This window comes from Enterobacter sp. HSTU-ASh6 (assembly GCF_026319105.1).
Taxonomy (GTDB): domain Bacteria; phylum Pseudomonadota; class Gammaproteobacteria; order Enterobacterales; family Enterobacteriaceae; genus Enterobacter; species Enterobacter sichuanensis.
Window position 1 is genome coordinate 1 of sequence record NZ_WSPD01000013.1, and the last position, 57,411, is coordinate 57,411.

56 protein-coding genes, 1 tRNA gene and 5 pseudogenes (1 of these 62 only partly in view) are annotated in these 57,411 nt (G+C 53.5%); 41 read left to right on the top strand and 21 right to left on the bottom strand.

Annotated elements, in window-relative coordinates:
* Positions 1-141 precede the first annotated feature (141 nt).
* The 5 genes from GM298_RS15915 to folD form a co-directional block, all read right to left on the bottom strand.
* Positions 142-663 carry a metal-dependent hydrolase gene (locus tag GM298_RS15915; protein ID WP_045286675.1) on the bottom strand — a complete coding sequence of 174 codons (522 nt, stop codon included), beginning with the start codon at positions 661-663 and terminating at the stop codon, positions 142-144.
* Between the two features lie 73 nt (positions 664-736).
* Positions 737-1,753: a Mal regulon transcriptional regulator MalI gene (malI, locus tag GM298_RS15920; RefSeq protein ID WP_025756121.1), complete on the bottom strand. Its 1,017-nt coding sequence runs from the start codon at positions 1,751-1,753 to the stop codon at positions 737-739.
* 83 nt (positions 1,754-1,836) lie between these two features.
* Positions 1,837-3,336 carry a PTS transporter subunit EIIC gene (locus GM298_RS15925; protein WP_126800461.1) on the bottom strand — a complete coding sequence of 500 codons (1,500 nt, stop codon included), beginning with the start codon at positions 3,334-3,336 and terminating at the stop codon, positions 1,837-1,839.
* Between the two features lie 229 nt (positions 3,337-3,565).
* Positions 3,566-3,778 (bottom strand): ribosome-associated protein YbcJ, encoded by a 213-nt coding sequence (gene ybcJ / locus GM298_RS15930; protein WP_045286674.1) that lies wholly within the window; start codon positions 3,776-3,778, stop codon positions 3,566-3,568.
* 1 nt (position 3,779) lies between these two features.
* Complete coding sequence (gene folD, locus GM298_RS15935) at positions 3,780-4,646, bottom strand: bifunctional methylenetetrahydrofolate dehydrogenase/methenyltetrahydrofolate cyclohydrolase FolD (protein ID WP_025756118.1); 867 nt, start codon at positions 4,644-4,646, stop codon at positions 3,780-3,782.
* A 310-nt stretch (positions 4,647-4,956) separates the two neighbouring features.
* Here folD and fimA point away from each other — a divergent pair, with 310 nt between their 5' ends.
* From fimA to sfmF, 6 genes are all read left to right on the top strand, one after another.
* Positions 4,957-5,520 carry a type 1 fimbrial major subunit FimA gene (gene fimA / locus GM298_RS15940; RefSeq protein WP_025756117.1) on the top strand — a complete coding sequence of 188 codons (564 nt, stop codon included), beginning with the start codon at positions 4,957-4,959 and terminating at the stop codon, positions 5,518-5,520.
* Positions 5,521-5,588: 68 nt separating this feature from the next.
* Positions 5,589-6,134, top strand: a complete 546-nt coding sequence (gene fimI / locus GM298_RS15945; protein WP_025756116.1) for a type 1 fimbrial protein subunit FimI — start codon at positions 5,589-5,591, stop codon at positions 6,132-6,134.
* A gap of 34 nt (positions 6,135-6,168) precedes the next feature.
* On the top strand, positions 6,169-6,861 hold the full coding sequence (gene fimC / locus GM298_RS15950) for a type 1 fimbria chaperone FimC (RefSeq protein ID WP_045286673.1): 693 nt from the start codon (positions 6,169-6,171) through the stop codon (positions 6,859-6,861).
* Between the two features lie 14 nt (positions 6,862-6,875).
* Positions 6,876-9,440 carry a fimbrial biogenesis usher protein gene (locus tag GM298_RS15955; RefSeq protein ID WP_266154494.1) on the top strand — a complete coding sequence of 855 codons (2,565 nt, stop codon included), beginning with the start codon at positions 6,876-6,878 and terminating at the stop codon, positions 9,438-9,440.
* 13 nt (positions 9,441-9,453) lie between these two features.
* A complete protein-coding gene (gene fimH, locus GM298_RS15960; RefSeq protein ID WP_025756113.1) occupies positions 9,454-10,458 on the top strand; it encodes a type 1 fimbria D-mannose specific adhesin FimH in 1,005 nt (334 codons plus the stop codon).
* A 9-nt stretch (positions 10,459-10,467) separates the two neighbouring features.
* Complete coding sequence (sfmF, locus tag GM298_RS15965; protein WP_025756112.1) at positions 10,468-10,992, top strand: fimbria assembly protein; 525 nt, start codon at positions 10,468-10,470, stop codon at positions 10,990-10,992.
* Positions 10,993-11,043: 51 nt separating this feature from the next.
* Here the strand turns inward: sfmF and fimZ are convergent, their stop codons facing one another.
* From fimZ to GM298_RS15980, 3 genes are all read right to left on the bottom strand, one after another.
* A complete protein-coding gene (fimZ, locus tag GM298_RS15970; protein ID WP_025756111.1) occupies positions 11,044-11,676 on the bottom strand; it encodes a fimbria biosynthesis transcriptional regulator FimZ in 633 nt (210 codons plus the stop codon).
* A gap of 810 nt (positions 11,677-12,486) precedes the next feature.
* Complete coding sequence (locus GM298_RS15975) at positions 12,487-13,203, bottom strand: helix-turn-helix transcriptional regulator (protein WP_128338590.1); 717 nt, start codon at positions 13,201-13,203, stop codon at positions 12,487-12,489.
* 24 nt (positions 13,204-13,227) lie between these two features.
* Entirely contained in the window at positions 13,228-13,926 is a 699-nt protein-coding gene (locus GM298_RS15980) for an EAL domain-containing protein (protein WP_252087674.1), read from the bottom strand.
* 279 nt (positions 13,927-14,205) lie between these two features.
* Between GM298_RS15980 and GM298_RS15985 the strand changes: the two genes are divergently transcribed.
* A tRNA-Arg gene (locus tag GM298_RS15985) sits at positions 14,206-14,282 on the top strand.
* 2 nt (positions 14,283-14,284) lie between these two features.
* Here the strand turns inward: GM298_RS15985 and GM298_RS15990 are convergent.
* Positions 14,285-15,196 (bottom strand): LysR family transcriptional regulator, encoded by a 912-nt coding sequence (locus GM298_RS15990; RefSeq protein WP_045286113.1) that lies wholly within the window; start codon positions 15,194-15,196, stop codon positions 14,285-14,287.
* Between the two features lie 100 nt (positions 15,197-15,296).
* Here GM298_RS15990 and GM298_RS15995 point away from each other — a divergent pair, with 100 nt between their 5' ends.
* Positions 15,297-16,295: an aldo/keto reductase gene (locus GM298_RS15995; RefSeq protein ID WP_266154498.1), complete on the top strand. Its 999-nt coding sequence runs from the start codon at positions 15,297-15,299 to the stop codon at positions 16,293-16,295.
* Between the two features lie 389 nt (positions 16,296-16,684).
* Here the strand turns inward: GM298_RS15995 and GM298_RS16000 are convergent, their stop codons facing one another.
* Together GM298_RS16000 and GM298_RS16005 are read right to left on the bottom strand one after the other, a co-directional pair.
* The gene (locus tag GM298_RS16000; RefSeq protein WP_266154501.1) at positions 16,685-16,981 is read right to left on the bottom strand and encodes a contact-dependent growth inhibition system immunity protein; all 297 of its coding nucleotides are present in this window, start codon (positions 16,979-16,981) and stop codon (positions 16,685-16,687) included.
* 3 nt (positions 16,982-16,984) lie between these two features.
* Positions 16,985-17,293 (bottom strand): RNase A-like domain-containing protein, encoded by a 309-nt coding sequence (locus GM298_RS16005; RefSeq protein ID WP_238380441.1) that lies wholly within the window; start codon positions 17,291-17,293, stop codon positions 16,985-16,987.
* A gap of 584 nt (positions 17,294-17,877) precedes the next feature.
* On the opposite strand from GM298_RS16005, the gene GM298_RS16010 reads away from it, so the two are divergent.
* From GM298_RS16010 to pheP, 7 genes are all read left to right on the top strand, one after another.
* Complete coding sequence (locus GM298_RS16010) at positions 17,878-18,894, top strand: iron ABC transporter substrate-binding protein (protein ID WP_025759517.1); 1,017 nt, start codon at positions 17,878-17,880, stop codon at positions 18,892-18,894.
* Between the two features lie 24 nt (positions 18,895-18,918).
* Complete coding sequence (locus tag GM298_RS16015) at positions 18,919-20,493, top strand: ABC transporter permease (protein WP_025759519.1); 1,575 nt, start codon at positions 18,919-18,921, stop codon at positions 20,491-20,493.
* A 1-nt stretch (position 20,494) separates the two neighbouring features.
* A complete protein-coding gene (locus tag GM298_RS16020; RefSeq protein WP_045286109.1) occupies positions 20,495-21,526 on the top strand; it encodes an ABC transporter ATP-binding protein in 1,032 nt (343 codons plus the stop codon).
* 150 nt (positions 21,527-21,676) lie between these two features.
* Positions 21,677-21,952: a DUF1471 family periplasmic protein YahO gene (gene yahO / locus GM298_RS16025; RefSeq protein ID WP_025759522.1), complete on the top strand. Its 276-nt coding sequence runs from the start codon at positions 21,677-21,679 to the stop codon at positions 21,950-21,952.
* 184 nt (positions 21,953-22,136) lie between these two features.
* Positions 22,137-24,323, top strand: a complete 2,187-nt coding sequence (locus GM298_RS16030) for a TonB-dependent receptor (protein ID WP_266154505.1) — start codon at positions 22,137-22,139, stop codon at positions 24,321-24,323.
* 126 nt (positions 24,324-24,449) lie between these two features.
* Entirely contained in the window at positions 24,450-26,423 is a 1,974-nt protein-coding gene (locus GM298_RS16035) for a PhoX family protein (RefSeq protein ID WP_266154506.1), read from the top strand.
* 102 nt (positions 26,424-26,525) lie between these two features.
* Complete coding sequence (gene pheP / locus GM298_RS16040; protein ID WP_025759524.1) at positions 26,526-27,914, top strand: phenylalanine transporter; 1,389 nt, start codon at positions 26,526-26,528, stop codon at positions 27,912-27,914.
* Positions 27,915-28,095: 181 nt separating this feature from the next.
* On the opposite strand, the gene GM298_RS16045 is transcribed toward pheP, so the two are convergent.
* Positions 28,096-28,395, bottom strand: coding sequence for a helix-turn-helix domain-containing protein (locus tag GM298_RS16045; protein ID WP_266154507.1), 300 nt, complete (start codon positions 28,393-28,395; stop codon positions 28,096-28,098).
* On the bottom strand, positions 28,383-28,745 hold the full coding sequence (locus GM298_RS16050; protein ID WP_266154508.1) for a type II toxin-antitoxin system RelE/ParE family toxin: 363 nt from the start codon (positions 28,743-28,745) through the stop codon (positions 28,383-28,385). The genes GM298_RS16045 and GM298_RS16050 overlap by 13 nt, the downstream gene beginning before the upstream one ends.
* A gap of 203 nt (positions 28,746-28,948) precedes the next feature.
* On the opposite strand from GM298_RS16050, the gene GM298_RS16055 reads away from it, so the two are divergent.
* From GM298_RS16055 to GM298_RS16070, 4 genes are all read left to right on the top strand, one after another.
* On the top strand, positions 28,949-30,187 hold the full coding sequence (locus tag GM298_RS16055) for an MFS transporter (RefSeq protein ID WP_266154509.1): 1,239 nt from the start codon (positions 28,949-28,951) through the stop codon (positions 30,185-30,187).
* A 15-nt stretch (positions 30,188-30,202) separates the two neighbouring features.
* Complete coding sequence (locus GM298_RS16060) at positions 30,203-31,228, top strand: sugar phosphate isomerase/epimerase family protein (RefSeq protein ID WP_128339966.1); 1,026 nt, start codon at positions 30,203-30,205, stop codon at positions 31,226-31,228.
* Positions 31,221-32,363, top strand: a complete 1,143-nt coding sequence (locus tag GM298_RS16065; protein WP_266154510.1) for a Gfo/Idh/MocA family protein — start codon at positions 31,221-31,223, stop codon at positions 32,361-32,363. Before GM298_RS16060 ends, GM298_RS16065 begins: the two co-directional genes overlap by 8 nt.
* A gap of 75 nt (positions 32,364-32,438) precedes the next feature.
* Complete coding sequence (locus GM298_RS16070; protein WP_266154511.1) at positions 32,439-33,410, top strand: LacI family DNA-binding transcriptional regulator; 972 nt, start codon at positions 32,439-32,441, stop codon at positions 33,408-33,410.
* On the opposite strand, the gene GM298_RS16075 is transcribed toward GM298_RS16070, so the two are convergent.
* Positions 33,411-34,655, bottom strand: coding sequence for a mechanosensitive ion channel family protein (locus GM298_RS16075; RefSeq protein ID WP_025759530.1), 1,245 nt, complete (start codon positions 34,653-34,655; stop codon positions 33,411-33,413).
* 64 nt (positions 34,656-34,719) lie between these two features.
* Positions 34,720-36,156: an MFS transporter gene (locus tag GM298_RS16080; RefSeq protein ID WP_266154512.1), complete on the bottom strand. Its 1,437-nt coding sequence runs from the start codon at positions 36,154-36,156 to the stop codon at positions 34,720-34,722.
* Between the two features lie 107 nt (positions 36,157-36,263).
* Between GM298_RS16080 and GM298_RS16085 the strand changes: the two genes are divergently transcribed.
* Together GM298_RS16085 and GM298_RS16090 are read left to right on the top strand one after the other, a co-directional pair.
* Complete coding sequence (locus GM298_RS16085; protein ID WP_025759533.1) at positions 36,264-37,133, top strand: helix-turn-helix transcriptional regulator; 870 nt, start codon at positions 36,264-36,266, stop codon at positions 37,131-37,133.
* Positions 37,134-37,285: 152 nt separating this feature from the next.
* Entirely contained in the window at positions 37,286-37,888 is a 603-nt protein-coding gene (locus GM298_RS16090; RefSeq protein ID WP_045286098.1) for a hypothetical protein, read from the top strand.
* 27 nt (positions 37,889-37,915) lie between these two features.
* Here GM298_RS16090 and nfsB read toward each other — a convergent pair whose 3' ends face one another.
* The 3 genes from nfsB to GM298_RS16105 all read right to left on the bottom strand — a co-directional run bounded on the left by nfsB (position 37,916) and on the right by GM298_RS16105 (position 39,638).
* The gene (nfsB, locus tag GM298_RS16095; protein WP_045286097.1) at positions 37,916-38,569 is read right to left on the bottom strand and encodes an oxygen-insensitive NAD(P)H nitroreductase; all 654 of its coding nucleotides are present in this window, start codon (positions 38,567-38,569) and stop codon (positions 37,916-37,918) included.
* 120 nt (positions 38,570-38,689) lie between these two features.
* The gene (locus GM298_RS16100; protein ID WP_025759537.1) at positions 38,690-39,058 is read right to left on the bottom strand and encodes an MmcQ/YjbR family DNA-binding protein; all 369 of its coding nucleotides are present in this window, start codon (positions 39,056-39,058) and stop codon (positions 38,690-38,692) included.
* Positions 39,048-39,638: a TetR/AcrR family transcriptional regulator gene (locus GM298_RS16105; RefSeq protein ID WP_059386507.1), complete on the bottom strand. Its 591-nt coding sequence runs from the start codon at positions 39,636-39,638 to the stop codon at positions 39,048-39,050. The genes GM298_RS16100 and GM298_RS16105 overlap by 11 nt, the downstream gene beginning before the upstream one ends.
* 190 nt (positions 39,639-39,828) lie before the next feature.
* Between GM298_RS16105 and GM298_RS16110 the strand changes: the two genes are divergently transcribed.
* Together GM298_RS16110 and GM298_RS16115 are read left to right on the top strand one after the other, a co-directional pair.
* Positions 39,829-40,932 carry an MBL fold metallo-hydrolase gene (locus GM298_RS16110; RefSeq protein WP_155030801.1) on the top strand — a complete coding sequence of 368 codons (1,104 nt, stop codon included), beginning with the start codon at positions 39,829-39,831 and terminating at the stop codon, positions 40,930-40,932.
* Positions 40,933-40,964: 32 nt separating this feature from the next.
* The gene (locus GM298_RS16115) at positions 40,965-41,306 is read left to right on the top strand and encodes a RamA family antibiotic efflux transcriptional regulator (protein WP_010428317.1); all 342 of its coding nucleotides are present in this window, start codon (positions 40,965-40,967) and stop codon (positions 41,304-41,306) included.
* Positions 41,307-41,356: 50 nt separating this feature from the next.
* Here the strand turns inward: GM298_RS16115 and GM298_RS16120 are convergent, their stop codons facing one another.
* Together GM298_RS16120 and GM298_RS16125 are read right to left on the bottom strand one after the other, a co-directional pair.
* Positions 41,357-41,605: a DUF1158 domain-containing protein gene (locus GM298_RS16120; RefSeq protein WP_025759543.1), complete on the bottom strand. Its 249-nt coding sequence runs from the start codon at positions 41,603-41,605 to the stop codon at positions 41,357-41,359.
* A 121-nt stretch (positions 41,606-41,726) separates the two neighbouring features.
* Positions 41,727-42,848 carry a YbdK family carboxylate-amine ligase gene (locus tag GM298_RS16125; protein ID WP_045286725.1) on the bottom strand — a complete coding sequence of 374 codons (1,122 nt, stop codon included), beginning with the start codon at positions 42,846-42,848 and terminating at the stop codon, positions 41,727-41,729.
* A gap of 105 nt (positions 42,849-42,953) precedes the next feature.
* Here GM298_RS16125 and GM298_RS16130 point away from each other — a divergent pair, with 105 nt between their 5' ends.
* The 9 genes from GM298_RS16130 to GM298_RS16170 all read left to right on the top strand — a co-directional run bounded on the left by GM298_RS16130 (position 42,954) and on the right by GM298_RS16170 (position 52,395).
* Complete coding sequence (locus tag GM298_RS16130; protein ID WP_266154516.1) at positions 42,954-43,844, top strand: oxidoreductase; 891 nt, start codon at positions 42,954-42,956, stop codon at positions 43,842-43,844.
* Positions 43,845-43,961: 117 nt separating this feature from the next.
* Complete coding sequence (locus GM298_RS16135) at positions 43,962-44,399, top strand: DcrB-related protein (protein ID WP_095441109.1); 438 nt, start codon at positions 43,962-43,964, stop codon at positions 44,397-44,399.
* A gap of 17 nt (positions 44,400-44,416) precedes the next feature.
* Complete coding sequence (locus GM298_RS16140) at positions 44,417-48,631, top strand: RHS repeat-associated core domain-containing protein (protein WP_266154517.1); 4,215 nt, start codon at positions 44,417-44,419, stop codon at positions 48,629-48,631.
* On the top strand, positions 48,624-49,130 hold the full coding sequence (locus tag GM298_RS16145) for a hypothetical protein (RefSeq protein ID WP_266154518.1): 507 nt from the start codon (positions 48,624-48,626) through the stop codon (positions 49,128-49,130). Before GM298_RS16140 ends, GM298_RS16145 begins: the two co-directional genes overlap by 8 nt.
* Positions 49,131-49,445: 315 nt before the next feature.
* Positions 49,446-49,883, top strand: a complete 438-nt coding sequence (locus tag GM298_RS16150; RefSeq protein WP_266154520.1) for a hypothetical protein — start codon at positions 49,446-49,448, stop codon at positions 49,881-49,883.
* Positions 49,884-50,178: 295 nt separating this feature from the next.
* A complete protein-coding gene (locus GM298_RS16155) occupies positions 50,179-50,535 on the top strand; it encodes a hypothetical protein (RefSeq protein WP_266154522.1) in 357 nt (118 codons plus the stop codon).
* 134 nt (positions 50,536-50,669) lie between these two features.
* Positions 50,670-51,227 (top strand): imm11 family protein, encoded by a 558-nt coding sequence (locus tag GM298_RS16160; RefSeq protein ID WP_266154523.1) that lies wholly within the window; start codon positions 50,670-50,672, stop codon positions 51,225-51,227.
* A gap of 151 nt (positions 51,228-51,378) precedes the next feature.
* On the top strand, positions 51,379-51,723 hold the full coding sequence (locus GM298_RS16165) for a hypothetical protein (protein WP_266154526.1): 345 nt from the start codon (positions 51,379-51,381) through the stop codon (positions 51,721-51,723).
* A gap of 294 nt (positions 51,724-52,017) precedes the next feature.
* Positions 52,018-52,395 (top strand): Imm10 family immunity protein, encoded by a 378-nt coding sequence (locus GM298_RS16170; RefSeq protein ID WP_047073540.1) that lies wholly within the window; start codon positions 52,018-52,020, stop codon positions 52,393-52,395.
* 163 nt (positions 52,396-52,558) lie between these two features.
* Here GM298_RS16170 and GM298_RS16175 read toward each other — a convergent pair.
* Positions 52,559-52,698 (bottom strand): annotated as a pseudogene (locus GM298_RS16175) (transcriptional regulator); the annotation flags it as partial.
* Between GM298_RS16175 and GM298_RS23350 the strand changes: the two are divergent.
* The 9 genes and pseudogenes from GM298_RS23350 to GM298_RS16215 all read left to right on the top strand — a co-directional run.
* Positions 52,687-52,899, top strand: a pseudogene (locus GM298_RS23350) (hypothetical protein); the annotation flags it as partial. The pseudogenes GM298_RS16175 and GM298_RS23350 sit on opposite strands and share 12 nt — an antisense overlap.
* A gap of 101 nt (positions 52,900-53,000) precedes the next feature.
* A complete protein-coding gene (locus tag GM298_RS16180) occupies positions 53,001-53,432 on the top strand; it encodes an SMI1/KNR4 family protein (RefSeq protein WP_266154529.1) in 432 nt (143 codons plus the stop codon).
* Between the two features lie 107 nt (positions 53,433-53,539).
* Positions 53,540-53,641, top strand: a pseudogene (locus GM298_RS23355) (RHS repeat-associated core domain-containing protein); the annotation flags it as partial.
* A gap of 63 nt (positions 53,642-53,704) precedes the next feature.
* The gene (locus tag GM298_RS16185) at positions 53,705-54,385 is read left to right on the top strand and encodes an HNH/endonuclease VII fold putative polymorphic toxin (RefSeq protein WP_416347240.1); all 681 of its coding nucleotides are present in this window, start codon (positions 53,705-53,707) and stop codon (positions 54,383-54,385) included.
* Between the two features lie 84 nt (positions 54,386-54,469).
* A complete protein-coding gene (locus GM298_RS16190; protein WP_266154532.1) occupies positions 54,470-54,646 on the top strand; it encodes a hypothetical protein in 177 nt (58 codons plus the stop codon).
* Between the two features lie 5 nt (positions 54,647-54,651).
* On the top strand, positions 54,652-55,254 hold the full coding sequence (locus GM298_RS16195) for a hypothetical protein (protein ID WP_266154535.1): 603 nt from the start codon (positions 54,652-54,654) through the stop codon (positions 55,252-55,254).
* A 570-nt stretch (positions 55,255-55,824) separates the two neighbouring features.
* A pseudogene (locus GM298_RS16205) lies at positions 55,825-56,669 on the top strand (RHS repeat domain-containing protein); the annotation flags it as partial.
* 437 nt (positions 56,670-57,106) lie between these two features.
* Positions 57,107-57,370, top strand: coding sequence for a hypothetical protein (locus GM298_RS16210; protein WP_266154537.1), 264 nt, complete (start codon positions 57,107-57,109; stop codon positions 57,368-57,370).
* An 18-nt stretch (positions 57,371-57,388) separates the two neighbouring features.
* Positions 57,389-57,411, top strand: a pseudogene (locus GM298_RS16215) (RHS repeat-associated core domain-containing protein); its annotated part runs 322 nt beyond the window's last position; the annotation flags it as partial.

The following is a 57,411-nucleotide window of genomic DNA, read 5'->3' on the forward strand; positions in this document are numbered from 1 at the left end:
TGCGATGGTGCGGGACAATAAAAAATGGGTGGCAGGTTAGTCGTCAGCCGTTGACTTTAAACACAGCTGCTCACCCCAGCCCTCTCCCACAGGGAGAGGGTTCAAACACTAAAAACGGCAACGTGAGTTGCCGTTTTGCTTTTACCTCCTCTTCCACCATAACACCCCCATCAGCACCACCCCCGGCAACCACACCCACAGCAACTCAGAGATGATCACCTGATGCCCGTACGGCGTGGTATAGCGTGACAGGGCAAACGGCGCGACCTTAATCACCTGCCACGGCGCAAAGAAGCGTTCATCTGACCACGGCCACAGCCAGCCGACGCCTTTTCCGCCTGTCGTAATGGCGTCCAGCAGGCTGTGCGACAGCAATGACACGGTTAAAAACAGCCAGCACCGCGCAAGGCTTGCCCTGAACCATCGTCGGCCGATCAGGACGCACAGTATCGGCACCACGAAGGCAAACAGCAGGGAATGGGTAAAGCCGCGATGGCCGAAAACGTTGCCGTACGCGACACCAAACCTGAAGGCCAGCACGTCGGCATCCGGCAGCATGGCGAGGACAATTCCGGCAAACAGCAGGCGGGGAGGAATGACCCGGGTACCGAGACCTAAGCCCAGGCAAAGCGGAACAGCAGCGTGAGTAATAACGGTAGGCATCGTCTTTATCCATGGCAAATCATGGAACTATAGCAGCCATTACGCGGCAGTTGACCTGTGCTAAATTCTGATTTTACGCCGATTCCCGGGCTATAAGTTGCCCGGAGAGGGTAATGCGCTGCGTTTGCAGCGTCGGCTCTTTCAGCTTGCGGATAATAAGCCCCGCAGCCTGACGCCCGGTCTCGTCGCTGGCGGAGGAGACATAGGTAAACGAGGGCGAGGTGAGGTTAACGTGCAGCATATCTTCGAAACCGACCAGCGCGACCTGCTGCGTCAGAAACACATCTTTGCCCACCGTACGTCCAACCTGATGAATACCGGAGATGGAACCGATCATCGCATCCGGCGAGTGGCAGAGCAGGGCGGTGATGGTGTTGTTTTTCTCCAGCAGCTGACGGGTGGCGATGGCCGCGGCCTGTGTGTCATCGCTACAGGCGGGGGAGCTTTCGTCGCGCCAGACCAGTCCGTTTTGCATCATCGCGCTGCGAAATCCGAGCAGGCGCTGTTCGCGGATAAGACAGCCTTCACGCCCGCCAATGTAGGCGATGTTGCGGTGACCACGTTCGATGAGATAGCGCGCGGCAAGGCTCGCCGCCTGGCGGTTATCGCGCATTACCAGGTTACATTTTTCATCCAGCAGAGACTGCGAGACCACTACCAGCGGCAGCGGACACTGGCGAATCTGCTCCGGCAGGGTGGAGGCGCGCGTATCGGACGCGAGATAGATCACGCCCGCTACGCCCTGTTGCTTAAAGGAGAGCAGGGTACGCTCTAAATGCTCCCGATCGTTCAGCGGCTGGCCGAGAAAAACCATATACCCCTGTTTCTCCAGCTCCTGAACAATGCTTGCCATCACCTTGATGGAAAAGCTGTCGCTAAAGTCACGGAGGATCAGGCCGATCAGGTTGGAGGTGTTGGCGCGAAGATTGGCCGCGGCGACGTTATGAACATAGCCCAGCGTATTGATGGCAGCGTTGACCTTCTCGATCGTTGCCTCTGAGATTTTCCCTTTCTGGCGCAGCACCAGCGAGACGGTTGAGACCGACACGCCCGCGTGCCTGGCGACATCAATAATGCTGACTTTCTTCAAAACCGCTCCCTGAAATTAACCGATTATCAGCCAGATACGACTCGTCTCCCAGCGTACAGGAGACGCGTCGTTGAGGCATCTTATTATTTGCCGATCATGGTGGACATGGTCTGGGCGATAAACTGTGCTCTGGCACCGAAAATCACCTGAATACCGTTGTCGCCGACGAAGACCACGCCGCGCGCGCCGAGTCCGTTCAACCCGTCCCGGTCTACCGCCTCACTTTTTGCCACTTCCAGGCGCAGGCGGGTGATACAGGAGCCGACAGAGTCGATGTTATGCGCGCCGCCCAGCAGGGTAATGATCTCGGTTGCGAGCTCGGAATCTGACTTCTCATCCGCACTGGCGGTGACCTCAGTGCGGCCCGGCGTTTTCACGTCGAAACGGCGGATCACAAAGCGGAACGTGAAGTAATAGATCAGGCCCATTGGAATGCCGATGATAATGGCATTCAGGAAGTTAGTCTGGTAGCCGTTAAATGACGGCAGGATCCCGAATGACAGGTAGTCGATAAAGCCCGCGGAGAACGACTTGGCGATATGCGCATGCAGCAGATACATGGTCATGTAGGCCAGACCAGCCATGATGGCGTTAAAGACGTACAGGATCGGCGCCACGAAGATAAAGGTAAACTCAACCGGTTCGGTGATCCCCGTCAGGAAGCAGGTGAGCGCCGCGGAGAACAGAATACCGGCCGCGATTTTCTTATTTTTAGTGTGCGCTTCGTGGTACATCGCCAGGCATGCGGCGGGCAGCGCGAACAGCATCAGCGGGAATTCACCCTGCATGAACTTACCGGCGTTCTGGTAGGTGTCGCTGCTGAAGGATTTCACCCCCTCTTCCAGCATCTTGAACCAGATGGTCTGATCGCCGTGGATGACCTGGCCTGCCTGGGTGGTGTAATCCCCAAACGAATACCAGAAAGACGGGTACCAGATATGGTGCAGACCGAGCGGGATCAGCGCACGTTCCACCAGACCGAAGATAAAGGTCGACGCAGCCTGATTATCGCCGTTAACCACCACTGAGAGCGCGTCGATACCGGCCTGAATATGCTGCCAGACGTACGGCAGCAGCAGCCCCATCAGGAACGAAAGGAACGCCGTTGCAATCGCCACGAAGCGCTTACCGGAGAAGAAGCCCAGGAACTCCGGCAGCTGCATGGTGTGGAAGCGGTTATAGCACCAGGCGGCGAGAATACCGCAGATCAGGCCACCGAAGACGCCCATCTGCAGCGTCGGGATGCCGACGACCATGGCATACTTTCCGCCCTGAGAAGCCATTTCCGGCGTGATGCTCAGCACGGTGCTGATGGTGATATTGGTGACAAACACCGAAACGGCCGCAGACAGCGCCGCAATACCAGACTCCGACGCCAGACCCACGGCAGAGCCGATAGCAAACAGCATCGGCAGATTATCAAAGATAACCCCGCCCGCGTTCATCATCAGCGGCAGATGAAACTTATCGCCGAAAGCCAGCAACAGGCCCGCAGCGGGAAGCAGTGAAATTGGCAGCATTAAGGCGCGACCAATCATCGATAACTTAGACAGCGATTTAACAAACCCTGATATCAGACTCATGCTGATGTCCCCCCGAGTAGCGCTTTTTTGGCGCTGTTATTGTAAGTAGAACGTTTTAGTAGAACGTTCTACTTATCGTGGGCAAAGCGTGAAAAACGCGCAACTGAATTTTCACTTTTCAGCAGAGGAAATAGTGATTATTTGAAGTGGATCGATAAATAACCGTGATGGGTATGAGGGGATTTTTATCCCCTCTCCCCCTTTGGGGAGAGGGTCAGGGTGAGGGGACTCAGGCCGTAACGGTCACGCTCTGCCCTTCAAAGCTCACGGTCTGGCCCGCGACAATTTTGCAGCGTTTGCGGGTTTCCACCGCGCCGTCCACTAACACCAGCCCGTCGGCAATGGCGATTTTGGCCTGCGCGCCGCTTTCGCTCCAGCCTTCCAGCTTCAGCAGATCGCACAGCTCAACGTGCGGATGTTTACCTAATGAAAAAGTCGCCATCTTACGCGTCCTCTACGTCGTGATATTCTTCGCATGCCTGCAACGTATTCTGAATCAGGGTTGCAACGGTCATCGGGCCTACGCCGCCCGGAACCGGCGTGATGTAAGAGGCGCGAGCCGCGGCATCTTCGTACACCACGTCGCCGACCACCTTGCCGTTTTCCAGACGGTTAATCCCGACGTCCACGACAATCGCCCCCTCTTTAATCCATTCGCCTGGAATAAAGCCCGGCTTACCGACGGCGACGATCAGCAGATCGGCGTTCTCGACGTGGTGACGCAGGTTTTTGGTAAAGCGATGGGTCACGGTGGTGGTGCAGCCGGCCAGCAGCAGCTCCATGCTCATCGGACGGCCCACGATGTTGGACGCGCCGATAACCACAGCGTTCAGACCGTAGGTGTCGATGTTATAACGCTCCAGCAGCGTCACGATACCGCGCGGCGTGCACGGACGCAGACGCGGCGCGCGCTGGCACAGACGGCCAACGTTGTACGGGTGGAAACCGTCAACGTCTTTATCCGGCGCGATACGCTCCAGCACCTTCACGTTGTCGATGCCTGCAGGCAGCGGCAGCTGAACCAGAATACCGTCGATCGCTTTATCGGCATTCAGGGTGTCAATCAGTTCCAGCAGTTCTGCTTCGGTGGTGGTTTCTGGCAAATCGTAAGAGCGGGAGACGAAGCCCACCTCTTCACACGCTTTGCGTTTGCTGCCGACATAAATCTGCGATGCCGGGTTGCTACCAACCAGCACAACGGCCAGCCCGGGGGCGCGCTTTCCGGCCGCTTTACGCGCCTTCACTTTTTCCGCGACCTCAGAGCGCACCTGCTGCGCAATCGTTTTACCGTCAATAATCTTTGCTGCCATCAGAGAGAAGATTCCGTCTGTAACGTTCGAAAGGGGGGATGCCCTGTATTTTGTCAGAAGCGAGCGCCGCTGTCAGTCACCCTTTGCGAGATTTCATCAGTGGGGCCTAAAGACCCTGCTTAAGGGATGGTCAATTTCTTAGGCGGGATTAGGATGTAACCTGGCGAAATGGCAGTGTTTTGACATATTTAAAAAACACTTCCTGAGCTACTTTGTCTCCTCCGAAATAAGCTTTCAATTCATCAATTGAACGTATTTCTTATTCCCGATTATTCGCGGGAAGGGTTATTTACATTTTAAAGGAATAGACATGAAACTCAGCAACATTGCTTCTACTGTTATTGCCACATTTGCCCTGGTAGCGGGTGCCGCAAATGCAGCAGATCCTGTTACCCCGGTTTCCGTAAATGGCGGTACCGTACATTTTAAAGGTGAGCTGGTTAACGCTGCTTGTTCAGTAAATACGGATTCTTCCGAGCAGACCGTTAATCTGGGTCAGTATCGTACCGCGAAATTCACTAAAGTGGGCGACACCACCTCTAATATTCCATTCAGCATCGAACTGAACGACTGCGATCCGCTGGTGGCCAAAACCGCAGCCGTTGCGTTCACCGGTCAGATCGACCCAACCGACAAAACCCTGCTGGCCGTGAGCTCCGGTAGCAACGACAACACCGCGAAAGGCGTAGGTATCGAAATCCTCGACAGCAAATCCAGCGTTCTGACGCCAGACGGTGCGACCTTCTCTGCCGCGCAGACCCTGATCGAAGGGACTAACACCCTGAAATTCACCGCGCGTTATAAGTCAACGGCTGCAACCACCGAGCCAGGCCAGGCGAACGCTGACGCCACCTTCGTAATGAAATACGAGTAATTCCTCCGCACAGGGATGTTCAGGCCTCACGGACGAGGCCCGTCATACGCTAAAGCCAGGAACGAAGGATGACAAGGACTGGAACACTACTGCTGTTAACCCTTGCGATGGCTGGCCCGGTATCAGCGCATACCGTGGTGATCGACGGGGGCAAAGTGCATCTCAGAGGTGAGCTGGTGAACGGCGGCTGCGCCGTGGCGCCGGACAGCCAGAATATGCGCATCGACATGGGGCAGTACCGAACCAACTCATTTTCCGGTGTGGGCAGTTTTTCTACGGTGAACGTGCCCTTTACCGTGCGGCTGCTGGACTGCAGCGTTGATGTCTCGCGTACCGTGGGGATCCAGTTTCAGGGCGTCACGCCCGCAGAAGATCCGCAGGTTTTCCTGGCAACATCGCGGCCAGGTGAGACACCTGTCAGCAGCGGCGTGGGCCTGGCGCTCTTTGACGAACAGCAGCGTCAGATTATCCCTAATGCTCCGGCCGTCAGCTGGCTGCCGGTCGATACCCGTGAGCTCACGTTCCATTTTAGCGCCCGCTATCGGGCAATTTCCGAACATCTCGAGCCAGGCAAAATTCAGTCGGATGTCTGGTTTACGTTGATTTATCCCTGACACCTGCGAACACATTATTAAAGGTACGGTTGTGATGAATACCCGAATTAAACCAGGACTTTTTTTAGCGTTTATTTTAATGATGGTTTCTGCATGCGCGAATGCGTCCGGCGGTATTGCGCTGGGGGCCACCCGCGTTATTTACCCGGCCGATGCGAAGCAAACATCGCTGGCGATCACCAACAGCAATAAACAAGAACGCTATTTAATTAACGCGTGGATCGAAAATGCAAACGGGCAAAAAGAAAAAACCTTTGCCGTCACCCCGCCATTGTTTGTGAGCGAGCCGGACAGTGAAAACACGCTGCGTATTATTTATGCCGGACCTGCACTGCCTGCCGACCGCGAATCGCTCTTTTACATGAACGTGAAGGCGATCCCGTCAGTGAACAAAGCGAAAACGGAAAACAATAACGTGCTGCAGCTGGCGATCCTCTCGCGCATCAAGCTGTTTGTGCGCCCGAACAACCTGGCGATGCAGCCGGAAGAGGCGCTTTCCCAGCTGCGGTTTGAGCGTGCGGGTAACCATCTTAAAGTCAGCAACGCTTCACCGTATTACATCACCCTGGTCAATCTGAAGCTGGGGGGCAAGCCGCTGGATAACCTGATGGTGGCGCCAAAAAGCGCGGCGCAGCAGGTGTTGCCAGCCGGTGCCGGCGGCACGCTCTCCTGGCAGAGCGTGAATGACTACGGTGCCATCACACCGGCGCGTAGCGTTAACCTGTGAGCAGAGTCAGGGCGATGAAAAACCACCAGAGACGTTACTGCCCGGTTGCGCTGGCGCTGATGGCGGCGCTCTGGCCACAGGCTGGCTGGAGCGAAAGTTACTTCAACCCGGCCTTCCTCTCCGACGACGCCGCCAGCGTGGCGGATTTGTCGCGTTTTGAACAAGGGCACCAGCAGGCACCCGGCGTTTATCGCGTGGATATCTGGCGTAACGATGAGTTTATCGGCACCCAGGACGTGCGTTTTGAGCAGGCCGGGGACGCGCCGCCGGTAGCGGGCGGGTTGTCGGCGTGTATTACGCGCGCGATGCTCGATCGCTTTGGCGTGAATGTGGCAGCGTTTCCCGAGCTGGCTAAGGTGCAGGGCGAGACCTGCGTGCCGTTGACCACGGCTATACCCGGCAGCGAAACGGTATTTAACTTTGCCTCGCAGCGTCTGAACGTCAGCCTGCCGCAGGTGGCGTTGCAGAACAGCGCCCGGGGCTACATTCCGCCTGAACAGTGGGATGAAGGCATCCCCGCCGCTCTGGTGAACTACAGCTTCACGGGCAACCGGGGAAGCGAAGATGACAGCTACTACCTGAACCTGCAGAGCGGCCTGAACTACGGCGCCTGGCGTTTACGAAATAATGGAGCCTGGCGCTACACGCAGACTAACGGGCAGCGCCACAACGAGTGGCAGAACATTGGCACCTGGGCGCAGCGCACCGTTATCCCGCTGAAAAGTGAACTGGTGCTGGGCGACAGCAATACCGGGAATGACGTTTTTGACAGCGTCGGTTTTCGCGGCGGGCGGCTTTTCTCGTCTGACAGCATGTACCCGGACAGCCTGCAGGGCTACGCACCTACCGTGCGCGGGATTGCCCGGACGCCCGCCAAAGTGGTGGTGCGTCAGAACGGCTACGTGATCTATCAAAGCTACGTACAGCCCGGCGCATTCGCTATTAGCGATCTCAACCCGACCTCCTCAAGCGGTGACCTTGAGGTGACGGTTGAAGAGAAAGACGGCACCCAGCAGCGTTATACCGTGCCGTACTCCACCGTGCCGCTTCTGCAGCGTGAAGGGCGCTGGAAGTATGACCTGGTGGCCGGGGATTACCGCAGTGGCAACAGCGATCAGGATACGCCGTTCTTCACCCAGGGCACCCTGATTACCGGCCTTGCCAACGGCTACACGCTCTACGGCGGCACGCAGCTCGCGTCACGCTATACCGCGGTGGCCATCGGGGCCGGTAAAAACCTCGGTGACTGGGGAGCGGTCTCGCTCGATATTACCCATGCCCGCAGCCAGCTTGCGGACGACAGCAAACATGAGGGGCAGTCTCTGCGCTTCCTCTACGCGAAATCCCTTAACGGCTTCGGCACCAACTTCCAGCTGCTGGGCTACCGCTACTCCACAAAAGGGTTTTATACCCTGGACGATGTCGCCTGGCGCTCAATGGAAGGCTATCAGTATGCCGACAGCCAGGACGATAACGATGTGCCGGACGTGCAGAGTTACCACAACCTGACGTGGAATAAAAAAGGCCGCTTCCAGCTCAACGTTTCTCAGTCGTTGGGAGATTACGGCTCGGTGTATATCTCCGGCAGCGAGCAAACCTACTGGGGAACTGACGAGTCGAACCTCTGGTATCAGCTGGGGTACGCGGGGGGCGTGAAGGGGATCAACTACTCCGTTTCATGGTCGTGGAACAAATCCGTCGGGATCGACGGTACCGACCGGATCGCCTCGTTTAACGTCTCCGTGCCGTTCAGCCTCTTTACCCGTCAGGGTTATCGTCGGGACAGCGCCATCGACAGGGCCTACGCCACGGCATCCGCCAGTCGAAACAGCGATGGCGACACGAGCTGGCAAACCGGGGTCAGCGGAACGTTGCTGGAGGATCGCAACCTGAACTACAGCGTGACCCAGGGACACACCAGCACCAATGGCTCAAGCGGAAGCGCCAGCGCCAACTGGCAGGCGACCTACGGCACGCTGGGCGTGGGCTACAACTACAGCCGCGATCAGCACGATCTCAACTGGCAGCTCTCCGGCGGGGTGGTCGGCCATGCTGACGGCGTGACCTTCAGCCAGCCGCTGGGTGACACCAACGTGCTGATCAAAGCCCCGGGGGCATCCGGCGTCAGCATCGAGAACCAGACCGGCGTGAAAACCGACTGGCGAGGCTATGCGGTGATGCCGTATGCCACCGTCTACCGCTATAACCGCGTGGCGCTGGATACCAACACCATGAGTAACAACACCGATATCGAAAATAACGTGAGCAGCGTGGTGCCGACCAAAGGCGCGCTGGTGCGCGCCAGCTTTGATACCCGCATCGGCGTGCGCGCTCTGCTGACGGTGACGCGCGGCAACCAGCCCGTGCCGTTTGGCGCGGTGGTCCGCGAAACGCAAAGCGGGGTGACCAGCATGGTAGGGGATGACGGGCAGATTTACCTGAGTGGGCTGCCGCTGGAAGGCGAACTGCTGATCCAGTGGGGCGACGGGGCGCAGTCTCAGTGTCGCGCTCACTATCGCTTATCGCCTGAAAGTCAGAACCAGGCCATTACTATGGCGGGGGCCAGCTGTGATCGTTAACGGGGATCTTAAGATGCGCATTTTACGCAACGTAATGAGCTTTGCGCTGCTGTGCAGCGCGATGCCCGCCTGGGCAACGATTTGTCAGAACGCCAATGGGGTGGCGAAGGATATCTCCTACGATCTCTCAAACGTTTTTAACAGCTCCAATAACAAGCCTGGGCAGATTGTGACCCTGGCGCAAAAGTCCGGGCTGGTCGGCGTGAATGCCATATGTCCCAGAGGGACGACAGGCAAGTCCACCATGCGTAGCTACGTCACCAGTCTGCCGATAACGACGGTGATTGATAGCTACAAGTATGTGAAGCTCAATGACTATCTTGATGGCGCGATGCAGATCCACGATGACTTCGCGGGGACGTTCTATCCGCCGGCGAACTACATCCAGATGGGGGAGCACCCTAACGTTCCAAAGAACAAGGCGTTTCCGGTTACCGACTCAAAGCTGGTCTTTCGCCTGAGAGTCACCCGACGGTTTATCAACATGGTGGTGATCCCGAAACGGACCATGTTCACCGTATATGTGACCACCACGCCATCTGACTCCCTGAATACGCCGGTGTATACCATCAGCTATAGCGGTACCATTCAGGTGCCACAAAGCTGCGCGATAAATGCCGGGCAGGTGGTGGAGTTCGATTTTGGCGATATTGGCGCATCGTTGTTCAGCCAGGCGGGTGCCGGAAACCGTCCCCAGAAAGTCTCGCCACAAAGTAAAACCATTGCCATTAAGTGTACGAATGTGGAGGCCAATGCGTATCTGACGATGCGTATCGAGGCGGAAAAAATCGCTGGCAATGCGCTGGTTTCCGATAACCCCGATCTGGGATTTGTGGTGGCGAACGATAGCGGCACGCCTCTGACGCCTAACAACCTGAACAGCAAAATTCCGTTCCGCCTGGATGACAGTGCACAGGCGCAGGTGGGGATCCGGGTCTGGCCGGTAAGCATTACCGGGAATAAACCCGCAGAAGGCCGGTTCACCTCTCGCGGCTATCTCCGCGTGGATTACGATTAAGGGGGAGAGATGCGGAACTGGAAAGGACATGTTACTGCGCTGGCGCTGGTGATGTTTCAGACCAACGCGTGGTCAGCGACAGCACTGGGCGAGATCAATATTCAGATGTCCGGCAATATTGTCGATTTTACCTGCGTCGCGGAGGGCAGCGACAGCGACAAAACCGTCACGCTGGGCACCTGGCCCACCAAACAGCTGAGCACTACCGGGAGCCGTACGCAGCCTATGCCGTTTACCCTGAAGCTGACTGGCTGTCCGCCGGGTGCAGCCTCGATTACGTTTTCGGGCAAAGCCGACGGGAGCAATAACGGTTTGCTGGCGCTGAATGACGCCAGTACGGCAAGTCATGTCGCGGTTGAGATCAGGGATGCGGATAAAACGCGACTGGCTCTCCAGCAGGCCAGCCAGTCGGTCCCGGTTGACGCGCTGGGGAATGCGACATTGTCGTTTTATGCCAATTATATCGCCACTGCAGATAACCCTCAGCCCGGACGGGCTGATGCGGATGCGACCTTCATGATTAATTATAATTAACACTGACCGCACTCCCTGAAGCTCAGATAAGCTGCAGGGAGTGAATTCAGGTTATAGCAGTTCGTGCGCTTTGGCGTAATCAATTAATTCCACGATGCTCTGCACACCCAGCTTGGAATAAATATTGGATTTGTGCGCACTAATGGTCTTGTTGCTTAATAGTAGCTGCTCAGCAATTTCCTTATTGGATAATCCATTCGCCAGATAACGTAATACCGTGACCTCACGATTCGATAATGGCATATCTGCTGCCATTCCTTTCCCCGAACCCAGATGATTAATAAAGTTCAGCGTTTCTGACGGGAAAAATGAATAGCCCATCAGGATCATTTCTACTGCGTTGTAGATCTCACCCAAATCTTTTCGTTTACTGACAAAACCATTTGCTCCGGCGCGAATGGCGCGACCTGCGTAAAATGACTCAGATTTAGACGAGAGGAACAGAACCTTGATGTCCTTGTTTAAGTTCCTGATTCTCTTTAGTAAAGCAAAGGCATCCGTGCCCGTGAGTTCAATGTCAAGGATCACCAGATCGATAGGGTGATTGCGGATACAGTCAAGGACTTCATGGCTATCGCCAGACTTCAGCTTGACGACGATATTCTTATTTTTCTGTAGCAGGACTTCTATCGACATTCTGACGATAGGATGTTCGTCCATAATGATAACGGATGCCGGTTTCATTTTTAATGCCTCAGATTGTTAAAAGCGTTATGCAGAGTTTGTAAAACTCTCGAAATGCCGGAAGGATAAAAGTGCAGATCCCTATACCGTAGTATTTCCCTGGAAAGAGCGAAAGCATCCTTGTTGACGTAGTGAAAAGAACTATGCCTCAGCGCGGTCATCTCATTTGGCTGGTGTTGGCAAAAAGGTATTTCTTATTCATATTTGATACGCTTCTTATTATACCGTGTAAGTTTTTTCCGAAAACCCTGTAAATTAATCGCAGGGTATTGGTTTATATTATCTTCTGGATCTGAATCGCTATTTTTTTAAAATTAGCGGAAATATCCTGTTATCCCATTTACCGCATATTTTCATCTTTATGTAATAACAAAAAATAACAGATATCTCTTTGTGTTAATTTATTGTTAACAAAAACGCGCGTTATTTCAGAGGACGAACCCGCGATGATGAGGTGAAAAATTGACCTCACGGGCCGTCAAACCTTCATCTGAAAGTGCCCGGGTTAACCCGGAGAAACGCCTCTGTTGCACAGGAGAACATGCTACCTGCTTCGCTTCTTACTCCAGGGCGCTGCCGCTAAGCTGCTTGTTTTTACATCATTATCATCCTGTTAACGCTTTCTCCATTCACTTAACGGATGGAGGAAAGTACTGTAATTCCTTCAATTTGTGGCATTTCACAAGGTTTGCGCCCATAAATTAGGAATAGTTGTAATTTCGAATTTAATGTTAAAAATTAACATTTTTGCAACGTTAATGGTAAGTAAATTCCTAAAGCGCTTTAGGAAATAAGGGGTTAGCGCGTGGGTTAAAACGTGCAGTCTGAGAGGTTATTAAGAAGGTGTATCAATTCCTGGCGATGGCTCAGCCCCAGTTTCAGCAGAATGCAGCTGAGACGATAGATAATGCGGCTATAGGGACGGTTCTGCATAAGGGCAATCTGACGTAGCGTCTTGCCCCGGGAGAGTTCCTGCAGGATTGGCCATTCGTTGCGGGAGAACCACTCTTTGTCGGAGCCCTGAGGGGGGCTGGTATTCAGCAGGCTATGCTGGAGGGCTGTGGCGTTCAGCTGGCGTTCGAGCACATGAAAAGGGCCCGCCGCTTTGCAGAAGAGACGGGTATCGTAGTTATCAGCCCGGACTAACAGCCAGGGGGTAAGGAAAGGCGGAAACAGGCTATGCCTTCGCAGCTGATCCAGTTTATCCAGAAGGCCCGTGGAGCGGCTTTCGATATCGACGACCAGACGGGCTGATGGCCACTGTGTCTGGGCGACAAGGGCGTCGTCCAGCGTGGCGTAGTCGCAGCAGCTGCTCAGGGGAAACTGCCCGTTGAGAAAACCGGTGCGCAGGAAGTGATCGTCCGTCACCAGAATGATAAACGGGGCATCTGTTTTGCGGGGCTGGCTGATGGACTGGCTCAAAAACTCGAGCCGGTCGAAAAAGGGGGGAGTAAAAGGTGAGCGCGTAAATCCCAGTGCATCACTTCCTGTACGCCGCCGCCGGTAACGGCGCACTGTCATTCGCATGGCCTCCCTCCTGGAAATGGCGTTTTAATCCTCCGGCCATGTCCAGGACGGCCAGTAATATCCCTGGCCGAGATCGGCGCCTGCCTCCATTGCCCAGGTACGATCGCGTTCAGTCTCAATACCTTCGATAAGCACGTGCCCGGCAAGCTGAAAGCAGCGGGAAACCAGTTGCCTCAGCGCAGGGGTGTCGCGTAAACGCCAGAATGCTTCCTTATCTATTTTGATGCCGCTTAACGGAAGCCGGCTGGATAAAAACGACTGCACCAGGATCTCATCTACGTCATCCAGCCAGACAGCGTGCCCCCGGTTTCTGAGCTGCATCAGATTCTCAATGACGCGCTGCTTCTGTGCGGCACACAGCGCCAGAAACGTTGCGGGGTCGACAATCTCAATATGGAGCGGCGCGCCAGGCAGCCTGATAAGCCGCTGAAAAGGCGCAGACTCTGTCAGGACGGTTATCGGCAGATTAATAAAAAGGTTATGACCGCGCGGCGTATTTTTTAACGCAGCAAGCTGTGCTTCAAGCAGCGATATCGACCACTCTGCAGACCGCTCGCCGAAAAATCCCTCACTGTACCGTGATTCACTGAGGACGCTGAGGACCTCCACCCCCACCTGGTGCATAGAGCGGAGGGCGACGATGGGCTCAAGCTTGATGCCGACGATCTCCTGAGAGATGTATTCTAACCGGGGGGGCGTATCGATCAGGTTGTGCGCTGTCACTCCATTGTCCTGTTGTCTGTCAGCCTCCAGGCGGCCGGGTTACCTCTCTCTAGTGTGACGAGCTGACGTTCAGGAAAACAGCAGGCGTTACTTAAATGCAACTAAGCCTTTTCGCAGCAGGAAATTGTACGGGAGAAAGGCGGGGGAATGGAGAAAAAACAGTCATATTTACAATCAGCTAGCCCTAATCAGGGGAGAAAACGGAAAAGGCATTGACTCACCTGCCATTGACCGTATAATTCTTCGCGTTTCACCGCCGCGAAGTTCACTCTTCTCAGTGCGCCCTTAGCTCAGTTGGATAGAGCAACGGCCTTCTAAGCCGTAGGTCGTAGGTTCGAATCCTACAGGGCGTGCCATTTCATCTCCGCACGTTTTTATTCATCGAGATTACCCACGCTATGAAGGTTCTCAGCGGTGCTGGCAGATGTTTTCGGCTCGGGTAGTAAATACAAAAATTATCAGCGGGATAGGTATAATCCGCTAGCAAACGGACAAGCTTGTTGTCGCTAATTTTATCCTTAACCAGCCCCTCATAAACAAACGCAATCCCTAACCCAACTTCAGCAGCCTGAATCATTGCCGCGTCTGAATCTACAACCAAATCGCCATTAACAGATACCTCCATTTTTTCCCCTTGTGGATCGATAAACTCCCAGCGGTATAGCTGACCATCAGGAAAGCAGCGATTTATACACCTGAATTTTACCAGATCTTTTGGGGAGCCGGGCTGTCCTGCTTTTTCCAAAAATTCAGGGCTGGCAACAGGAATAAGAGTCATCTTGCCTCCAAATGGAATCGCAACCATATCCTTAGGAACATCTTGTGTATAACGTATGCCGACATCGAAACCCGCATCGATAATGTTTATTTTTTTGTCTGTGGTGAATAACGCCAGGTTAATACCCGGGTAATCATTTTTAAACTTAACGAAATGGCTTTGAAAAAAGAGATCAAGCACGATCCGGGGTAAGTTGATTCTGATGACGCCCTCTGGTTGTTCCTTATGGTCGTTAAGATTATCAATGACGCGCCTGTAGTCATTCAGGACTGGCGTCACGTCATCAAGAAACGCTTTACCGACAGCGGTCAAAGACAAGCTCCGGGTGGAACGATTTAAAAGTCTAACCCCAAGTTTTTCTTCAAGATTATTTATGGTAACCGTTAATGTCGGCGCTGAAACATTTAATTCTTTTGCGGCTTTACGAAAACTTCCATGTTTTACAATAAGAAGTAATATTTCTATGTGTTGCAATTCTGGCGCGTTTTTCATTGTTAATTTCCATGGAATACTGCATTAAAAATATACTAATTGTTATGCGCTAATAATGGAAGTATATATTTCCTGCGATTTATCAAAAGAGGAATATAAGATGCAAACACGTTATCTGGGAAAAGAAAAATTTCAGGTGTCAGCACTGGGATTGGGTTGTATGGGGATGAGTTTTGCCTATGGTGGCGCCGAAGAATCCGAGGCGATCAATACCATTCGTGCTGCGGTGGATTTGGGCGTCACCTTCCTTGATTCCGCAGAAGTCTACGGCCCTTATGATAATGAAATCCTGGTTGGAAAAGCGATTAAAGGCATTCGCGATAAGGTACAGATTGCGACTAAATTTGGTTTTCGCATCCTTGCCTCCGGGCAGGGGCTTGAGCGTATGGCAGGCGTTGACAGCCGGCCTGAACATATTCGCGAAGCGGTGGAAGGCTCACTTAAACGTCTCAATATTGATACTATCGATCTGCTTTATCAGCACCGCGTCGACCCGGCAGTCCCTGTTGAAGACGTCGTGGGAACAATGGCTGATTTAATCAAGGAAGGGAAAATTCGCCATATCGGACTTTCAGAAGTATCAGCTGACACGTTACGCCGGGCCTGCAAAATTTATCCCATTACCGCCGTCCAGACTGAGTATTCGCTCTGGACTCGCGAGCCGGAGAAAGGCATTCTCAACGCTTGCCGCGAGTTAGGCGTTGGGTTTGTACCCTATAGCCCGTTGGGGCGCGGTTTTTTAACCGGAAAAATTACAGACAATTCAGGCTTTGGCGAGGATGATTTTCGGCGCAACCTGCCTCGCTTCCAGAAAGCAGCGATGCGGAAAAACCAACTGCTGCTCTATCAGCTGCAGGATATAGCGGATAAATACCATTGTTCTCTTGCACAACTGGCACTGGCGTGGGTGATGAGCAAAGGAGAGGATATTGTTCCCATTCCGGGGGCCCGAAAAATAGCGCATTTACAGGATAATGCAGGTGCGGTCAGCCTTAACCTTTCCGATTCTGATATTAAGATCGTTGACCATATCTTTACGCCTGAGAATATCCAGGGGCAAAGATATAACCAGAGTGATTTTAATTTAATCGATAAATAACGCCCCGCATTAAATTCTCCCGCTTCGCTGGCGGGAGAGTGGTTAATCTGTGCATTAAATATCGTAATAATAAATAGGTGGCGGGTACCTGATACTACTCTTGAAGTAATGAATAGCATGAGCATAATTGTTCCAAATGAGACTTATGTTCAACGTTTTCATGATGACACTGAACAATGGCTTAATGATAATGCATCATACATTTTTGCGATGTATGGGGATTATGAACCTCACCCCCCAATATGTTGAATATATCAAAAACCTTAGAGAATTATTAATTGCTCCAGAGCAAAAACATTAATTCGTTTGATAAAGGCTTCGATTGTTTAGTTATCCGGCATATTAAACCTGAAATGAATAATTCACATAGAAAGGGCCTGACAAGGCCCTTACTTTTCTGCATCAAGATAACGGCAAGCCTGCGCGGATATCATCGTGAGGAACTGCTTTGCAGTTATCCCCCATAAAGATGGGTCAAAATCGAACCTATACAAATTGAGAAACTCAAGCTCCACATCTTCATTTCTGTTGATAAAATTATTGCAATCCTCAATCAGACCCTTTGCATGTTCTGGTCCTTCGCACTTCAGATATTCTTCCATCACCTCTTCGATGGTCTCGCCAGACAAATCATAATCCTGGTTAAAGTACGCAGCCATTAGATGATCCAGAAATTTATTAATCATGATTTATCTCAGCACCGGGAAAGCAGTCAGTACATAGTACGGTTTGTTGTTATAAAACTGAAGTTCAAGTACAACACGCAATTTATGCGATTTGATTATAGGGCCAGTAGCATACTCAATGCCAAAGCCAATTTCCTTGCCTGCAAAAAAATCGATGTTCAATTTTGAACCAGATCTCGCCGTTTTGGCCCAGTTCCTTATGTAAGACGCATTAAATTTTAGCGCGCGGGAAATGACATCCTCAGCTATGTGTTTGTTATAAAAAGTACTATTTCCAGAAAGTGTGGGTCTGTTGGCTAATCTTGTTCTGATGTCTGCTTCACTTAACCCAACAAACGATTCTGCAGTGTCTCCGCTTCAGTTACTGTGTTATCTGATAACACGGCAGCCATCTGAACCGGAGACATAACTACCTGTAATCCTTCACTCATACTAATGCTCCGACTATTTTATGCCTCAATGATAAAAAGTATTAGTGCGTTGCGCAAATGCGGGAATTTCTTTACGGCATTGTTCTTTTCGAGGAGGGAGGTGTTCATCGTGCACACCATCAGGTTCGGCAGACCATTTTTACCGTGAAGGGCTTGAGCGGTTTAGCACAGACTGCGTCACGATGCGTATTGGCGGGAGTGACACCCGCGAAGCGTTAAATAACCACTTAATAAATAGAGTGCTAATGATCTTTTATTAGGCTTTGGCTTAATGTTTTCTTAATCTTTCATTAATCCGATTTTTAAATCTGGATTTTTATCACTTCAAACCCAGCGAAAATGAAATTTTACACTTTTACGCTTAAACTTGATTGATACTAATTATCATTAGCGTTGTTGTATGCTTTAATCCTTTCCCACAAAGCTATGAGTGGTTACTCCCGTTGGTCTATTAAGGATATGTTCATGAATTCTCGCCTGCTGTCCTGCTTCTCGCTTGCCTTGTTGTCTTCCTCGCTTTTCCTTTCCACACAATCGGTTGCCGCCGAAAAAAACGACGGTATCGTTGTTTATAACGCGCAGCATGAAAACCTGGTGAAGTCGTGGGTTGACGGTTTTACTAAAGAAACCGGCATCAAAGTGACTTTGCGTAACGGCGATGACAGCGAGCTGGGTAACCAGCTGGTTCAGGAGGGCAGCGCATCACCGGCGGACGTATTCCTGACCGAAAACTCACCGTCAATGGTGCTGGTGGATAATGCCAACCTGTTTGCGCCGCTGGATGCAGAGACCCTGAAGCAGGTGCCGGCAGAATATCGTCCGGCGCATGGTCGCTGGATCGGCATCGCGGCCCGCAGCACGGTGTTTGTCTATAATCCGGCAAAACTGAGCGAACAGCAGCTGCCTAAGTCGCTTATGGACCTGGCGAAACCCGAGTGGAAAGGCCGCTGGGCGGCATCACCGTCAGGCGCGGATTTCCAGGCCATCGTGAGCGCAATGCTGGCGCTGAAAGGCGAGCAGGCCACGCTGGAATGGCTCAAGGCGATGAAAGCCAATTTCGTGGCCTATAAAGGCAACAGCACCGTGATGAAAGCGGTCAATGCCGGCCAGATCGATGGCGGCGTGATCTATCACTACTACCGCTTTGTTGATCAGTCCAAAACGGGCGAAAACAGCAAAAACACCCAACTCTACTACTTCAAACACCAGGATCCGGGCGCGTTTGTTAGCCTCTCTGGTGGTGGTGTGCTGGCGTCCAGCAAACATAAAGCGCAGGCGCAGGCCTTCATTAAATACATTACCGGTAAAGAAGGGCAGGAAAGCCTGCGTACCAATAATGCCTTTGAATACGCCGTGGGCGTGAACGCGGCCTCAAACCCGAAACTGGTTCCGCTGAAAGATCTTGATGCCCCGAAAGTAGAGCCTTCAACGCTCAACAGTAAAAAAGTTATCGAGCTGATGACGCAAGCCGGCCTGCTGTGATCCTGAAAATGAAGTGAAGGTGTTATGTCTGGTCTGAGTCTCGACATCGGAAAAAACAGAGTGCAGGAGCCTGCCCGCAGGCGTCCTGCACTGCCGATGGTTGCGTTAGCTGTGTTGTTTTCATTAATGGCGCTTCTGCCTTTGGGCTTTATCATTGCCATTGGCATTGAGACGGGCTGGGAAACCATAAAGGCGCTGGTCTTCCGCCCGCGTGTGGCTGAGCTGCTCAGCAACACGCTGTGGCTGACGGCCCTTGCGGTTCCACTTTGCATCGTGACGGGCGTGGCCATCGCCTGGCTCACCGAGCGCACGCAGCTTGCCGGGCGGGGGATTTGGTCCGCACTGGCGGTCGCCCCGCTGGCTATCCCCGCGTTTGTGCAAAGCTATGCCTGGGTGAGCGTTGTCCCGTCCATGCACGGGCTCTCTGCGGGCGTGTTCCTCTCTGTCCTTGCCTACTATCCGTTTATCTATATGCCGGTTGCGGCGGTGCTGCGTCGCCTGGACCCGACACTCGAAGACGTGGCTGCGTCACTCGGTACCCCGCCCTGGCGGGTCTTTTTCCGCGTGGTGCTACCGCAGCTCAAACTCGCTATCTGCGGCGGTGCGCTGCTGGTGGCGCTGCATCTGCTGGCGGAATATGGCCTGTACGTGATGATTCGCTTCGACACCTTCACGACGGCCATTTATGACCAGTTTCAGTCTACCTTCAGTGGCCCGGCCGCTAACATGCTGGCGGGCGTGCTGGCCCTGTGCTGCCTGGCTATTTTAGTGCTGGAAGGCGTGACGCGCGGAAAAGCACGCTACGCGCGTATCGGCGCCGGGGCCGCCCGTGAACAAAAACGCTGGCCGCTGAAGCCTGCAGCCGCCGCGCTGGGTCAGCTGTTTTTCATCGTGTTGATCGTGCTGGCGCTGGGTGTGCCGTTAATTGTTCTCTGTCGCTGGATTTGGCTCGGCGGCGTTCAAAACTGGCTGAGCGCCGATCTCTGGCACTCGCTGCGCCAGACGCTGATGCTCGGCGTGGGCGGAGCCCTGCTGACCACGGCGTGCGTGATCCCCATCGCGTGGCTCGGTATCCGCTATCCGCGCCGCATCTTCCGGATGCTGGAAGGGTGTATCTATATCACCAGCTCGCTGCCGGGGATTGTCACGGCGCTCGCGCTGGTCACCGTCACCATTCATTACGCCCGTCCCATTTACCAGACGGAAGTTACCCTCTTCCTTGCCTACCTGCTGATGTTTATGCCCCGGGCGCTCATTAACCTGCGGGCGGGGATTGCCCAGGCGCCGGTTGAGCTGGAGAACGTGGCGCGCAGTCTTGGCAGCACGCCCGCGAAGGCGCTCTGGAGCGTCACGATGCGGCTGGCCGCGCCGGGTGCCGCGGCGGGTGCCGCGCTGGTGTTCCTCGGCGTCAGCAATGAATTGACCGCCACCCTGTTGCTCTCTCCACTGGGCACGCGCACGCTCTCCACCGGGTTCTGGGCGCTGACCAGCGAAATTGACTATGTGGCAGCTGCGCCTTACGCGATGCTGATGATCCTGATTTCCCTCCCGCTGACCGCCATTCTCTATATGCAGTCGAAAAAAATTGCAGGGCTATGACATGCTTGAATTAACCGCCATTTCTAAATCGTTCGCTGATGCGCAGGTGCTCGACAACCTGAACCTGAGCGTTGCGCCGGGAAGCAGGACGGCGATCGTCGGGCCATCCGGGTCGGGTAAAACCACGCTGCTGCGGATCCTTGCCGGGTTTGAAACGCCAGATACCGGGCGCATTGTCATGCAGGGAAAAACGCTGTTCGATGAAAACCGTTTTGTGCCCGCCCACCTGCGCCGGATCGGTTTTGTTCCTCAGGAAGGGGCGCTGTTCCCGCACCTTAACGTGGCAGATAACATCGCCTGGGGGCTGGACGGCACCCGCCACGAGAAACGCCAGCGCGTTGAGGCGCTGATGGAGATGGTCTCTCTGGACAGGCAGCTTGCGACGCACTGGCCGCATGAGATTTCCGGCGGACAGCAGCAGCGCGTGGCGCTGGCTCGTGCGCTGGCCCAGCGTCCTTCACTGATGTTGCTGGACGAGCCGTTCTCAGCGCTGGATACAGGCCTGCGCGCCACGACGCGCAAAGCCACGGCCGATCTGCTGGCGGAAGCAGGCGTGGCTTCGATTCTGGTCACCCACGATCAGAACGAAGCGCTCTCCTTTGCCACACAGGTGGCCGTGATGCGCGCCGGGCGTTTCACGCAGGTGGGGACCCCTTATGAGGTCTACACCTGTCCCGTTGACGAAGAGACGGCGCTGTTTCTTGGTGATGCCGTGATCCTGCCTGCTCAGCTTGCTGCCGGTTACGCCGTGTGCGCGCTGGGTGAGGTGGCAACGGACAACACACATGCGACAGGGCAGGGCCGCGTGATGCTGCGTCCTGAGCAGCTGCGCGTGACGGCATGTGCCGCGCATGAAAGCCCGATCTCGATTCTTGATGTGGACTTTACCGGCCAGTTGTCGACGCTCACCCTTGCGTTAGCCGGGGAGCAACAACCCGTGGTTCTGAAAACCGTAAGCCAGCCAGGATGGAACCCTGGCACCGCGGTACGCATTGAAATTGCTGGCACTGCGCGGGTATTCGAATATTCTTAATATTCGTTAGTAATTTCATGCAACGGGTTGTTATAAAAGAATTTTCCATGACCTGTGGCATTTCCTGAGTTTCTCTACCATGCTCATAAAACCTCACCATAATGAGTGGGGCTTTTCGTTGTTGCTGATTAATCTCAAGGAAAAAAGGTTATGAAAAAGACTATTGCTGTTTTGTTGGGAACTGCGTTTTTCTTTACGACTCATGCCTTCGCTGCTGAGCTTCTGACGAAGGAGGAGTTTAAGAAAGTTGAGTCTCAGTATCAGAAAATCGGTACGGTAAACACCTCAGGTGAAGTCTCTATCGATGATGCTAAAAAAGAACTGATCGAGAAAGCTGATAAGCAAGGCGCTGATGTCCTGGTGCTCACCTCCGGGAACACCAACAATAAAATTCACGGTACGGCCAATATTTACAAGAAAAAGTAATGTCACTGCAGCCACCCCGAAACGGGGTGGCTATTCCCCTCATCGCTTACCACGCCTCCCGTATGAACGCGGTGACACTTGCTAACGCATAGATAATGCGTATAGTTCTCATTTGCATTGCAACCAATAGATTCTAAGGCCCGCTCACGGGTCATTTTTGCGCGCACTTTCAAATGGGTTAACAATGAACAACACCAGATTACACAAAACGCTGCTGGCGCTCGCCGTCGGTGCGGCGACACATTCCGCTTACGCGGCGGATGATCAAAAAGAAGAGACTCTCGTTGTGCAGTCGGCACCAGCCAGCGACTTTACCCCCGGCGGCGACCAGCTTGTGCCGGCTTTCCTCGACGGACAGGTGGCGAACGGCGGGCGTATGGGGATGCTCGGCGAGCAGAATGCCATGGACGTACCCTTTAATATCATCAGCTACACCGCAAAGCTGGTGGACGATCAGCAGGCGAAAACCATTGCCGATGTGGTCGCCAATGACGCTGGCGTGCAATACGTTCAGGGGTATGGCAACAGCGCGGAAACTTACCGCATCCGCGGCCTGAAGTTTGACGGTGATGATATGACCTTTGGCGGGCTGTCCGGCGTTCTGCCGCGTCAGGTGGTGGATGCGCAGATGGTCGAGCGGATTGAGATCTTCAAAGGGGCAAACGCCCTGATGAACGGCGCGGCAAGCTCCGGCGTGGGCGGAATGATCAACCTTGAGCCAAAACACGCCGGCGAACTCCCGCAGGCGAAAGTCGGCGTGGACTACACCTCGGATTCCCAGGTTGGCACCACGCTGGATGCGGGCCGTCGCTACGGCGACAACGACCAGTTTGGCGCGCGGGTGAATCTGGTCCATCGCGAAGGGGAAACCGGCGTACCGAATGACCGCCGCCGCACCACGCTGCTCTCCACCGGTCTGGATTACAAAGGTGACAACTTCCGCACCTCGCTGGATCTCGGCTACCAGAAGAAAACCTTCCACGGCAGCCCGACCAGCGTCAATATTTCGGCGGTGGATTTTGTGCCGGAGCCACCGAAAAACGATCGCAACATTTCCCAGAAGTGGGCCTACAGCAACATCGAGAACGAATTCGGGATGTGGCGCAGCGAATACGACATCACCGACAGCTGGACGGCGTATACCGGACTCGGCGCGCAGCACGCTCATGAAGAAGGGACCTACAGCGCACCGAAGCTGCTGGACAAAAGCGGAAAGGCCACGGTCAGCCGCCTTGATACCAATCGCATCAGCGATTCCGTCAGTGGGATGGCGGGGATCCGCGGTCACTTTACGACCGGCTTTGTGTCGCACAAGGTGAACGTGGGTTACTCCGCGATGACCAAAAACGAAAAAATCGCCTGGAAAATGTCCGCGGCGGCAGACAACCCGACCACCAATATCTACCACAACACCGGGGTTGATATGCCGGACAGCTCAAACTTCAACGGCCTGGGCGGCAAATACAGCGATCCGCTGACCAGCGGACGCACCCGCACGCAGGGCTGGCTGCTGAGCGATACTCTGGGCGTGCTGGACGACACGCTGCTGTTTACCGCCGGGGCACGTCATCAGAAAGTGGTCATTCGCGGGTATAACAAAGTGACCGGCGCGGAAAACGATGCCGATGGCTTCGACGGCAGCCGCTGGATGCCAACCTACGGCGTGGTCTACAAGCCGTGGGAGCAGATCTCTCTTTATGCTAACCATACCGAAGCGCTGCAGCCGGGTAAAAACGCTCCTGACACCGCCATTAACTACGGGCAGAGCACCGGTATCGTTCACTCTAAACAGAACGAAGTGGGCGTGAAGGCCGACTTCGGTCGCGTGGGCGGCTCTCTGGCGCTGTTCGAAATCAAAATGCCTTCCGCTATTCTCGACAGCCAGACGAAGCATTACGGCCTGGACGCCGAGCAGCGCAACCGCGGCGTGGAACTGAATGTCTTCGGCGAGCCGATGCTGGGGATGCGCCTCAACGCCAGCGCCACCTGGCTGCAGGCGGAGCTGACCAAAACCAACAACGGTCTCAACCAGGGTAACGATGCCATTGGTGTCCCGAACTTTTACGCCGTGCTGGGCGCGGAATATGACATCAAGCCGATCGAGGGGCTGACCGCCACCGCCCGCGTAAATCACTCCGGCACGCAGTATGCCGACCTCGCGAACAGCAAAAAGCTCGACAGTTACACCACGCTGGATCTGGGGATGCGTTATCGCTTCGCGGTAAATCACAACGAAAATCAGATGACGGTACGTGCAGGCATCGACAACGTGACCAATGAAAACTACTGGGCCAGCGTGGACGATTCCGGTACCTATATTACGCAGGGCGAGCCGCGCACCTTTAAGGTCTCGGTTGGCTACACGTTCTAAGCGTCCACCCTCGTTATCCGGGGCAGGGACGCCCCACACCGCCCTCATCGTGTTATAAAATTGTAATAAAAGCTTCTTAGACTGGTCGCCAACTCCTTACCTCTTGGCCAATGACAGGAAGCCGCTATGGGCAGACCTCTGAAATCCGTATTTAAAAAAGAACATCGCGACGAAATCAATAACCGCAGCGCTAACCCGGTATTCTCCGAGGTTGCGCAGGTGTTTCTCTCCCGCCGCCGTTTTTTACAGATGGGTGCCGTGGCGGGCGCTGCCGTTTCATTCCCCTTTCTGATCAAACCCGAAAACGCCATTGCCGCGGTATCACAGCCTTCCGCGCTGGCAAAAGCGGTTTCCCTGGGCTTTACCAGCATCGACGTCTCTACGGAGGATACGGTCAGGGTGCCGGAAGGCTATATTGCCCGTCCGTTTTATCGCTGGGGCGACCCGACGGGTATCAAAGATAACATGCCGGCGTTTAAGCCGGACGCCAGCAATACCACGGACGAACAGGCCGTGCAGGCGGGCATGCACCACGACGGTATGGCGTGGTTTAGTCTGCCGCAAGGGGAGCAAAACCCGGCGCATGGCCTGCTGGCGCTGAACCATGAATACATCGACAACGGGATGTTGTTTACCGACGGCACGGCGAACTGGAGTCTCGATAAAGCCCGTAAGGGACAGAACGCGATGGGCGTGTCGGTGGTGGAGGTGAAGAAAACGGGCAGCGACTGGCAGGTCGTTCGTCCCTCTTCTTATGCCCGCCGTATTACCGTCAATACACCGATGGCGCTTACCGGTCCGGCACGGCATCAGGACTTAATGAAAACCGCCGCCGATCCGCAAGGGGAGCACGTGCTGGGCACCATGCAAAACTGCGCCAACGGACATACGCCGTGGGGCACCTATCTCACCTGCGAGGAGAACTGGTCGGATATTTTTGTCAAAAAAGCCGATCGCAACCCGCTGGAAAAACGCTACGGCATCAGCGACAGCGATGACTCCTACCGCTGGAACGAAGTGGATGAGCGGTTTAACGTCGATAAAACCCCCAATGAACCCAACCGCTTCGGCTGGGTCGTGGAGATTGATCCCTACGACCCGGCCTCCACGCCGCGTAAACACACCGCCCTGGGCCGCTTCAAGCATGAAGGCGCCGCCGTCACGCTCGCCGCCGATAACCGCGTGGTGGTCTATATGGGGGATGACCAGAAGTTTGAGTACATCTATAAATTTGTCTCGGACAAAAAATACGATCCAGCAAACCGTGAAGCCAATATGCAGCTGCTGACGTCCGGTACGCTGTACGTTGCCCGCTTCAACGAGGAGGGTAGCGGCGACTGGCTGCCGCTGATCTTCGGGCAAAATGGTCTGGATCAAGACCACGGTTTTGAAAACCAGGGCGATCTGCTGATTAAAACCCGCCTCGCGGCTGACGTGGTGGGGGCAACGAAAATGGATCGCCCCGAGTGGATAGCGGTCGACCCGCACGCCAGCGGCAGCGTCTACTGTACGCTCACCAACAACAGCGATCGCGGGAAAGAGGGTAAGGCGCCGGTTGATGCCGCCAACCCGCGCGCTAATAACGTGTTTGGTCATATTATGCACTGGCACGAAGAGGGGGGCGATCCTGCTGCCACACGCTTTAAGTGGGATATTCTGGTAATGGCCGGGCGTACCGACAGCGACGATCCGAAGGCCAAAGGTTCGATGCAGGGGGCGGCCTTCGGCAGCCCCGATGGCCTGTCGTTCGATCACCAGGGCGTACTGTGGATCCAGACCGACGTCTCCTCCAGCACCATTAACAAGAAAGCCTACGAGGGGATGGGCAATAACCAGATGGTGGCCACCATTCCGGGCACCAATGAGTACCGCCGTTTCCTGACCGGACCGCGCGGGTGTGAAATCACCGGGATTGCGTTTACGCCGGACAACCGGACGCTGTTCATTAACATTCAACATCCGGGGGAGGGCGGGGATGATATCACCGACCCGGCCAATCCGCGTGCCGTCTCCAACTGGCCAGATGCAAACCCGAGCGGACGCCCGCGTTCCTCAACGGTGGTGATCACCAAAGCGGACGGCGGGATCATCGGCTCATAACCTCTCATCGCCGGGTGCATAACGTGCCCCGGCGTTAAACTTGCTACCGCCAGCATGAAGTGTTAAAACGTGCCCCTTCTAAAAAAGAGACAGGGGTAGGACGTGAAAGACGCGTCATCCGCTTCAGGCAACGGTAGCGCTGAAGCTTCGTCGGAACAGAATCCGACGCTGCAACGTGGTTTGCAAAATCGACATATTCAGTTAATTGCCCTTGGCGGCGCAATCGGTACCGGGCTGTTTCTCGGCATCGGCCCTGCCATTCAGATGGCCGGTCCGGCGGTGCTGCTGGGTTACGGCATTGCCGGCATTATCGCCTTCCTGATCATGCGCCAGCTTGGCGAGATGGTCGTTGAAGAGCCGGTTTCAGGCTCCTTCGCACACTTTGCGTATAAATACTGGGGCCCGTTCGCAGGCTTCCTCTCCGGCTGGAACTACTGGGTGATGTTTGTGCTGGTGGGAATGGCCGAACTGACCGCCGCAGGCATCTATATGCAGTACTGGCTGCCCGATGTCCCGACGTGGGTCTGGGCCGCGGCCTTCTTTATTATCATCAACGCCGTCAACCTTGTGAACGTACGCCTGTATGGTGAAACCGAATTCTGGTTCGCGCTGATTAAGGTGCTGGCGATCATCGGGATGATCGGCTTTGGCCTGTGGCTGCTGTTCTCCGGTCACGGCGGCGAACGAGCGACCATCGACAACCTCTGGCAGCACGGCGGCTTCCTGGCCACGGGCTGGAAGGGGCTGATCCTCTCCCTGGCGGTCATCATGTTCTCGTTCGGCGGGCTGGAGCTGATTGGGATCACCGCTGCTGAAGCGCGCGATCCGCATAAAAGCATTCCGAAAGCGGTCAACCAGGTGGTGTACCGTATTCTGCTGTTTTACATCGGTTCGCTGGTCGTGCTATTGGCGCTTTATCCCTGGGTGGAAGTGAAATCTGACAGCAGCCCGTTTGTGATGATTTTCCACGATCTGAACAGCAACGTGGTAGCCTCGGCGCTGAACTTCGTTATCCTGGTGGCCTCGCTGTCGGTGTATAACAGTGGCGTTTACTCCAACAGCCGTATGCTGTTTGGTCTCTCCGTGCAGGGCAATGCGCCGAAGTTCCTCACCCGCGTCAGCCGCCGTGGCGTGCCGGTCAACTCTCTGCTGCTCTCAGGGGCCATTACCTCGCTGGTGGTGCTGATTAACTACCTGCTGCCAAAATCTGCCTTTGGTTTGCTGATGGCGCTGGTTGTCGCCACGCTGCTGCTGAACTGGATCATGATCTGCCTGGCGCACCTGCGCTTTCGCGCCGCCATGCGCCGCAAGGGGCGTGAGACGCAGTTTAAGGCGCTGCTCTACCCGGCGGGCAACTACCTCTGTATCGCCTTCCTGGGGCTGATTCTGGTGCTGATGTGCACCATGGATGCGATGCGCCTGTCCGCGCTGCTGCTGCCGGTGTGGGTGGTGTTCCTGTTTATCGCGTTCAAGCTTTCGCGCAAAAAGTAGCACGGTTTTCTCCCTCTCCCTGTGGGAGAGGGCCGGAGTGAGGGCACCAGGCCACACCATAACAGACCGCACCTGCCCTCACGCCCGGTGGCGCTACGCTTACCGGGCCTACATGTTCCGGGTCGTTATTATTTTGTAGACCGGATCAGCGAAGCCGTCAGCCGGTCTGCAACGTGCAATATCAAATCTTAAACGCTATCCGTTTCCCATTCGGTAACGTGACATCAATGCTCAGTTCACCGCCGAGGGCACTGACATAGCGTTTGAGTGTTGAAAGCCGGGGATCGTTACCCGGCTGTTCGATTTTCGCTACAGTGGGTTGTTTTACCCCCATTGCGTTGGCCAGTTCCGTCTGCGAAACATTGAGCTCTTCCCGCAATTGATTCAGGGCAACAATTCTGCGCATCACTTCAACTTTAGCCGCAATACGCTCCTGACTTTCCGCGCTCTGTTGTGCCATAAGTTCTTTTAGCGTTGCCATATGGCCTCCTTATCAGCCAGATGTCTGCTGTACTCAACGTCAGCCAGCGTAATCATTTCTTTATAAAACCGTTTTTGGTTACAACCGGTTTTGTCTCCTGCACAGAGCACAATCGCTTTACGGTCAGGATCAAAAGCAAAAAAGGCCCTGATGGGTTTGCCCGCATGATGAATGCGTAACTCTTTCATATTCGCATAGGCTGAAGCCTTTACGGTGTCTACATATGGCCGCCCAAGCGTTGGGCCAAACTCAGCAAGGATATGCATCATCGCCAGCACATCTTCTTTCAATGCTGTTGTTTGTTCAAAGAACCATTCATCAAATCTGTCCGTTGTCTCGACGTTCCACATCGTTTCTCCTGTTGCTTCCTCGCTGTTTTATTTTATAGCCTATTGGCTATAATGGCAATCAAATGCCTCGTTTTGATATACAGCACCTTTATCGTGACCCCCCTCCCAAATCTTCTACGATCCACAGGATCTTTATTTTGTAATCGATTACTTTTTACCTGAACTGTTTTGTAATCGATTACTTTTTGAGGGTGGGGCTCGTCATGGTGTCAACAACTGAAAGTAGTGGAAAGGCGATAGCACAGCACCGGCTGCTGGTTCCGCGGCTGTCGCTGATGATGTTTCTGCAGTTTTTTATCTGGGGTAGCTGGTCGGTTACGCTCGGCCTGGTGATGACCCAGCACAACATGTCTTTACTGATTGGTGATGCGTTCTCCGCCGGGCCAATCGCCTCTATTCTGTCGCCGTTTGTGCTTGGCATGCTGGTGGATCGCTTCTTTGCCTCGCAAAAGGTCATGGCGGTGATGCATCTCGCCGGGGCGGCGATCTTGTGGTTTGTGCCGGGCACGCTGATTGCTGAAAACGGTGTGCTGCTGATCGGCCTGCTGTTTGGCTACACGCTCTGCTACATGCCAACCCTTGCGCTGACTAACAACATTGCGTTTCACAGCCTGGCAAACGTCGATAAAACCTTCCCGGTGGTTCGCGTATTCGGCACTATCGGCTGGATTGCGGCGGGGATATTTATTGGCGTTACCGGTGTGGCGGCAAGCGTCACCATCTTCCAGGTGGCGGCGGCCAGCTCCGTGCTGCTGGCCCTCTACAGCCTGACGTTGCCGCACACGCCAGCCCCCGCTAAAGGGCTGCCGGTTAAGGTGCGCGATCTGTTCTGCGCGGATGCCTTCGCGCTGCTAAAAACCCGTCATTTCTTCGTCTTTTCCGTCTGCGCGATGCTGATTTCCGTGCCGCTCGGTACCTACTACGCCTATACCGCGTCTTATCTGGCAGACGCAGGGATTGCTGATGTCAGCACTGCGATGTCGTTCGGGCAGATGTCGGAGATCGTCTTTATGCTGGTGATCCCGCTGCTGTTCCGCCGTCTGGGCGTGAAAGTTATGCTGCTGATCGGCATGCTGGCGTGGTTCGTGCGTTACGCCATGTTTGCCCTCGGCGTGAGCGAAGAGGGACGTTTCCTGCTGTACATTGGCATTCTGCTGCACGGCGTGTGCTATGACTTCTTCTTTGTGGTGGGCTTTATCTACACCGACCGCGTGGCGGGCGAAAAAGTAAAAGGCCAGGCGCAGAGCATGATTGTGATGTTCACGTACGGTATCGGGATGCTGCTCGGCTCGCAGATTTCCGGGGCACTCTACAACCGCCTGGTGGCTGGGCAGACCGTGCCGCAGGCGTGGGTGACATTCTGGTGGATCCCGGCGGTGGCCGCCGCGGCGATCGCGCTTATTTTCCTTCTCACGTTCAGGTATGACGGTGACAAGGCGTAACGTTCTGGAGGTGGTATGAGGACGATGAAAGGACCCGGTATTTTTCTGTCACAGTTTATTGGCGAAGAGGCCCCGTTTAACGCGCTCGACGGCCTGGCTGGGTGGGCGGCAGATAAGGGCTATAAAGCGGTGCAGATCCCCTGCAATCATCCGCACATTTTTGATGTAGAAAAAGCCGCAGAGAGCCAGGCCTACTGCGATGACGTCACCGCTAAGCTGGCCGCACACGGGCTTGTCATCAGCGAGCTGTCGACCCATCTTGAAGGGCAGCTTGTGGCGGTTAACCCGGCTTACAACGATGCCTTTGACCATTTCGCGCCCGCGTCCGTGCGCGGTAACGATGCGGCCCGCCGGGCGTGGGCCACGGAGAAACTGAAGCAGGCGGCGATCGCCTCCGCCAGACTGGGCCTGAAAGCGCATGCAACGTTCTCCGGCTCGCTGGCCTGGCCGTTTTTTTACCCGTGGCCGCCGCATAACGAGCAGCGTTTCCAGGAGGCGTTCGCGGCGCTGGCAGCCCGCTGGCGACCGATTCTGGATACCTTCGATGAACAGGGCGTAGACGTCTGTTTTGAGCTGCATCCGGGGGAAGATCTGCACGACGGGGTGACGTTTGAGCGTTTTCTGGCGCTGGTGGATAACCACCCGCGCTGCAACATTCTCTACGACCCGAGCCATATGCTGCTGCAGCAGATGGACTACCTGGCCTTTATCGACATCTATCACGCGCGTATCAAAGCATTCCACGTGAAGGATGCCGAATACCGCGCCAGCGGGCGGAGCGGGGTGTATGGCGGCTATCAGCCGTGGATCAACCGTGCCGGCCGCTTCCGTTCGCTGGGCGACGGGCAGATCGACTTCAGGGGCATATTCAGCAAACTGACGCAGTACGACTACGATGGCTGGGCGGTACTGGAGTGGGAGTGCTGCCTGAAGGATGGCGATACCGGTGCCCGCGAAGGCAGCGAGTTTATCCGCCGCCACATTATTCCGGTCTCCGGGCGCGCGTTTGACGATTTCGCGGCAGGAGGCAGCCATGATTAACGTCGGCATTGTCGGCAGCGGGTTTATCGGCCCGGCGCATATCGAGGCGCTCAGGCGCCTGGGTTTTGTGCAGGTCGTCGCGCTGTGCGACAGCTCGCTGGCGCAGGCGCAGGAAAAAGCGCGTCGGCTTAACGTCCCGCACGCCTACGGCAGCGTGGATGCGTTACTCGCGCATCCCGATCTGCACGTGGTGCACAACTGCACGCCAAATCACCTGCACGCAGAGATTAACCGCCAGATCCTGCGCGCGGGAAAACACGTCTTTTCCGAGAAGCCGCTGTGCATGACCCCGGACGAGGCCCGCGAGCTGGTGGTGCTGGCAGAGCAGGCGGGTGTGTTGCACGGCGTCAGCTTTGTCTATCGCCAGTTTGCGATGGTGCGACAGGCCGCGAGCATGCTGCGCGTGGGCAGCGTCGGACGGGTATTTGCCGCGCACGGCAGCTATCTACAGGACTGGATGCTGCTCGAAACCGACTACAACTGGCGGGTGGATGCCGCGCTGGGCGGGGCGTCGCGCGCGGTGGCGGATATCGGCTCCCACTGGTGCGACACGGTGCAGTTTGTCACCGGCCGCCGCATCACCGAGGTGATGGCCGACCTCGCTATCGTCTGGCCGACGCGCAAGGCTAGCGTGGCCGGAAATCAGACCTTCGTGCACGAGGAGCACGCCCGCTATGAGGACAAGCCGGTCACCACCGAAGATTTCGGCTCGGTGCTGTTCCGCTTTGACGACGGCAGCAAGGGCAGCTTTAGCGTCTCGCAGGTGAGCGCCGGGCGCAAAAACCGCCTGACGTTTGAGATCAACGGCAGCGAGCGGTCGGTGGCGTGGGATCAGGAGAGCCCTCAGCAGCTGTGGATAGGCCATCGCGCACAGGCAAACCAGACGCTCAGCGACGATCCGAGCCTGATGAACCCAGACGTGGCCGACAGCGCCCATTTTCCCGGCGGGCATATTGAAGGCTGGCCGGATGCCTTCAAAAACATGATGGCGCAGTTCTACCGTGCCGTGCAGACGGGCGCAATGCCGGAACGGCCTGCGTTTGCCACCTTCCATGATGGCGCGAACGTGATGTATATCATTGATGCAATAGTAAAAAGCCACCAGCAACAGCGCTGGGTTCGCGTGGCGCAATGACGCGTTGCCCGGTTCGCCGGGCAACAAATTTATGGTAGCCTGCACAAAACGCTAACCGCAGGATGTGTCGTCGCTATGTCAATTCAGAAAATCGCTCAGCTGGCCGGGGTCTCCGTGGCGACGGTTTCCCGGGTGCTCAACAACAGCGATACCGTGAAAGCAAAAAACCGCGATCGCGTCCTGCAGGCGATTAAAGAGAGTAACTACCAGCCCAATCTGCTGGCGCGCCAGCTGCGCACGGCCCGCAGCTATATGATCCTGGTGATGGTCTCGAACATTGCCAACCCGTTCTGCGCCGAGGTGGTGAAAGGCATCGAAGAAGAGGCCGAGAAAAACGGCTACCGCATTCTGCTCTGTAACTCTGGCTCTGATATCGAACGCTCCCGCTCGGGCTTGAGCCTGCTTTCCGGCAAAATCGTCGACGGCATTATCACTATGGACGCCTTTTCGAAGCTGCCGGAACTGGCCGCGCTGATAGGCGCTGCACCCTGGGTACAGTGCGCTGAATACGCCGATGCCGGGACGGTTTCCTGCGTGGGGATTAACGACGTCGATGCGTCGCAGCACGCCGTCAGCCAGCTTGCTGAAGGTGGCCGCAAGCGCATTGCCATGATCAACCACGACCTCAGCTATAAATACGCCCGGCTGCGCGAGCGCGGCTACAAGAGCGTGATCCACCTTAAAGACCTGGCGTATCAGGCGGTTGAGTACGCAAGCGATCTCAGCTCCCGCGCCGGAATGGCCGCCATGCAAAATCTGCTGAAGGAAAACCCGCCGGACGCGGTATTTGCCGTTTCCGACACCCTGGCGGCAGGGGCCTTGTGCGCTATTCAGCAGGCGGGGCTGCGCGTGCCGGAGGATATTGCAGTGGTCGGTTTTGACGGCACCGAGCTGGCGGACATGATTTCGCTGACGACCATCGAACAGCCGTCGCGCAATATCGGGCGCAAGGCGGTCGATCTGCTCTTAAATAAGATCGACAACCCGGATGCGCCCACGGAAAGAGTGATGATGGACTGGCGCTTTATTTCCCGCGCCAGCACCTGATTATCTGGCGACAGCGCCTGCCAGCGAGCGAATATCGTTCCCGGTCGGCGACTGGTGAATACGCAGACCAAATTCATCCACCACCGCGAAAATATGGTCGAAGATGTCGGCCTGAATCTCTTCATATTCTGCCCAGACCACCGTATTGGTGAAGGCATATATTTCAATCGGCAGGCCGTTAGCATCCGGCGCCAGCTGGCGCACCATTAATGTCATATCTTTACGAATCCGCGGATGGTTGCGCAGATATTCATTCAGGTAAGCGCGGAAAGTGCCGATATTGGTCATCTTGCGCAGGTTTAATATCGATTCCCCTTCACCGTTCTGCTGATTCCACAGGTTAATCTCCTCATGACGCGCGGCCAGATAGGGCTTCAGCAGCTTCGCCTGAATGAGTCTCTGCTGCTCCTGCTCGTCGAGAAAATGAATGCTGGTGGTATCAATATTCAGGCTGCGTTTAATGCGTCGCCCGCCGGAGGCGGACATGCCGCTCCAGTTGATAAAGGCGTCGGAGACCAGCGCCCACGTCGGAATAGTCGTAATCGTATTATCGAAATTGCGCACCTTAACGGTGGTCAGCCCGATGTCCGTCACCGTGCCGTTGGCACCGTATTTCGGCATCTCCAGCCAGTCGCCGAGCTTGAGCATGTCGTTGGCCGAGAGCTGAATACCCGCCACCAGGCCCAGGATAGGATCCTTAAACACCAGCATTAAGACCGCCGCCATGGCCCCCAGACCGCTTATCAGAATCGCCGGAGACTGGCCGATGAGCAGGGAGATAATTAAGATCCCCACCAGAATGGCACTCACCAGCTTGATGCCCTGGAAGATCCCCTTCAGCGGCAGCTGCGACGCGGTGGCCATTTTCTGCGACAGATTGAAAATCACGTCCAGCAGCGAGAAGAAGGCGAGGAGGGCATACACCATCACCCACAGCTTTGCGCAGGTGGTTAATATTTCCGCCGCTTCGCTGCCTTTTTGCAGCCACAGTACCGCCTGGACGTTAACGATTATCCCCTGAAGGGTAAAGGCCAGACGGTGAAATAATTTATTCTGGGTGATGATCTGCAGCCACAAATGGCTGCTGGCCTGCGCGCGCTTCTCAAAGGCCCGCAAGACCACTTTGTGCAGAATAAAATGAATGATAATGGCGGTAAGAAAAATAATACCAAAGATGATAACTAATGATGTGGTGGGGGTAATTTCGATCCCTAACTCTTCTACCTGAGCAATTAATTCCTGCATAACGTCTCCTGTATTGATGCAGCCCCATAATGGCGGCTGCGGATCTATTATGCAAATTCGCGGCTTATTTGGTGGCCTGGCAGGTTTTCACCACGGGCAGAGACAGGCGATGGCGCATACGTAACGTTGCCAGCCCCAGAACGATCATCATGACAGTTTCCACGGCCAGGAAGACATTAATCGCCTGAGTGTAATCCCCGTGATGGTGTTGCAGCGCGTGAAGCAAAATCGCCCCAAAAATGGCCGGACCCAGCCCCAGCGCGGCCTGCTGCAGCGTGCTCAAAATGGCGCTCGCCGCCCCCGCATCGTCAGGCTGAATATCGCGCATCCCGATACGGTAGAAACTGTTTACGATCAGCGCCTGCCCGTAGCCCACCAGCCCGGTGGCGGGCGCCAGCGTCAGCGCGGTGTTATTCATACCCCACAGGTGGAACGTCGCCATCAGCGCCAGCAGGCCGGTAATCTGGATCGCCAGACCCGTCAGCAGAATGGTGCTGGTGCTGTAGCGGGCAATCAGACGCGGCGCGAACCATGCGGAAATAAAGTAGGTCACGCCCAGGGCGATAAAGCTGTTCCCCGATTGCCACGGCGCCATCCCCAGACCGGTTTGCATGGTGAGCGCCATACAGAACATAAACCCGGACCAGACGCTGAAAAAGAGCATCGCAATCAGGACGCCAAAGCGAACGCTGCGAAGGGAAAGCAGGCGCGGCGGGATCAGCGGATGGGCATTCTCACGCTCTTTTTTACGGGCATTCAATACCATCAGATAGCCCAGCGGGAGGATGGCAAACAGTGCGGCCTTCAGCGGCCAGGACCAGTGCCATTGGGGGCCAAGCGCCATCGGGAACAGCAGGCAGCAGAGAATGACCGCCAGCAGGACAGTGCCCGCCCAGTCAATGCGCGAAGGCGTGTCACGACGGGTTTCCGGCACGAAGCGGCGGCTCAGCGCCAGCACCACCAGACAAATCGGGACGTTGATAAAGAAGGCGTTACGCCAGCCCAGCCCGGTGATATCCGCCGACACCAGCCAGCCGCCGCCCATCTGCCCGACGATAAACGCAATCCCGCCGATACCGCCAAACAGGCTGATGGCTTTGGCGTGGGCGGTGCCTTTCAGCGTGACGTGCAGCGTGGCAAGAATTTGCGGCATGATAAGCGCAGCCCCAGCGCCCTGAACAATGCGCGCCGCCAGCAGCTGTTCAATATTCCCCGCCATCCCACACAGCAGCGAGGCCAGGCTAAAGCCTGCCACGCCCCACATAAACAGGCGACGGCGGCCAAAGTTATCCCCGAGCTTGCTACCGAGGGCGAGGCAGACGGCAAAGGCCACGCCGTAGAGGGCGACAATCAGCTCCAGCTCGGTGGCGGTCGCATGCAGTGAATGGGTGATGGCGTCCAGCGCCACGTTGGTGATTGAGGTGTCTATCATCGGCAGCATCTGGCCGGTTAACAGCAATATCAGGCCCGCGCGACCCGGTGAAACTACTGACGTATTCATGGTAACTCCATTGCGTCATTCAACAGATGGTCGTAGCATCAACCATCTGATAAACGGGTACCAGTTCTTACTTATACTGGTACTGGCACTACCATGCAGGGGGATTTATGGCCTTGATGTCTGAACCCGTCGCCTCACATCAGGATGACACCCGAAAACAGCTGGGGGCATTTTTACGTGCCCGTCGTGAAAGTCTCGATCCACAGCGTCTTGGCCTGCCGCGCAGCGGTCGACGCCGTACGCCGGGTCTGCGCCGGGAGGAGGTGGCAATGCTCGCGGACGTGGGGGTGACCTGGTACACCTGGCTGGAGCAGGGGCGGGACGTCAATCCCTCCAGCGCGGTGATGGCCGCTATCGCAAAAGCGCTGCAGTGTACCCCAACCGAAGCCCGGCACCTGTTTGTGCTGGCAGGGCTGCCGCCGGGTGAAGCGCCGCAGGCGGTCTGCTGCGAGGGTATCAGTGAAGGCACGCGCCGCCTGCTGGATACGCTGATGCCGAAACCCGCCAGCATTCAGAAACCGAACTTCGACATCGTGGCGTGGAATGACAGCTTCGGACATCTGATGGGCGTCGATTTCAATGACATTCCGCCGGAAGACCGCAACTGCATCTACCTGTTCCTCACCCATCCGGCGTGGCGCGCACGTCTTGGCAGACGCGACGATGTGCTGCCCATCTTTGTCTCCTACTTCCGCGCGGCGATGGCCGAACACCGGGGTGATCCGCTGTGGGAGGCCAAACTGGCGCGCTTCTTTGCGGTGTCGGAGGAGTTTAAAACGTTGTGGCACCAGCGCAACGACGTGCGCGGCGTAGAGAACCAGCTCAAGCTGTTTACCCATCCGGAGCTGGGAGACTTTACGCTGCAGCAGATGTACTGGTACTCCGCGCCGCGAAACGGGTCACGGCTGCTGGTGTATCTGCCGGTGGATGAGGCGGGGGAGCGGGCAATGGAATGGCTGGCGGCGCAGGGTAAGTAAGTTTTTTGCGAGAGGCTTTCAGGGAATAAGATCCGAATCTGCTAAGTGGAGGAGACCGGTGTAATGTGGGGGGTAACTTAAACCAATCGACTGAATCGACATCATTTCGATGAGGTGTTAAGTCGTCTATACTCACGCCATGAGAAACCACCATGTCGCCACTGATGATTGATTCCGCAGATTTCAGCCAAAAATTAGGCCTTATCTCCCGAAACGTCGAACATACTGAAGCGTTTCTTGCGCGAGGCACGGTGGATTTTCATCTGCCCGGATTTATGCTGCCTGAGGGATATCGCCTGTTAAAATCGCGCTACGGCGATGAATACCGTCTCGTAACCACCGACGACGGAAAACCCTATACGGCGTATGCGGTGAAGTTAACGTTCCATAAAGAAATTACGTTTCCTCACGGCGCAGCGACACAGGTTATGGTCTGGCGTACGCCGCGCGCTGTCCATCAGCGTGTCATCAGTGGATTACCACAATCCTTCTTTCAATGGGTGTTAAGCGAATACGACATTGTTGTGTCTGACAGTGAGCAAACCGGAGACGGTCAGCGGTTTTGGTTACGCATGATCGACTGGGCGTTCAGCATGAATTATCGGATAAGCGTAGCGGACGGTACGGTAGGAGAAGAGTGGCATTTAACACCGGTGAGTTCATACGCCGAGCTGGAAGAGCGCTGGATTGCGTTTGCCTGGGGATACGATCGCGATGTCCATCCACATCGCAGGTTAGTCATCAGTAAAGCGTAACGGGCCGCATAGCGCGGCCCGTGTTAATTAGCACTCAGTCACAATCGTGCTCAGCGGCAGGCGAGATTTTGGCAGCGTGGCGTTGAAATCTTCCACGCTGTGGTGTCCAACCGGCACCACCACCAGGCTGGTGAAGCCTTTTTCTTTCAGACCAAACTCTTCATCGAGGATCGCCGCGTCGAAACCTTCAATCGGTACCGCGTCCAGGCCCAGCGCAGCCACGCCCAGCAGGAAGTTACCGACGTTCAGGTAAACCTGTTTCGCCATCCACTGGTCGTCATCTTTAAGATCCACTCGGTGCATATCGGCAAAGTAGTGACGGCCTTTGTTATTGGCTGCTTTCGCTTCCGGCGTGGCAAAGCGACCATCAGCCTCTTCCTGATCCACAACGCGTTCCAGCCAGGCGTCATCCATCGCGGTTTTCGCGCAGAACACCACCACGTGAGAAGCATCGAGCATTTTGCGTTCGTTGAACACATAGGTACCCGCGGCAGATTTCGCTACGCGCGCTTTTCCTTCCTCGGTGCTGGCCACAATAAAGTGCCACGGCTGGGAGTTGGTGCTGGACGGGCTGTACTGCAGCAGGGTTTTGATTTTTTCCGCTTCTTCAGCGGTCAGTTTTTTGGCTGGGTCGAACGCCTTGGTGGAGTGGCGTTTCAGGGCGACAGAAATGATATCCATAACAACTCCTGGTGATGAAAATCGCCCGCGTGCGGGCGCGAAAGATGAGCAGATTACAGCGGGACGTGGAAAAAGATAAGTGCAATTCGAGCGCTTAATCTGTTCGTCTCAGACGAACAATCAGGCTGGCCTGATCCACTTCTGGTCTTTTTTCGGCAGTTTATCCACCACCAGATGCCAGGAATCCGTAATCAGGTCGGTCACCAGTTCTGGCGTGACGTCATCCGTACCGTAGAGGGAGATCCAGTGCTTTTTGTTGAGGTGATAGCCCGGTTCAACGCCGCGATAGATCTGCTGATTTAACAGCGATTTTTCCGGGTCTGACTTCAGGCTGACGTGCGGCCGCCCGTGCGCGACTGCCACAATCATGAAAATTTTTCCGCCCACTTTAAACACGTCAAATTCTGGCCCAAACGGCCAGCAGTGTTCGGTAAAGGGCAACTCCAGCGCCACGCGTTTGGCGTGCTCCTGCAAGGATTTACTCTCCATCGCTCTCTTCCTGGGCAAGCCCGCGCCACATCACCTCAAAGCCGAGCGCTTTAAATTCGACGGCACGGGAAGGATCGCGGGTGGCAAATTCCATCGTGGATTCGGCCAGCGATAAGAACAGCGCATCGCCGAACGTTTTGAACTCATCAGACATAAACACCTGACGCACCGAGCGACGGCAAAGTTCATGCAGCTCCGGGAACATCTCTTTCACCGCCTGTTCCGTTTCGGCGCTCAGCTTTTCACTGACGCCAATCTGGCGGATAGCCGCATGGGCAACCGGGTTACGAATTCCCCAGTCCACATAGCTGTTCCAGATATTGCGGGTATGTTCTTTTGGCAGGGTGATGGTGCGATCGAGGTTCGCCAGCATGGTCTGGCAGAGATCCTGCTTCAGATGCAGATAGAGGGCATTCAGCAGATCGTCTTTTGTAGCAAAGTAGCGGAACAGGGTGCCTTCGGCGACACCCGCCTTACGGGCAATGAGCGCCGTTGAGGCGGCAATACCTGACTGTGCAAATGCCACCGTTGCGGCTTCCAGTAAGGCCTGTTTTTTATCTTCACTCTTCGGACGTGCCACTAAATTTTTCCCCCTGTCAATGATAAAAACCCTGATTGAAACACGTGCTTTGACCCGCTGCAACGCGGAATGTCAAAGATCGAAAACGTCTTGACGACTTTCTCATCACATCTATAATGAGTGCTTACTCACTCATAATCAAGTTTACCCCGCGCAAACTATCGGATGGGGCGCGTTTTCGGGTCAGGATATGAAAAAACCTCTCTTCATCTGCGTGGTGTTAATCATGATTTTAGCTTCAGCTGCGAGTTTACCGTGTGTTCTGAATGCCGGATTTGGCCAGTCGCCGCAGGGTGAGCAACTGACGGCAGTGGAGGCCTCCCCCCAGTATCGTGAGGGGAAATTCCACAACACGCTGCCGACGCCGGGGTATAACGGCGACAAAAATATGCTGGTCGCGATGTGGGATTTCCTGACCAAAAAAACCGAAAACGCACGCCCGGCCCGGCCGCTTCCGCTGGTAAAAACCGATCTTGCGAGCCTGCCGCTGGAGCAGGACACCCTGGTGTGGCTTGGCCACTCCTCGTGGTACCTGCAGCTGGCGGGCAAACGCATTTTGATTGACCCGGTACTCGGCAACTATGCCGCACCGTTCTCGTTCCTCAATAAAGCGTTTGCCGGCGAGTATCCGTGGCGGGCAGAAAGCATGCCGGAGATCGACCTGCTGATTATTTCGCACGATCACTACGATCATCTCGATTACGCCACCATCAGGGCGTTACTGCCGAAGGTGAAGCGCGTGGTCACGCCGCTGGGCGTCGGCTCCCACCTGCGTTACTGGGGAATGAACCCCGAGATTATCGACGAGCGCGACTGGAACCAGTCGGTGCGCATCAGCGATGAGCTGACGGTGCACGTTCTGCCGGCGCGTCACTTCTCCGGGCGGGGTATCAAACGCGATCGCACCCTGTGGGGCAGCTTTATGTTCGTCACGCCGGAACAGAAGGTTTACTACAGCGGTGATTCCGGCTACGGCCCGCACTTTAAGGCCATCGGCGAGCAGTTTGGCGAGGTGGATCTGGCCATCATGGAAAACGGTCAGTACGACCAGGACTGGAAGTACATCCACATGCTGCCGGAGGAGACAGCGCAGGCGTCGGCGGATCTTGGCGCCAAAGCCGTGGTGCCCGGACATAACGGACGCTTCGTGCTGGCGAAACACGCCTGGAACGACCCGCTGATCCAGTTGGCCAACGCCAGCAAGGATCAAAATTATCGGCTGCTGACACCGGAACTGGGCGAGCCCGTCCGGGTGAGTGACACCACGCAAACATTCCGTACGTGGTGGGAATAATGTTTAAGCGAGAAGCAGAGGGGGAGAGCAGTATGACCATTTCCGCTCAAGTCATCGACACTATCGTCGAATGGATCGACGACAACCTGCACCAGCCATTACGTATAGAAGAGATTGCCCGTCACGCGGGCTACTCGAAATGGCATCTGCAGCGGTTGTTTATGCAGTACAAAGGGGAGAGTCTGGGACGCTATATCCGTGAACGCAAGCTGCTGCTGGCGGCACGCGATCTGCGTGAATCCGACGCCCGGGTATACGATATCTGCCTGCGTTACGGGTTTGACTCGCAGCAGACGTTTACCCGCATCTTCACCCGCACCTTCAACCAGCCGCCTGGCGCGTACCGCAAAGAGAACCATAGCCAGACACATTAACCTGTCGTGTGTAGGCCGGGTAAGGCGTAGCCGCCACCCGGCTTTTTTGCTTAAGACGCCAGTGAAAACCAGCGGCGCCAGACGAAACGCAACACGAAGAATTCGATCGCCCCGAGCAGTAAAAACCACACGCAGAACAGAATGGTGTAAAGCTGGTTAAGGTCGACCATATGAAAGGTGGTCACCAGCTTCTGCGCCAGCACCAGCCCAAGCGAGGGCGCAGGGAGCAGCAGACACGAAAGCAGGGCCAGCAATAAAATGCCACCTGCCGTGAGCAGCGATTCTAACGGGTGTTTCATCGTAATGTTAATCGTCAGTTAAAAATGTCATTGTCCGGCATCCCGGCACGTTAAGCAATTTAAACCCGTCGCCCGGTTTCTCCCTCGCCCCTTTGGGGTGTATGGTCCGCAGACTGGTCGCTTACGGACTCGTCGCCCACAGCTCGCAGTGTTTCTGCACCAGTGAAATAAGCGATCCGCCGTCGGCGATAAAGTCGCGCATGCGCTGCGCCTCGCTCTTGCCCTGCTTTAACAGCAGGGCAATTTCATTGATTGCGCTTGTCGCGCCGAGCTTCTCGGCCGACGGCGCAACCTGCTCCAGCAGCCAGGCGATATCTTCCGCCACGGTTTTATGCTCGCCGGTATGTACATCCGTCAGAATACCTTCCAGCCCGTAGCGACAGGCCTGGAAACGGTTAAAGCGATAGAGCAGAAAATCCTTTTCCTGATGCTTATAAGGCCGTGTGGTCAGCAGCCAGTGGGATGTCGCCTGAATCAGCCCGGCGATATTAATCGCGTGGCCGAGGGTCAGCGGCGTATCCATCACCCGCACCTCCACGGTGCCAAAATGCGGGCTGGGGCGAATGTCCCAGTGCAGATCTTTAATGCTGTCGATCATGCTCGTGGAACTCAGGCGGCGGAACAGCCCTTCGAACTCCTGCCAGCTGTTGACCCACGGCATCTGACCGTTATCCGGGAAGCCCGAGAAGATATTGAGCCGCGACGAGGCAAATTTCGTGTCCGTGCCCTGCATATACGGCGATGCCGCCGCCAGGGCGATAAAGTGCGGCACAAAGCGCGACAGGCCGTGCAGCAGGTAGATGGCGTCATCCCCGGTCCGACAGCCGACATGCACGTGCTGGCCGAACACCGTGGCCTGCAAAATCAGATAGCCAAAGCGCTCCAGCGTGATGTTATAGCGCTCGTCGTCGCACACCTCCTGACGCTGCCACTTCTGGAACGGATGCGTCCCGCCGCCGCAAATCTGGATGTGCTGCTCCGCCGCCGCGCGCAGGATGCTCTGCTGCATCACCGAGAACTGCGCCGCCGCCTGGTCGATGTTCTGACACACGCCGGTTGCGATTTCGAGCATGCTTTCGGTGATATCGTGCTTCACTTCCCCACCTTTGATGTCGTCTTTGACGGCGGCAATAAGCGCGGAGGAGTCCTGGCTTAGATCGTAGCCTGGCGGATTCACCACCTGCAGTTCCAGTTCGATGCCAAGGGTATAGGGTTCAGAGGATTTGAAATCGGGTAAAGGCATGGCGCACTCCGTTGTCAGTAGAGTGATGAGTATAGACAACGACGTGGCGCTCACTTTTCAGGGTGGTATAACTGTTAGCAGGCTTAGCGAAAAGGGGAGTTCACCATGTCTGACAATCCAGTGATTGCGCTGATGGGGCCTGGCGCAATTGGTACCACCATTGCCGCGGTGCTGCATGACGCGGGCCGTACGCCGCTGCTGTGTGGACGCACCGCGCATCCTGAACTGCGTTTGCGCGACGATGAGGGGGAAACGGTTGTGCCCGGTCCGGTATTAACCGATCCGACCGTCATCACGCGCCCGGCCGATCTGGTGTTTGTGGCGGTAAAAACGACGCAAAATGCCGACAGCGCCGGATGGCTGCGCGCGCTGTGTGATGAAAACACGGTGGTCTGCGCCCTGCAAAACGGCGTTGAGCAAAAAGCCCAGCTTGAGCCGTGGGTCAACGGCGCCACGGTGCTGCCGTCTGTGGTCTGGTTCCCGGCACAGCGCGAGCCGGATGCCTCCGTATGGCTGCGCGCCAGGCCGCGACTGACTCTGCCGGACGTGCCGCAGGCGAAACGGGTTGTGGATGCGTTGCAGGGGACACGCTGCGCGGTTGAACTCTCGGCAGACTTCTCAACGGTGGCCTGGCGCAAGCTGCTGCAAAACGCCGTTGCCGGGCTGATGGTGCTGGCTAACCGCCGCGCCGGGATGTTCAGACGCGAGGATGTCAGCGAACTTTCGCTGGCCTATCTGCGCGAGGGGCTTGCCGTCGCCCGTGCCGAAGGGGCGACGCTGGATGATGAGGTCGCACAAGAGATCCTGGCGAACTTCCAGCGTGCGCCCGCGGATTTGGGCACCTCGATCCTCGCCGACCGCCAGGCGGATCGCCCGCTGGAGTGGGATATCCGCAACGGCGTGATCCAGCGCTACGGCCGCAAACACGGTATTGCGGTGCCCATCAGCGACGTGGTGGTCCCGCTGCTGGCGGCGGGGAGCGAGGGGCCGGGCTAACGGCCGCTGTTTTTGCGTTCGGTGAGGACTGGCGTGTGGCAATAATCTGGGGATAGTCAGCCTTAAACACATATGCGAAACTTACCGCTTCTGAAAAAATGTGGTGGGACCCGCTCAATGTCAGAACAACATTCGCAGTGCCTGTTCAGTGAAGGACAGATCACCTTTCCTGAAGGTTATCAGGATCGTACCGTCAACGTATTCGCGCCGCCTGCGGCGGATGCGCCGGCGTTCAACATCTCCCGCGACGCCCTCAACCCCGGCGAAGCGCTTGCCGCGTATATCGATCGCCAGCTTGCCCTGATGGCAAAACACATCAAGGCCTGGAAGCAGGGTGAGCGCAGCGCCGCTACGCTTGGCGACAACCTTTCACAGGGTGAAATTGTCCATGCCAGCTACCTGCGCGACGGGAAACGCATCTGGCAGCAGCAGGCCGTCTTTAATACCAACAGCGATAAAGTCCTGGTCTTCACCATGACCTGCACCCGCGCGCCGGGCGATGCCGACAGCGCGCTGTTTGGCGAACTTCTCAGGAGCTTCCGCTTCCACCATTAACTTCAGGGACCGTTGTTATGTTTGAAGCAGCACGCGTTGGTGATGATATCGGCCACTCCGGTGCGCTGGCCGGGATGATTGCCGGAACGATTGTCGGTGGCCTGATTGCCGCCGCCGGGGGCATTCTGGCAGGGGCCATGTTTATTGCCGGTCTCGGCGCATCCTGTCTTGGCGTGGGCGTCCTGCTCGTCGGCGCCAGCCTGGCCGTGGGGTATTACACCGGGGAGCTGGCGACCGCCGCCCGGGACAGCATCGCGGACGCCGGGGCATCCAGCATGACGAAGAAAGGCGTCATCACCTCCGGTTCCCCGAACGTGTTTATCAACGGTAAACCCGCCGCGCTTGCCACCGATAGCACCGTCGACTGTTCTGACGACGGCTCGCAGCAGATGGCCGAAGGCTCTAAGCGCGTCTCCATTAACAGCCAGCCAGCCTCCCGCATCGGGGATCGCACCACCTGCGACGCGAAGGTCATGACCGGTTCGAATAACGTCATTATCGGCGGCGACCCGCAGCAAACCCTGCCCATTCAGTCTGAAGTGCCCGAGTGGCTCTATAAAGTCTCCGATCTTACCCTGCTGTTCGCCGGGCTTATCGGCGGCTGGGGCGGGGCCGCTGGCAAAGTCGGGGCGCTCTCTAAGCTGCTGGGCAAAATCCCCGGCATCAACAAGCTGGCCCGTATCGCCTGCCGCGCCGGCACGCTGATGACCGGCGTGGCGGCCGCGGGGATTATCGCCCGCCCGGTGGATATTGTCAGCGGACAGAAGTTTCTCAGCGGGGATGACGAGCTGGACTTCGTCCTGCCTTCCCGCCTGCCGGTGCGCTGGCAGCGCTACTGGCGCAGCGGCAACCCCGGCGACAGCGTGCTGGGCCACGGCTGGAGCCTGTTCTGGGAAAGCCGCCTGGAGGCGTATCAGGACGGCCTGGTGTGGCGCGCGCCGTCCGGCGATTACGTCGCCTTCCCGAAGGTCCCGAAAGGGCTGCGCTCCTACTGCGAAAGCGAGAAGAACTGGCTTGAACATCATCAGGACGACAGCTGGTCGGTGTATGACGTCAGCGGCGAGCGCTGGCACTATGGGCCGCTTAAGGATGATGCTCCGTCGCTGCTCCAGTGCATCTCTGAACCCTGCGGCAACGATATCCTCTTCGAGTGGAATGCGGATAATACCCTGCATGCCCTGACCGACAGCGCGGGCCAGCGAGTGGTCTGCCGCTACGATCGTGACAGGATCGTCGGCGCCTGGCTGGATGACGAGATCTGTCTGGTCAGTTACGATTATGATGAACAGCGCCAGCTGGTCTGTGTGACCGGCCGGGGCGGTAGCGTGCGCCGACGCTTTAGCTGGCAGGACGGGCTGATGAGCGCCCACGAGGACGCCAACGGCCTGCTGAGCGAATACCGCTGGCGGGAGATTGACGGCCTGCCGCGCGTGGTCGGCTTCCGCCACAGCGGCGGCGAACAGCTGACGTTCGAATACGATTTTGAAAACGGCACCCGCCGTGCGACCCGCGAAGATGGCGCGCAGGCGCACTGGCTGGTGGATGACGACGACAACGTCGCCCGCTTCACGGATTACGACGGCCGCCAGACGACGTTTGTCTACCGCGACGGCGAGCTCTGCGATGTTATTCTGCCCGGCGGTGCGATGCGCCGCAGCACGTGGGACAAATACGGCCGCATGACCAGCGAGACGGACCCGGCGGGCCGCCGCACGGAGTATCACTGGCATCGCCTGACCGACCGCATCACCCGCACGGTATACCCGGACGGCACCTCATCGCAGGCCATCTACGACCTTCGCGGTCGCCTGCTGTCGGAAACCGATCCGGCCGGTAGCACCACCGCGTATCGCTATCCCGACGATGAAGAAAACCTGCCGGAGAGCATTACCGACGCCATCGGCGGCGTGGTGCGCCTGGTCTGGAACCACCAGGGGCTGCTGACGCAGCGCACCGACTGCTCCGGCAGCGTCACCCGCTTCACCTACGACCGTTTCGGACAACTGGTTGCCAGCGAGGATGCGGAAGGGAACATCACGCGACGGGAGTGGAGCCGCGCCGGGCTGCTGAGCGTCGTGATCCATCCTGACGGCAGCCGCGAGTCGCTGGTGTGGAACGAACGCGGTCAGCTCACGGGCTGGCGCGACCCGCTGGAAAGCGAAGTGAGCTGGGCCTACAACGCGCTCGGCCTCCCGGTCAGCCTCACCGACCGTATTGGCCGCGTGCGCCAGTGGCGCTACGACCCGCGCGGTAACCTGCTGCGACTCGATAACGGCAACGGGGCGGAATACCGCTTCACCTACGACGCCGTGGGCCGCCCGCTCAGCGAAACGCGCCCGGACGAGACCGTGCGCCATATGGAATGGGACGCGCGAGGGTTCCTCTGTGCGCTCGAAGAAAACGGCCGACCTGCCGCCGACGGCGGCATCGCCCGGCGCGTCCAGCAGTTCAGCTATGACGACAGCGGGCTGCTGATCGGGCGCACTCAGCGCCACGCGGAGTACCGCTACGTCCGCGACCTGAGCGGCCAGATTACCCGCATCCGCCGCACGCCGACGGCCGAAGGCGTTGCCCTGGGTATCGAAAGCGATGAGATCGCTTACCGTCACGACGCCGCCGGGCGCGTGCTGAGCGAGTCCGGCATTAACGGCGAGGTGGGCTACGAATGGGATGCCCTGAGCAACCTGACCGGTCTGACCCTGCCCGGCGAGCAAACGCTGGCCTGGCTGCACTACGGCTCCGGCCACGTCAGCGCCATCCGCTTCGGGCAGCAGCTGGTAACCGAGTTCACCCGCGACCGCCTGCACCGCGAGGTGCGCCGCACCCAGGGCGTGCGCGAGCAGTTCCGCCAGTATGACAGCCTCGGCAGACGCACCCTGCAGCGCAGCGAATTGAGCACGGACGTGACCCTGCCGGAGCAGGCGCTACTGGAACGCCTGTATCGCTACACCGCACGCGGCGAGCTTTCCGGCGTCAGCGACACCCTGCGCGGTGAGGTGGACTACGGCTACGACGCCGAAGGGCGTCTGCTGAAGCACTACGAGGCCCGACAGGGGCACAGCCGCGCGCAGTTCAGCTATGACGCCGCGGATAACCTCGCGGCCAATGACGATGCGGTACCGGTCACGGATAACCGCCTGCAGCACTGGCAGGCGCTGTTTATGAAATACGACCACTGGGGCAACCTGGTCAGCCGCCGCAACGGGCTGTATGAACAGCATTATGCCTATGATGCCGAGAACCGGCTGGTGTCCGCCCGGGGAACCGGCCCGGAAGGGCGGTTTGAGGCGCGCTATCACTACGACGCACTGGGCCGCCGCACGCGCAAAATCGTCACTACGACGCACGGCACCACAGAAACGCGCTTCCTGTGGCAGGGCTACCGCCTGCTGCAGGAGCAGCAGGAGAGCGGGCTGTGCAGCACGTATGTATACGACCCGAATGAAGCCTGGAGCCCGCTGGCGCGGGTGGATCACCTTCGTGACCAGAGCAGCGGTGAGATTTACTGGTTCAATACCGATCTGAACGGCGCGCCGCTGGAAGTGACCGACGAGCGTGGCGCGGTGCGCTGGAGCGGCCAGTACGGCAGTTTTGGCGAGGTGCGCCACCAGAGCGAAGGGTTCTCAAGGCTTGTGAACCGGACGGCGATGGCACACCAGCCGCTTCGCTATGCCGGGCAGTACGCTGACGGGGAAACGGGGCTGCATTATAACCTGTTCCGCTACTACGACCCGCAGGTCGGGCGGTTTATTGTGCAGGATCCGATTGGGTTGAATGGTAGTTTTAATTTATATTCATACGTTCCTAACCCTCTTACTTGGATAGATCCATTAGGGTTAATGCCATGGGCATGGAACCCAAATGGAATGGGACACCATTTAATCCCACGAAACAAGGCCAACAGCATTGGGCTAACCGATCTTGGTACTATGAAAAATACGCCAACGTTTTTCCCAGATCCTTATAGTGCTGGAATGCATGAAGAATTACATAGAGCTATTAAAAACGATATTGGAAAAATTCAGGGGCCGTGGCAGGGTTCCGCGGAAGATTTATTCAATGCGTCTAGCCGTAATTTAGATTCCGTTTCACATATAAGAGGTGATTTAAAGATTCCTTCGACGGGTGAAATCTTAGCCAGAAATGTCACTCCTAAAGAAGCACATTCAAAACTGCTGGAGTGGTTCAATAATAAACAAACAGGTAAGGCATCAGGAGGCAGATGTGGTTAAAACAATTGACATTGATGTGGATTTTAACGGGATAATAATTTTCGATTATCCAGGAATACTGGCCCCATTTGGTGGAAAGATAGATGATGGAGATAACATTCTCCAGGAATTCACTACCACAGACAAAGGGGATCTTGTTCTTAATGAAGGTATTGCCTTACCTATTATGGGCCTTGATGATGGTGGCTATGTTGTTAGGCTTTTTTTAAATGAATTTCCCGACAATAAAGATAGGGAAGTTATATTCACAGATAAATATTTCTATCTTAATGTAACTGGTGATTTATACGTTGCTGATATGGCCGTATTTTGGGAATGGGAAGATTATACTGGTTGGATTAACGCTGATATTCCTAAAGGAATATATAAAGTGAGCCTTGAAGGGGTTCATTTATTAAAGGGTGGGGAGACTGTTTATTGCTATGATTTAATTTTTGAAAAAACGAATCAACTTGGGATAAGAGATGTTGAACCACGCTCAGACTCCAGGCTTTATTAAATCCATTAGCCGGCGAAGAAAATAAACTTTTCCGGCTTTTACTAATGTATTTTTCAATTATACCTAAAGAGACGTATATTGAAGTTAATCATAAATGCGACTTAAAGATGCTAAGAATTTGTTCGTTGAAATGGTTATGGGGATTAGGAAAGAGAAAATGTACTTTTTATGGGTTCGAGTTTAAGAAATGATTAAATATAATCTGATCTCTAAAATAAGTATCTTTTCTGATGGTAATGTAATTGGGCGGATTGGTGGAAATATCCCTGAATTATTTTAGATAAACTAGATGAGATTCAGGGGTATAAGTTTTATTTGACAGTTCAGAATCCTGATGATGGACATGAGTATATTACGATACTTACTCCTGAACGATATGATGATATGATTGATAAAAAAATATACCCTAATTGTTCAGTAAAAGTTTTTACGCACATGCATTCTGATGAAAGCAGTAATGATGCATTTACGATAAAACACATTAACAAGGTAGTTATTGTTGGTTATGATAAGGTGGAAGATGAAGAGTTTGATTTTATCACTAAAACCGAAGAAGCAAGGTTAATACAAACGGAAGCTTATTATTTTGATGCTTTGCAGAAGGATGATTATAAATTTTTCATGCAGATAGATGAAGATTATTATCCAGATGCATTGCTTGATGGTGATTACATCTTTGGTTATGGTGCTTTGTATTTGTATAAAAATATATCCGACGGAAATATTATAGCTGGTTTTTGGCAGTGCTCGTAAAGATAAGTGATTAATAAAGGCTGGATTAATATTAATTATTTCAGGCTTATATAATACAGATGATGTTTTTATTCATAATGCATTTATTTTCTTATTTTTTAATTGCTTTTATAAAATTTTTCTAATTGATGATGGTATTAATACCAGGCCTCAGAAAAATATATGTTTGTATAATTTAATAATAATTGTTCACCCGTGTTGAAACTCTATCTCCGCCAAAATGTTAATGTTTTAAAATGCATAATTTCAACTGGTTAAGATTGCAATTCGATAAGCACGACAGGATATCGTTGACATGAATGTAAAGGCACTAGAAACAAAATATGGTCTGATTTACGGTCGTGATGCTTTGATAGTATCTGGCACCGAGCTAAAACTTTACCCCTTTAATTTTTTGGTGAAAGCTTCTTTAAGTTTATCTTCTTGTAAGCCAGGTATAAAAGATGCTCCTGATGTTCGTATTGAGTTTTCATTCAGTAATATCGAAATGATGTCTGTATATAAAATAGATGATTATCCTTATGATGGGAATTTACAGTCGAGCTTTGATTTAATCGAAACTGAAAGAGAGGATGATCTGCAACGACTAGTGCTAAGCACATACGACCACGTTTTCGATATTATTGGAAAGTGTGAGGTTAATTATCTTTAAATAAAGTCGCGGGGTGTATCATACTCACCCCGCTTAGTAAGGTGAGTGCAAAATGTATACAATTAGAATTAAATAAATTCTATTAAATTAATATAGCATTCATAATATATGTTTTTAAACATAGGGTGTTAAATATGTATTGGTTAAGAATTGCTTCAGATTACCCCAATAGTTATTGGTTTGAATACCAGCACCCTGACATATCTGGAAGTGCTTTTTCTCAATGTAAATCAATTGAAACTAACGAGGGGTATTTTTTTAATTTAAAATCTAAAGTGAGTGAGAAGGCACTGCTTGCATATGATTTTTATTATAGTGATGGGCCTATATTCATATCACCCAGACTAGCATCACTAATTTCTTGTCACGATGTTTTTCGGACTGATGTTCAACTTATAGACGCAACTGTATCTGTAAATGAAACCCAACATCAAGGGTGTAAAATAATTAATATATTAAGAGAGGTTTCATGCATCGATATGGAAGTTTCAGAAAGTCAAACTATATTAAGTTATTTACCTAATGGTCCAAGGAAGTTTAGTAAAATAGTCTTCAAAGAAAAGGTTGTTGAAGATTTTAGTATGGCAAGATGTAGTGAATATAAATCTTGCATAATTATTTCAAATGAATTTAAAGAGTTCCTTTCTAAGAATAATGTGAAAGGAATAGATTTTGCTGACCCTATTTATTAATATAAGTATGATTTAAATTAGCCAAAATGATCCGGGGATAATTTTCCCGGATTATAAAAGCCATTTAAATTTCAAATTAATGGAATATATGATCTTTTCATTAACTACTTGCTTTGCAAATAATAAAAGATAACCCTCAAGGATTGTGAGTATGAGTCGGTTAGAATACAGAAAAGCTTATAGTTTGGATGATTTAATATCTAAGCTTATGGGTGGGTATACATTGGATAATTTTTGTTTGTATACAAAGGAATATGAATCATCTGCTAGAGCAGATCTTATCTGTTATTTAGAGAGCTATCCTGTCATTAGTGATGACGATGAGGAAGTATACCCTGAGTTTGTTGTCGATAATTCTCTAGAGTTGTTTTTCTATGGAGACCAATTTCTAGATGTGTTACGTAATATCTCTACTCAGAGAGAAAAACCATCGGTAGAAGATTTCATTGCAGGTTTGAATTTTTATCTCGAGAATGATAATTTCATAGATCTTTGATGTAAAGGCCGGGAAGTTTGTTAAAGTCCCGGCTTTTTTAACTGATAATGTCTTACCAGATATATTTGTAATCAAGGAATTATTGTGATTCAATTTCGAGTAAGTTTATGGGTTTGTTTTCGCTCATCGCAATCACTAAAATAAAACACTATAATGAATTGGCTAACTATATCGTTGTACAATAAATTCATCACGAATAATTACTCGTAAAGATGATCTTAATAATTTTCTAAAGTCTCTAAGTTAGTGAGTAAAAATATTTCATGCGAAAAATCTCTAGGATAGGAATAACCAATGAGTAATGTTAATAATTTTTCTGCAATGTGTATTAACTGTTATGAAGAAGATGATGTCTTCACTATTGGAATTGGTGATGACTCTCATGATCCAAAGAACTTTATCATTATCGGACGGTTCGACGAAGATGAATTACCCGTTAACGAATGTATTGGATTCCAGAGTGAGTCAACGGAATATGAGTTAACAGACTCTATTCGTTCCGTTCAACTCACTGCTGACAAACTTGTGATCGTGCTTAATGATGATGCCGCAAAAAAAATTGGCATCAGCGAATATCACGTGGTCATTCCTGCTGCAAAAGATTCTAAATCGCTTGCAAAGTATTTAAGGGAAATGTTTGATGGCAGTGATGTGCCGCTACAATTACCGTAAGGTTTTAGCCACTAAATGGTTATCTTAGCACCCGTTCTTTAAAATCATGCAGGCGAGCCATTTCGAGTAGAGGGTACATGTGTTGAGCCAATGTTTAACGGCGAATAGGATTGCTACGTCACGTTTTTTGTTAATAAATAGAAAAATGCCATCCTAATCAATTTCATTGCCCAACAAATGCACTCACCGGCACGCCAAAACGCTTCGCATATCATCCAGCGTTAACGTGCGCTGTCCGTTAGGGATTCGACTCACCAGAGACTTCTTGCCTATCTCGTTTCCGAAATCGCTCTGAGTGGGCTGCACTACGGCTCCGGCCACGTCAGCGCCATCCGCTTCGGGCAGCAGCTGGTGACCGAGTTCACCCGCGACCGCCTGCACCGCGAGGTGCGCCGCACCCAGGGCGCGCGCGAGCAGCTCCGCCAGTATGACAGCCTCGGCAGACGCACCCTGCAGCGCAGCGAATTAAGCACGGACGTGACCCTGCCGGAGCAGGCGCTACTAATAATACACATAAATCCAAACACAATCCCATCTGGTATAGATAGAGCTGTATTTTATACATGGCGTAAATAATATTGAACAAACATAGCGAGTGATTTCCTATGAACAGAGAAGAATTAGCAGAGCTTTTTGATAAACATTCTGATTTAATCAACATGGGAACGACAGAAGATTCTCCAGGAAGTGACTGGATCGATGCGGCCGAAAAAGCCTTATCAGTGACTTTTCCTGCTAGCTATAAGTGGTTTTTAAACAATTATGGTGGCGGAGATATCTGTGGTGAGGAAATATATAGTATTTACTGCCTGCCTTTTGATGAGGCAGTAGGTGGAGATATAGTGTATAAAAATACTATAGCAAATGATAATTTAAAAAATGGAAGAGTTGTTGTATCGAATACGGATTTTGGTGAAGAGTTCTTCTTTGATGCAAATGAAATGGAAAAAATATATGTATCATTAGGGGAGAATGTTCAACCTTATGCTGATGATTTTATTGAGTATCTCAAGAAACGATTGCTTGCATACATTTAATAACTGTATTTTTCCATTCTAACTAAAACGCCGGGAAGTACTTTTTAATTTCCGGCTTGTTTTTCCTATTAAGCTTAATATAACTGCTACGGCCCTCGGATAGACTGTTTATCGTGCAGGATCCGATTGGGTTGAATGCTGGGTGGGATCTTTATCAGTATGCGCCGAATCCGTTGGGGTGGATTGATCCGCTGGGTCTTGCTAGCTGTACTACTAAATTTAAATCGAGAAATGCAGCATTTAGGGCAGCGAAAAGAGATGTCGGGATACCAGTGAGTCAGCAACCATCAAAAGTTGAGCTAGTACCTTTAACAGATCGAAACGGGAAATCTATTTTAGGAGATGATCATTTACCTATAAAGACACGAGAATATACTTTCTCTCGTCCAGATGGTGAATCCATTGTAATCCAGGACTATTCACCAGGGCATATCTATGGACCTCCAGGAACACCTGGTAACCAAGGGCCACATTTAAATGTTAGACCGATCAGTGATACCCAAAATAGTACTATATCTGGAACGCTAGAACATTATCCATTTCAAGGAGGGAAAATGAACTCATGGGTTGATTTATTAATTGATAAAAGAAGCATTTCTTCTATCTTCACCGATGAAGAACCTTCATTACGTAATGTTGAACTTCATGATGTGATTTTCCATAGGAATGGGCCAAAAATCACACTAAGATTCAATATTAAAAGTTATCCTTCGCAACCACCAAAAAAATGGATAATTCAGAAGTGTAATGTCGTACAATTGCAATTGACTGCTATTGATATAGCGGAAGTTAGCTTATTTGGTTGGAATAAAACACACTTTTCTTTAGATATTAACATATCTAAAGAAGATGGGTTTATCATCATTTTAGCTCAAGATGATATATTCTTTCTCTCAATAAAAGCAAAATTCATTGATATTTCTTCAATAACAGCTTATACAATTTTAAAATAATAAAGAATGGGAGGATAATAAATCCTCCCTCAGTAACATGCGCAAGTACCCCGAATTTCGCGGGGTGGTGAAAATTAGGGGAAAATGAAAGCCAATGGTGGGCAATCACTAGGTAGGCGTAATCCTAATGGGAAAAATCATTGGTTTGAACATCCCGACGGTCACCCGGATGCTGGTCAAAATGGTATTCCTGAGCATCATTCTAATGGTCATGTGCATGCGATTGACCCTAAAGGTAATGAGGTGATTTTTACATGGTAAATTATATGCCTGAGAAATTAATTAAATTTCCTATTTCCGAATGGATAGTTCAATCAGGTCATTTCAAAACTGATTTACCATCGGAGGCTTATTGTATTTGCTATCAATACAATATAGATAATAATGGATATGGTCCTTATGGTTTTTTAACTGAAAAATCGAAGGGGCTATTGTCCTTTTTATTTACTAATCTTATGTGTTTTAATAAAGAGGGACAAAGTCTTGATGCTTGCTCAGCCCTAAGTAGAAATGGGTTTTATTTTTATGGCAACAATAATGAAAAAGTGAATAAGCAACTGGCGGAGTATCGCAAGATGCTTCTGAAAAATAAGTTAAGAACTAATAAAGGATTGCCTGAAGAGGTTTTTCCTGAGAAACCTGAACTACTTAATCTTTATGATGATTATGGTGGTGTTGATGTAAGTGTAATAAATTCTTTAATAAAAAAAGGTTATCAATTTCTTTTTTACTGGTTTTTGACTCCTGTCGCTGGGGGGAGTGTAATTGTTTTTGATGGTAATTTATGGGATAGAACTGTTGAATATTGTAAAAAAAATGGAATTGATTTTCAAGAGGTTGATTCAGTGGATAATTTGAAAGAATGGTAAGGTTGTTTTTTATAAATTAGCTAACTTATTAATAAAAAGGACTGGAAAGATCTTCTTATCTCTCCTGCTTTTTTATTGTTCTAATTTTGGGGAAGTGCTACACAGGCGTACATTTAATCCCTTTGTCCATATGTCTAGCCAGATAATGTTACTTGGATAGCTTTTGCACATCATAATTATCCGCCATCAGAAAAATATAGCTGTTCGAAATATTCATGGTGACGCAGCATCCTGTCTCAAATCCCTTCTCTGCGAGTCAGTTGCTCATGAGGGGGCAAGTTGGGCTTGCGTGTATGTCCGGCAGAGATTTTGGTTTACGGTTGGAATAAGTAATGCCGACCAAGTCGACCTTAAAGAGCAGGATACTTGAATAAGTTTTTTCTATTTAACCTACTTTTTAGAAAGTAAAATAAGTATCGTGCAGATAGCTTAATTTATCAGGGTGTGGCGGTAGCATGATTGTCTTATGCAAACCGCTACGCCTGCGATCTGAGCGGCCAGATTACCCGCATCCGCTGCACGCCAACCGCCGAAGGCGTTGCCCTGGGTATTGAAAGCGATGCGATCGCTTACCGTCATGACGCCGCCGGGCGCCTGCTGAAGCACTACGAGCCTGCCAGGGGCACAGTCGAGCGCAGTTCAGCTATGACGCCGCGGATAACCTCGCGGCCAATGACGATGCGGTACCGGTCACGGATAACCGCCTGCAGCACTGGCAGGCGCTGTTTATGAAATACGACCACTGGGGCAACCTGGTCAGCCGCCGCAACGGGCTGTATGAACAGCATTATGCCTATGATGCCGAGAACCGGCTGGTGTCCGCCCGAGGAACCGGGCCGGAAGGGCGATTTGAGGCGCGCTATCACTACGACGCGCTGGGCCGCCGCACGCGCAAAACCGTCACCACGACGCACGGCACCACCGACACCCGCTTCCTGTGGCAGGGCTACCGCCTGCTGCAGGAGCAGCAGGAGAGCGGGCTGTGCAGCACCTATGTATACGACCCGAATGAGGCCTGGAGCCCGCTGGCGCGGGTGGACCATCTTCGTGACCAGCGCAGCGGTGAGATTTACTGGTTCAACACCGACCTGAACGGCGCGCCGCTGGAAGTGACCGACGAGCGCGGCGCGGTGCGCTGGAGCGGCCAGTACGGCAGCTTTGGCGAGGTACGCCATCAGAGCGAAGGGTTCTCACGGGTAGTGAATCGCTCGGCAATGGCACACCAGCCGCTTCGCTATGCCGGGCAGTACGCTGACGGGGAAACGGGGCTGCATTATAACCTGTTCCGCTACTACGACCCGCAGGTCGGGCGGTTTATTGTGCAGGATCCGATTGGGCTGGCGGGGGGACTGAATCTTTATCAGTATGCGCCTAATCCATTAAATTATATTGACCCGCTAGGTCTTTCTACTTGTGGATTAAGGGGGAGTGACGGGCGGTTCAGAAGTGCCCAAAATATACAGGAAGAAATATCTGGATTACCTAATTTCACAAATAGAACGCCTGGACAAATACGTCAGACTTTACGTAATCGAGGTTATTCGTCGGTGCAAGCACATAGTGGGGGGGAAGTTTGGACAAAAGGCTTACCAGATGGAAATACTGTTGCCGTGAGAATTGATCCGGCGAATCCTCGTTCACCTTCACACTATGCTGATGCTGTACCTCATGTTCATATTGAAACAGTCCCAACATCCAGTGTCTCTAATGGAAATTATCGCCCACGAGATGTGACTAGTAGACATACTGCCACAGGTGGAGTTTCTGACCGAGGAACTAATCCGAATCATAACGCTGATGTTCACATTCCGATGTCTCCGGGACGCTTCCCGTATAATTAATGTGAGGTTATATGGATATCCGACATCAATATAATGAAGCTTTAAATAAGTTAGAAGCAGATGTTAATGGTGGCCTAAGGGATTTAATAAATATATATTGCGTGGCTATTGATTCGTTTGAAAATGACATTGTTGATTCTATTGCTTTATACGTGATTGATATGGGTAATAAAGATACTTGTCGATATCTAGAAGAAATTTTATCAGTAACAAAAGATCCTTATTTAGTAAAAGAATTTAATGAATGGATAAAAGAAATAAAGAATAAAACTTGAAATAAAAACCAGAGCAGCGGTGAGATTTACTGGTTCAACAC

Coding starts and splice junctions, on each gene's coding strand:
- GM298_RS16020 (WP_045286109.1), top strand. CDS start 20,495: ATGCTTGAATTAACCGCCATTTCTAAATCGTTCGCTGATGCGCAGGTG.
- GM298_RS16000 (WP_266154501.1), bottom strand. CDS start 16,981: ATGATTAATAAATTTCTGGATCATCTAATGGCTGCGTACTTTAACCAG.
- GM298_RS16115 (WP_010428317.1), top strand. CDS start 40,965: ATGACCATTTCCGCTCAAGTCATCGACACTATCGTCGAATGGATCGAC.
- sfmF (WP_025756112.1), top strand. CDS start 10,468: ATGCGGAACTGGAAAGGACATGTTACTGCGCTGGCGCTGGTGATGTTT.
- GM298_RS16070 (WP_266154511.1), top strand. CDS start 32,439: ATGTCAATTCAGAAAATCGCTCAGCTGGCCGGGGTCTCCGTGGCGACG.
- GM298_RS16110 (WP_155030801.1), top strand. CDS start 39,829: ATGAAAAAACCTCTCTTCATCTGCGTGGTGTTAATCATGATTTTAGCT.
- GM298_RS15955 (WP_266154494.1), top strand. CDS start 6,876: ATGAAAAACCACCAGAGACGTTACTGCCCGGTTGCGCTGGCGCTGATG.
- fimH (WP_025756113.1), top strand. CDS start 9,454: ATGCGCATTTTACGCAACGTAATGAGCTTTGCGCTGCTGTGCAGCGCG.
- GM298_RS16120 (WP_025759543.1), bottom strand. CDS start 41,605: ATGAAACACCCGTTAGAATCGCTGCTCACGGCAGGTGGCATTTTATTG.
- GM298_RS16210 (WP_266154537.1), top strand. CDS start 57,107: ATGGATATCCGACATCAATATAATGAAGCTTTAAATAAGTTAGAAGCA.
- ybcJ (WP_045286674.1), bottom strand. CDS start 3,778: ATGGCGACTTTTTCATTAGGTAAACATCCGCACGTTGAGCTGTGCGAT.
- GM298_RS16050 (WP_266154508.1), bottom strand. CDS start 28,745: ATGTGGAACGTCGAGACAACGGACAGATTTGATGAATGGTTCTTTGAA.
- GM298_RS16135 (WP_095441109.1), top strand. CDS start 43,962: ATGTCAGAACAACATTCGCAGTGCCTGTTCAGTGAAGGACAGATCACC.
- GM298_RS16170 (WP_047073540.1), top strand. CDS start 52,018: ATGAGTAATGTTAATAATTTTTCTGCAATGTGTATTAACTGTTATGAA.
- GM298_RS16065 (WP_266154510.1), top strand. CDS start 31,221: ATGATTAACGTCGGCATTGTCGGCAGCGGGTTTATCGGCCCGGCGCAT.
- nfsB (WP_045286097.1), bottom strand. CDS start 38,569: ATGGATATCATTTCTGTCGCCCTGAAACGCCACTCCACCAAGGCGTTC.
- GM298_RS15925 (WP_126800461.1), bottom strand. CDS start 3,336: ATGAGTCTGATATCAGGGTTTGTTAAATCGCTGTCTAAGTTATCGATG.
- folD (WP_025756118.1), bottom strand. CDS start 4,646: ATGGCAGCAAAGATTATTGACGGTAAAACGATTGCGCAGCAGGTGCGC.
- fimI (WP_025756116.1), top strand. CDS start 5,589: ATGACAAGGACTGGAACACTACTGCTGTTAACCCTTGCGATGGCTGGC.
- GM298_RS16090 (WP_045286098.1), top strand. CDS start 37,286: ATGTCGCCACTGATGATTGATTCCGCAGATTTCAGCCAAAAATTAGGC.
- fimA (WP_025756117.1), top strand. CDS start 4,957: ATGAAACTCAGCAACATTGCTTCTACTGTTATTGCCACATTTGCCCTG.
- GM298_RS16195 (WP_266154535.1), top strand. CDS start 54,652: ATGCCTGAGAAATTAATTAAATTTCCTATTTCCGAATGGATAGTTCAA.
- GM298_RS16035 (WP_266154506.1), top strand. CDS start 24,450: ATGGGCAGACCTCTGAAATCCGTATTTAAAAAAGAACATCGCGACGAA.
- fimZ (WP_025756111.1), bottom strand. CDS start 11,676: ATGAAACCGGCATCCGTTATCATTATGGACGAACATCCTATCGTCAGA.
- GM298_RS15995 (WP_266154498.1), top strand. CDS start 15,297: ATGCAAACACGTTATCTGGGAAAAGAAAAATTTCAGGTGTCAGCACTG.
- fimC (WP_045286673.1), top strand. CDS start 6,169: ATGAATACCCGAATTAAACCAGGACTTTTTTTAGCGTTTATTTTAATG.
- GM298_RS16030 (WP_266154505.1), top strand. CDS start 22,137: ATGAACAACACCAGATTACACAAAACGCTGCTGGCGCTCGCCGTCGGT.
- GM298_RS16180 (WP_266154529.1), top strand. CDS start 53,001: ATGAACAGAGAAGAATTAGCAGAGCTTTTTGATAAACATTCTGATTTA.
- GM298_RS16155 (WP_266154522.1), top strand. CDS start 50,179: ATGAATGTAAAGGCACTAGAAACAAAATATGGTCTGATTTACGGTCGT.
- GM298_RS15915 (WP_045286675.1), bottom strand. CDS start 663: ATGCCTACCGTTATTACTCACGCTGCTGTTCCGCTTTGCCTGGGCTTA.
- yahO (WP_025759522.1), top strand. CDS start 21,677: ATGAAAAAGACTATTGCTGTTTTGTTGGGAACTGCGTTTTTCTTTACG.
- GM298_RS16140 (WP_266154517.1), top strand. CDS start 44,417: ATGTTTGAAGCAGCACGCGTTGGTGATGATATCGGCCACTCCGGTGCG.
- GM298_RS16015 (WP_025759519.1), top strand. CDS start 18,919: ATGTCTGGTCTGAGTCTCGACATCGGAAAAAACAGAGTGCAGGAGCCT.
- GM298_RS16165 (WP_266154526.1), top strand. CDS start 51,379: ATGAGTCGGTTAGAATACAGAAAAGCTTATAGTTTGGATGATTTAATA.
- GM298_RS16130 (WP_266154516.1), top strand. CDS start 42,954: ATGTCTGACAATCCAGTGATTGCGCTGATGGGGCCTGGCGCAATTGGT.
- GM298_RS16045 (WP_266154507.1), bottom strand. CDS start 28,395: ATGGCAACGCTAAAAGAACTTATGGCACAACAGAGCGCGGAAAGTCAG.
- GM298_RS15975 (WP_128338590.1), bottom strand. CDS start 13,203: ATGCGAATGACAGTGCGCCGTTACCGGCGGCGGCGTACAGGAAGTGAT.
- GM298_RS16010 (WP_025759517.1), top strand. CDS start 17,878: ATGAATTCTCGCCTGCTGTCCTGCTTCTCGCTTGCCTTGTTGTCTTCC.
- GM298_RS16075 (WP_025759530.1), bottom strand. CDS start 34,655: ATGCAGGAATTAATTGCTCAGGTAGAAGAGTTAGGGATCGAAATTACC.
- GM298_RS16055 (WP_266154509.1), top strand. CDS start 28,949: ATGGTGTCAACAACTGAAAGTAGTGGAAAGGCGATAGCACAGCACCGG.
- GM298_RS16100 (WP_025759537.1), bottom strand. CDS start 39,058: ATGGAGAGTAAATCCTTGCAGGAGCACGCCAAACGCGTGGCGCTGGAG.
- GM298_RS15990 (WP_045286113.1), bottom strand. CDS start 15,196: ATGAAAAACGCGCCAGAATTGCAACACATAGAAATATTACTTCTTATT.
- GM298_RS16085 (WP_025759533.1), top strand. CDS start 36,264: ATGGCCTTGATGTCTGAACCCGTCGCCTCACATCAGGATGACACCCGA.
- GM298_RS16190 (WP_266154532.1), top strand. CDS start 54,470: ATGAAAGCCAATGGTGGGCAATCACTAGGTAGGCGTAATCCTAATGGG.
- GM298_RS16060 (WP_128339966.1), top strand. CDS start 30,203: ATGAGGACGATGAAAGGACCCGGTATTTTTCTGTCACAGTTTATTGGC.
- GM298_RS16160 (WP_266154523.1), top strand. CDS start 50,670: ATGTATTGGTTAAGAATTGCTTCAGATTACCCCAATAGTTATTGGTTT.
- GM298_RS16125 (WP_045286725.1), bottom strand. CDS start 42,848: ATGCCTTTACCCGATTTCAAATCCTCTGAACCCTATACCCTTGGCATC.
- GM298_RS16080 (WP_266154512.1), bottom strand. CDS start 36,156: ATGAATACGTCAGTAGTTTCACCGGGTCGCGCGGGCCTGATATTGCTG.